Source organism: Streptomyces sp. bgisy159 (assembly GCF_965341775.1).
Lineage (GTDB): Bacteria > Actinomycetota > Actinomycetes > Streptomycetales > Streptomycetaceae > Streptomyces.
Window position 1 is genome coordinate 1 of the sequence record NZ_CBDQZH010000019.1, and the last position, 55,295, is coordinate 55,295.

Annotated in this window: 53 protein-coding genes and 2 pseudogenes (1 of these 55 running past the window's edge); 25 read left to right on the forward strand and 30 right to left on the reverse strand. The window is 74.2% G+C overall.

All coding sequences use genetic code 11. The features are described from left to right. The coding region (locus ACSLTV_RS19415; protein WP_435612551.1) for a maltotransferase domain-containing protein at window positions 1–795 on the reverse strand (795 nt) is incomplete at its 3' end. Window positions 796–863: 68 nt separating this feature from the next. Next, window positions 864–1,154, reverse strand: coding sequence for a DUF5133 domain-containing protein (locus ACSLTV_RS19420; protein ID WP_432135409.1), 291 nt, complete (start codon window positions 1,152–1,154; stop codon window positions 864–866). 258 nt (window positions 1,155–1,412) lie between these two features. On the opposite strand from ACSLTV_RS19420, the gene ACSLTV_RS19425 reads away from it, so the two are divergent. Together ACSLTV_RS19425 and glgX are read left to right on the forward strand one after the other, a co-directional pair. Further along, window positions 1,413–1,904, forward strand: a complete 492-nt coding sequence (locus ACSLTV_RS19425; protein ID WP_432135398.1) for a pep a2 — start codon at window positions 1,413–1,415, stop codon at window positions 1,902–1,904. Window positions 1,905–1,930: 26 nt separating this feature from the next. Next, window positions 1,931–4,105 carry a glycogen debranching protein GlgX gene (glgX, locus tag ACSLTV_RS19430; protein WP_432135397.1) on the forward strand — a complete coding sequence of 725 codons (2,175 nt, stop codon included), beginning with the start codon at window positions 1,931–1,933 and terminating at the stop codon, window positions 4,103–4,105. A gap of 70 nt (window positions 4,106–4,175) precedes the next feature. On the opposite strand, the gene ACSLTV_RS19435 is transcribed toward glgX, so the two are convergent. Continuing rightward, window positions 4,176–4,973: a VOC family protein gene (locus tag ACSLTV_RS19435; RefSeq protein WP_432135396.1), complete on the reverse strand. Its 798-nt coding sequence runs from the start codon at window positions 4,971–4,973 to the stop codon at window positions 4,176–4,178. Window positions 4,974–5,088: 115 nt separating this feature from the next. On the opposite strand from ACSLTV_RS19435, the gene ACSLTV_RS19440 reads away from it, so the two are divergent. Next, window positions 5,089–5,418: an ANTAR domain-containing protein gene (locus tag ACSLTV_RS19440; RefSeq protein ID WP_432135395.1), complete on the forward strand. Its 330-nt coding sequence runs from the start codon at window positions 5,089–5,091 to the stop codon at window positions 5,416–5,418. A 72-nt stretch (window positions 5,419–5,490) separates the two neighbouring features. Here the strand turns inward: ACSLTV_RS19440 and ACSLTV_RS19445 are convergent, their stop codons facing one another. Beyond that, window positions 5,491–6,282, reverse strand: coding sequence for a SigB/SigF/SigG family RNA polymerase sigma factor (locus ACSLTV_RS19445; protein ID WP_432135394.1), 792 nt, complete (start codon window positions 6,280–6,282; stop codon window positions 5,491–5,493). A 372-nt stretch (window positions 6,283–6,654) separates the two neighbouring features. Here ACSLTV_RS19445 and ACSLTV_RS19450 point away from each other — a divergent pair, with 372 nt between their 5' ends. After that, window positions 6,655–7,191 carry a hypothetical protein gene (locus ACSLTV_RS19450; protein ID WP_432135393.1) on the forward strand — a complete coding sequence of 179 codons (537 nt, stop codon included), beginning with the start codon at window positions 6,655–6,657 and terminating at the stop codon, window positions 7,189–7,191. A 12-nt stretch (window positions 7,192–7,203) separates the two neighbouring features. Here ACSLTV_RS19450 and hemC read toward each other — a convergent pair whose 3' ends face one another. The 3 genes from hemC to ligD form a co-directional block, all read right to left on the reverse strand. After that, window positions 7,204–8,139: a hydroxymethylbilane synthase gene (gene hemC, locus ACSLTV_RS19455; RefSeq protein WP_432135392.1), complete on the reverse strand. Its 936-nt coding sequence runs from the start codon at window positions 8,137–8,139 to the stop codon at window positions 7,204–7,206. A 196-nt stretch (window positions 8,140–8,335) separates the two neighbouring features. Beyond that, window positions 8,336–9,112, reverse strand: a complete 777-nt coding sequence (locus ACSLTV_RS19460; RefSeq protein ID WP_432135391.1) for an NPP1 family protein — start codon at window positions 9,110–9,112, stop codon at window positions 8,336–8,338. A gap of 151 nt (window positions 9,113–9,263) precedes the next feature. Beyond that, window positions 9,264–10,244: a non-homologous end-joining DNA ligase gene (gene ligD / locus ACSLTV_RS19465; protein ID WP_435612552.1), complete on the reverse strand. Its 981-nt coding sequence runs from the start codon at window positions 10,242–10,244 to the stop codon at window positions 9,264–9,266. Between the two features lie 94 nt (window positions 10,245–10,338). Here ligD and ACSLTV_RS19470 point away from each other — a divergent pair. The 3 genes and pseudogenes from ACSLTV_RS19470 to ACSLTV_RS19480 all read left to right on the forward strand — a co-directional run. Continuing rightward, window positions 10,339–10,600, forward strand: a pseudogene (locus ACSLTV_RS19470) (helix-turn-helix transcriptional regulator); the annotation flags it as partial. Between the two features lie 79 nt (window positions 10,601–10,679). After that, window positions 10,680–11,060, forward strand: a complete 381-nt coding sequence (locus ACSLTV_RS19475; RefSeq protein WP_432135389.1) for a DoxX family protein — start codon at window positions 10,680–10,682, stop codon at window positions 11,058–11,060. After that, on the forward strand, window positions 11,057–11,530 hold the full coding sequence (locus ACSLTV_RS19480) for a peroxiredoxin (RefSeq protein ID WP_432135388.1): 474 nt from the start codon (window positions 11,057–11,059) through the stop codon (window positions 11,528–11,530). Before ACSLTV_RS19475 ends, ACSLTV_RS19480 begins: the two co-directional genes overlap by 4 nt. Window positions 11,531–11,800: 270 nt before the next feature. Here ACSLTV_RS19480 and ACSLTV_RS19485 read toward each other — a convergent pair whose 3' ends face one another. Continuing rightward, window positions 11,801–15,142, reverse strand: a complete 3,342-nt coding sequence (locus ACSLTV_RS19485) for a VWA domain-containing protein (protein ID WP_435612553.1) — start codon at window positions 15,140–15,142, stop codon at window positions 11,801–11,803. A 254-nt stretch (window positions 15,143–15,396) separates the two neighbouring features. On the opposite strand from ACSLTV_RS19485, the gene ACSLTV_RS19490 reads away from it, so the two are divergent. Continuing rightward, window positions 15,397–16,362: a TauD/TfdA dioxygenase family protein gene (locus tag ACSLTV_RS19490; protein WP_435612554.1), complete on the forward strand. Its 966-nt coding sequence runs from the start codon at window positions 15,397–15,399 to the stop codon at window positions 16,360–16,362. A gap of 24 nt (window positions 16,363–16,386) precedes the next feature. On the opposite strand, the gene ACSLTV_RS19495 is transcribed toward ACSLTV_RS19490, so the two are convergent. Both ACSLTV_RS19495 and ACSLTV_RS19500 read right to left on the reverse strand, forming a co-directional pair. Continuing rightward, window positions 16,387–17,943 carry a metallophosphoesterase family protein gene (locus ACSLTV_RS19495; protein ID WP_435612555.1) on the reverse strand — a complete coding sequence of 519 codons (1,557 nt, stop codon included), beginning with the start codon at window positions 17,941–17,943 and terminating at the stop codon, window positions 16,387–16,389. 127 nt (window positions 17,944–18,070) lie between these two features. Next, a complete protein-coding gene (locus tag ACSLTV_RS19500; RefSeq protein WP_432135384.1) occupies window positions 18,071–18,691 on the reverse strand; it encodes an L-threonylcarbamoyladenylate synthase in 621 nt (206 codons plus the stop codon). Window positions 18,692–19,083: 392 nt separating this feature from the next. Here ACSLTV_RS19500 and ACSLTV_RS19505 point away from each other — a divergent pair, with 392 nt between their 5' ends. After that, window positions 19,084–20,559: a helix-turn-helix domain-containing protein gene (locus ACSLTV_RS19505; RefSeq protein ID WP_432135383.1), complete on the forward strand. Its 1,476-nt coding sequence runs from the start codon at window positions 19,084–19,086 to the stop codon at window positions 20,557–20,559. 173 nt (window positions 20,560–20,732) lie between these two features. Here ACSLTV_RS19505 and ACSLTV_RS19510 read toward each other — a convergent pair whose 3' ends face one another. The 7 genes from ACSLTV_RS19510 to ACSLTV_RS19540 all read right to left on the reverse strand — a co-directional run bounded on the left by ACSLTV_RS19510 (window position 20,733) and on the right by ACSLTV_RS19540 (window position 27,248). After that, on the reverse strand, window positions 20,733–21,950 hold the full coding sequence (locus ACSLTV_RS19510) for a cytochrome P450 family protein (protein WP_435612556.1): 1,218 nt from the start codon (window positions 21,948–21,950) through the stop codon (window positions 20,733–20,735). Next, a complete protein-coding gene (locus ACSLTV_RS19515) occupies window positions 21,947–23,185 on the reverse strand; it encodes a cytochrome P450 (protein WP_432135381.1) in 1,239 nt (412 codons plus the stop codon). Before ACSLTV_RS19515 ends, ACSLTV_RS19510 begins: the two co-directional genes overlap by 4 nt. Further along, entirely contained in the window at window positions 23,182–23,841 is a 660-nt protein-coding gene (locus tag ACSLTV_RS19520) for a GTP-binding protein (RefSeq protein WP_432135380.1), read from the reverse strand. The genes ACSLTV_RS19515 and ACSLTV_RS19520 overlap by 4 nt, the downstream gene beginning before the upstream one ends. Further along, window positions 23,816–24,175 carry a DUF742 domain-containing protein gene (locus ACSLTV_RS19525; RefSeq protein ID WP_432135379.1) on the reverse strand — a complete coding sequence of 120 codons (360 nt, stop codon included), beginning with the start codon at window positions 24,173–24,175 and terminating at the stop codon, window positions 23,816–23,818. Before ACSLTV_RS19525 ends, ACSLTV_RS19520 begins: the two co-directional genes overlap by 26 nt. After that, a complete protein-coding gene (locus tag ACSLTV_RS19530; RefSeq protein WP_432135378.1) occupies window positions 24,172–24,594 on the reverse strand; it encodes a roadblock/LC7 domain-containing protein in 423 nt (140 codons plus the stop codon). Before ACSLTV_RS19530 ends, ACSLTV_RS19525 begins: the two co-directional genes overlap by 4 nt. Continuing rightward, window positions 24,591–26,063, reverse strand: coding sequence for an ATP-binding protein (locus tag ACSLTV_RS19535; protein ID WP_432135377.1), 1,473 nt, complete (start codon window positions 26,061–26,063; stop codon window positions 24,591–24,593). Before ACSLTV_RS19535 ends, ACSLTV_RS19530 begins: the two co-directional genes overlap by 4 nt. Window positions 26,064–26,780: 717 nt before the next feature. Beyond that, window positions 26,781–27,248, reverse strand: coding sequence for a hypothetical protein (locus tag ACSLTV_RS19540; RefSeq protein ID WP_432135376.1), 468 nt, complete (start codon window positions 27,246–27,248; stop codon window positions 26,781–26,783). Between the two features lie 199 nt (window positions 27,249–27,447). Here ACSLTV_RS19540 and ACSLTV_RS19545 point away from each other — a divergent pair, with 199 nt between their 5' ends. Continuing rightward, on the forward strand, window positions 27,448–27,681 hold the full coding sequence (locus tag ACSLTV_RS19545) for a hypothetical protein (protein WP_432135375.1): 234 nt from the start codon (window positions 27,448–27,450) through the stop codon (window positions 27,679–27,681). A 109-nt stretch (window positions 27,682–27,790) separates the two neighbouring features. Here the strand turns inward: ACSLTV_RS19545 and ACSLTV_RS19550 are convergent. Further along, a pseudogene (locus ACSLTV_RS19550) lies at window positions 27,791–27,925 on the reverse strand (DUF2201 family putative metallopeptidase); the annotation flags it as partial. A gap of 51 nt (window positions 27,926–27,976) precedes the next feature. On the opposite strand from ACSLTV_RS19550, the gene ACSLTV_RS19555 reads away from it, so the two are divergent. Continuing rightward, window positions 27,977–28,429, forward strand: a complete 453-nt coding sequence (locus tag ACSLTV_RS19555; RefSeq protein WP_432135374.1) for a flavodoxin family protein — start codon at window positions 27,977–27,979, stop codon at window positions 28,427–28,429. Window positions 28,430–28,450: 21 nt separating this feature from the next. On the opposite strand, the gene ACSLTV_RS19560 is transcribed toward ACSLTV_RS19555, so the two are convergent. Further along, window positions 28,451–28,927 carry a hypothetical protein gene (locus ACSLTV_RS19560; RefSeq protein ID WP_432135373.1) on the reverse strand — a complete coding sequence of 159 codons (477 nt, stop codon included), beginning with the start codon at window positions 28,925–28,927 and terminating at the stop codon, window positions 28,451–28,453. Between the two features lie 179 nt (window positions 28,928–29,106). On the opposite strand from ACSLTV_RS19560, the gene ACSLTV_RS19565 reads away from it, so the two are divergent. Further along, a complete protein-coding gene (locus ACSLTV_RS19565; protein WP_432135372.1) occupies window positions 29,107–29,934 on the forward strand; it encodes a chitosanase in 828 nt (275 codons plus the stop codon). A gap of 223 nt (window positions 29,935–30,157) precedes the next feature. Next, window positions 30,158–33,532: a pyruvate carboxylase gene (locus ACSLTV_RS19570; RefSeq protein WP_432156980.1), complete on the forward strand. Its 3,375-nt coding sequence runs from the start codon at window positions 30,158–30,160 to the stop codon at window positions 33,530–33,532. A gap of 5 nt (window positions 33,533–33,537) precedes the next feature. On the opposite strand, the gene ACSLTV_RS19575 is transcribed toward ACSLTV_RS19570, so the two are convergent. Next, entirely contained in the window at window positions 33,538–34,572 is a 1,035-nt protein-coding gene (locus tag ACSLTV_RS19575; RefSeq protein ID WP_435612592.1) for a DUF6745 domain-containing protein, read from the reverse strand. Between the two features lie 68 nt (window positions 34,573–34,640). After that, window positions 34,641–34,967, reverse strand: coding sequence for a hypothetical protein (locus tag ACSLTV_RS19580; RefSeq protein ID WP_432135370.1), 327 nt, complete (start codon window positions 34,965–34,967; stop codon window positions 34,641–34,643). Between the two features lie 163 nt (window positions 34,968–35,130). On the opposite strand from ACSLTV_RS19580, the gene ACSLTV_RS19585 reads away from it, so the two are divergent. The 5 genes from ACSLTV_RS19585 to ACSLTV_RS19605 all read left to right on the forward strand — a co-directional run bounded on the left by ACSLTV_RS19585 (window position 35,131) and on the right by ACSLTV_RS19605 (window position 40,526). After that, entirely contained in the window at window positions 35,131–36,093 is a 963-nt protein-coding gene (locus ACSLTV_RS19585; protein ID WP_432135369.1) for an STM4015 family protein, read from the forward strand. Window positions 36,094–36,192: 99 nt separating this feature from the next. Further along, window positions 36,193–37,395: an STM4014 family protein gene (locus ACSLTV_RS19590; RefSeq protein ID WP_435612593.1), complete on the forward strand. Its 1,203-nt coding sequence runs from the start codon at window positions 36,193–36,195 to the stop codon at window positions 37,393–37,395. Between the two features lie 64 nt (window positions 37,396–37,459). After that, window positions 37,460–38,290, forward strand: coding sequence for an STM4013/SEN3800 family hydrolase (locus tag ACSLTV_RS19595; protein WP_432135368.1), 831 nt, complete (start codon window positions 37,460–37,462; stop codon window positions 38,288–38,290). Beyond that, a complete protein-coding gene (locus ACSLTV_RS19600; RefSeq protein ID WP_435612557.1) occupies window positions 38,287–39,618 on the forward strand; it encodes an STM4012 family radical SAM protein in 1,332 nt (443 codons plus the stop codon). The genes ACSLTV_RS19595 and ACSLTV_RS19600 overlap by 4 nt, the downstream gene beginning before the upstream one ends. A gap of 11 nt (window positions 39,619–39,629) precedes the next feature. After that, entirely contained in the window at window positions 39,630–40,526 is an 897-nt protein-coding gene (locus ACSLTV_RS19605; RefSeq protein WP_435612558.1) for an STM4011 family radical SAM protein, read from the forward strand. A gap of 121 nt (window positions 40,527–40,647) precedes the next feature. Here ACSLTV_RS19605 and ACSLTV_RS19610 read toward each other — a convergent pair whose 3' ends face one another. From ACSLTV_RS19610 to ACSLTV_RS19620, 3 genes are all read right to left on the reverse strand, one after another. Next, the gene (locus tag ACSLTV_RS19610) at window positions 40,648–41,361 is read right to left on the reverse strand and encodes an FAD binding domain-containing protein (protein WP_432135365.1); all 714 of its coding nucleotides are present in this window, start codon (window positions 41,359–41,361) and stop codon (window positions 40,648–40,650) included. A 215-nt stretch (window positions 41,362–41,576) separates the two neighbouring features. Next, entirely contained in the window at window positions 41,577–41,840 is a 264-nt protein-coding gene (locus ACSLTV_RS19615) for a DUF1876 domain-containing protein (protein ID WP_435612559.1), read from the reverse strand. Between the two features lie 109 nt (window positions 41,841–41,949). Continuing rightward, complete coding sequence (locus tag ACSLTV_RS19620; protein ID WP_435612560.1) at window positions 41,950–42,927, reverse strand: GerMN domain-containing protein; 978 nt, start codon at window positions 42,925–42,927, stop codon at window positions 41,950–41,952. A gap of 180 nt (window positions 42,928–43,107) precedes the next feature. Here ACSLTV_RS19620 and ACSLTV_RS19625 point away from each other — a divergent pair, with 180 nt between their 5' ends. Then, on the forward strand, window positions 43,108–43,554 hold the full coding sequence (locus ACSLTV_RS19625; protein WP_432135362.1) for a hypothetical protein: 447 nt from the start codon (window positions 43,108–43,110) through the stop codon (window positions 43,552–43,554). Window positions 43,555–43,578: 24 nt separating this feature from the next. On the opposite strand, the gene ACSLTV_RS19630 is transcribed toward ACSLTV_RS19625, so the two are convergent. Next, complete coding sequence (locus tag ACSLTV_RS19630) at window positions 43,579–44,226, reverse strand: lysophospholipid acyltransferase family protein (RefSeq protein ID WP_435612561.1); 648 nt, start codon at window positions 44,224–44,226, stop codon at window positions 43,579–43,581. Between the two features lie 622 nt (window positions 44,227–44,848). On the opposite strand from ACSLTV_RS19630, the gene ACSLTV_RS19635 reads away from it, so the two are divergent. Together ACSLTV_RS19635 and ACSLTV_RS19640 are read left to right on the forward strand one after the other, a co-directional pair. Beyond that, window positions 44,849–46,231, forward strand: a complete 1,383-nt coding sequence (locus ACSLTV_RS19635) for a TrkH family potassium uptake protein (RefSeq protein ID WP_435612562.1) — start codon at window positions 44,849–44,851, stop codon at window positions 46,229–46,231. Then, complete coding sequence (locus ACSLTV_RS19640) at window positions 46,224–46,946, forward strand: potassium channel family protein (RefSeq protein WP_435612563.1); 723 nt, start codon at window positions 46,224–46,226, stop codon at window positions 46,944–46,946. Before ACSLTV_RS19635 ends, ACSLTV_RS19640 begins: the two co-directional genes overlap by 8 nt. 199 nt (window positions 46,947–47,145) lie before the next feature. Here ACSLTV_RS19640 and ACSLTV_RS19645 read toward each other — a convergent pair whose 3' ends face one another. Beyond that, complete coding sequence (locus ACSLTV_RS19645) at window positions 47,146–47,658, reverse strand: hypothetical protein (RefSeq protein WP_432135358.1); 513 nt, start codon at window positions 47,656–47,658, stop codon at window positions 47,146–47,148. A gap of 5 nt (window positions 47,659–47,663) precedes the next feature. Then, window positions 47,664–48,203 carry a nitroreductase family deazaflavin-dependent oxidoreductase gene (locus ACSLTV_RS19650; protein WP_435612564.1) on the reverse strand — a complete coding sequence of 180 codons (540 nt, stop codon included), beginning with the start codon at window positions 48,201–48,203 and terminating at the stop codon, window positions 47,664–47,666. 213 nt (window positions 48,204–48,416) lie between these two features. Here ACSLTV_RS19650 and ACSLTV_RS19655 point away from each other — a divergent pair, with 213 nt between their 5' ends. Both ACSLTV_RS19655 and ACSLTV_RS19660 read left to right on the forward strand, forming a co-directional pair. Further along, window positions 48,417–49,496 (forward strand): PP2C family protein-serine/threonine phosphatase, encoded by a 1,080-nt coding sequence (locus ACSLTV_RS19655; RefSeq protein ID WP_432135406.1) that lies wholly within the window; start codon window positions 48,417–48,419, stop codon window positions 49,494–49,496. Between the two features lie 9 nt (window positions 49,497–49,505). Next, window positions 49,506–50,042, forward strand: a complete 537-nt coding sequence (locus tag ACSLTV_RS19660) for a MarR family winged helix-turn-helix transcriptional regulator (RefSeq protein WP_432135356.1) — start codon at window positions 49,506–49,508, stop codon at window positions 50,040–50,042. Window positions 50,043–50,146: 104 nt separating this feature from the next. On the opposite strand, the gene ACSLTV_RS19665 is transcribed toward ACSLTV_RS19660, so the two are convergent. Next, window positions 50,147–51,844 carry a chloride channel protein gene (locus ACSLTV_RS19665; protein ID WP_432135405.1) on the reverse strand — a complete coding sequence of 566 codons (1,698 nt, stop codon included), beginning with the start codon at window positions 51,842–51,844 and terminating at the stop codon, window positions 50,147–50,149. A 212-nt stretch (window positions 51,845–52,056) separates the two neighbouring features. Here ACSLTV_RS19665 and ACSLTV_RS19670 point away from each other — a divergent pair, with 212 nt between their 5' ends. Then, complete coding sequence (locus tag ACSLTV_RS19670) at window positions 52,057–52,395, forward strand: hypothetical protein (protein WP_432135355.1); 339 nt, start codon at window positions 52,057–52,059, stop codon at window positions 52,393–52,395. 556 nt (window positions 52,396–52,951) lie between these two features. On the opposite strand, the gene ACSLTV_RS19675 is transcribed toward ACSLTV_RS19670, so the two are convergent. After that, window positions 52,952–53,386 carry a DUF2267 domain-containing protein gene (locus ACSLTV_RS19675; protein WP_432135354.1) on the reverse strand — a complete coding sequence of 145 codons (435 nt, stop codon included), beginning with the start codon at window positions 53,384–53,386 and terminating at the stop codon, window positions 52,952–52,954. Window positions 53,387–53,788: 402 nt separating this feature from the next. On the opposite strand from ACSLTV_RS19675, the gene ACSLTV_RS19680 reads away from it, so the two are divergent. Then, on the forward strand, window positions 53,789–54,214 hold the full coding sequence (locus ACSLTV_RS19680) for a DUF2267 domain-containing protein (RefSeq protein WP_435612565.1): 426 nt from the start codon (window positions 53,789–53,791) through the stop codon (window positions 54,212–54,214). Here the strand turns inward: ACSLTV_RS19680 and ACSLTV_RS19685 are convergent. After that, window positions 54,129–55,295: the 3' portion of a BCCT family transporter gene (locus ACSLTV_RS19685; protein ID WP_432135352.1), read on the reverse strand. The gene runs 534 nt beyond the window's last position; only the last 1,167 of its 1,701 coding nucleotides appear in the window; its start codon lies beyond the right edge, outside the window; the stop codon is at window positions 54,129–54,131. The genes ACSLTV_RS19680 and ACSLTV_RS19685 overlap by 86 nt on opposite strands.

The following is a 55,295-nucleotide window of genomic DNA, read 5'->3' on the forward strand; positions in this document are numbered from 1 at the left end:
ATCGGCAGGGGTGGCGCTGAGGGTGTTGTTGCGGCCCTTGCGGAAGGTGGTGCCGATCGGGTGGACGGGCGGCAGATACACCACGTCGAAGCCCATGGCGGCGATCGGCTCCAGCCGCCGGGCGGCCGTGCGGAACGTGCCGTGCGGGCGCTCGGGCGTACCCTCCGAACGCGGGAAGAACTCGTACCAGGAACCGAACAGCGCCCGCTCCCGCTCCACCAGCAGCGGCAGCGGATCCGACGCGCTGATCAGCTCCCGCAGCGGGTGGCGGGCCAGCACCTGGTCCGTCTCCGGGACGAGTCCTCCGGCCAGCCGCACGGACACCGGCAGCAGGTCGTCGCGGAGCGTCGCGGCGGCCGTCAGCAGCGTCGTGCGGTCGGGGCCTTCCGGCACTCCGGCGGCGGCCCGCTCGTAGAGGTCGGCACCCTCCTCCAGGACCACCCCGGTGTCGATCCCGGCCGGGATCTTGATGCGGGCGTGATGGCGCCAGGTGGCGATCGGATCGCTCCACGCCTCCACCCGGTAGGTCCAGCGTCCCTCGGAGTCCGGGGTGACCTCGGCGCCCCACCGGTCGGTGCCGGGCGCCAGTTCGCGCATCGGGGTCCACGGGCCGTGCCGGCCGTCGGGGGCGGTCAGTACGACGTTGGCGGCGACGACGTCGTGTCCCTCACGGAACACCGTCGCGGTGACCTGGAACGTCTCACCGACGACCGCCTTCGCCGGACGCCTGCCGCACTCCACTGCGGGACGGACGTCCCGGACCGGGATACGGCCGATGGCCGGGGTCGCACTCATCAGGTCTCACCTCCGCCGTAGTCGCGCCGGGCCCGCCGATCGGGCCTGGGTCCTGCGCCGGACGGGGGCTACCTCCCCGCCCGGGTCTCCGGTGACCGCCGTATCGACGGCGGACCGGGCCGGGTGCGCCCCGGCGTGCCGGTGCGTGCCGTCGCCCCGCGGCCGGCGCCGAGATAGTGCTCGGCGGCGTCCGCGGCCTCCCGCGCGCACCGCTTCCCCATCAGCACGCACAAGGTGTAGCCCGAGTCCTCGAAGGCCGCGCGCACGGCACGGTCGGCGGGGGAGGCGAGCATCATCTGCTCCCAGGTCCGGTACCGCCGCAACTGCCGGGTCACTTCGGCCTTCGAGGGCAGCAGCATGACGCCGTCCGCCTGCCGGGGCTCGCGAGCTTCCATGGCTACTCATGGTGCACGGACCACGACCCAACGTCCTGTTGGAGGTTCAACTACCGCATCGGGAGCCCCATCACTCTCATCGGCCCCTCGTGTTGCACGAATGGACTAACCCCTGCACCGTGGAGGTGACTCAGAAGCGAACCGTGCTCACGCTCCGCATCCCTCAGCCCGGCCCACCCGGGTGTTCCGGCAGCGCGAGCCTCGCGGTGAGGAGCCAACGAGATGAAGACCGCAGTGCCCTGCTACTACCACCTCGACGTGGAGGTCAGCCCCGAGCGGGTCGGACAGGTCAGGCGCATCCTGGCCGCTCACCTGCGGTACTGGGACCTCGACACACTCGTCGACCCCGTCTGCCGCGGCGCCGAGATGCTGCTGCGCGCCATCGACGAGCACGCGACGGACAAGAACACCTCCATCGAGATGTGGTGGAACGGCCAGCACCTCATCACGGCCGTGGGGGGCCACGACCGGGACCTGCGTCCCGACCCGGACCTGCGCGCCTGCCTGGGCCGCATCGCCGCGATGAGCGACGGCTGGGGGTGCTGCGCCACCAACGGGGGCGGCAACGTCATCTGGTTCTCGCAGCGCGCCCGCGCCGACGAGCGCGCCCCGCTGGTGCCGGTCGCGCCCGCGCCCAGCCTGCGTGAGGGGCTCCAGGTGCCGCGCGCGGTACCCGTCGCCGTACTCGCCGGCGCCGCCGGGGGCGCCCGGTGACCGGGGGGCGGAACAGGAAGGCAGGGGTGCCCGTGTGGAGCGGGCATCCCTACCCGTTGGGTGCCGAATTCGACGGCCAGGGCACCAATTTCGCCGTGTTCAGCGAGGTCGCCGAGCGCGTCGAGCTGGTCCTCGTCGACGACGCCGGACGGGCCCGGCAGCTGCCGCTCACCGAGGTCGACGGGTTCGTCTGGCACGGTTACGTCCCCGGGGTCGGCCCCGGCCAGCGCTACGGCTACCGGGTGCACGGGCCCTGGGCCCCGGCCGCCGGACACCGCTGCAATCCCGCGAAGCTGCTCCTCGACCCCTACGCCCGCGCCGTCGACGGACAGGTCGACAACCACGCCTCCCTCTTCGAGCGGGCGGGCGACCGCCCCGATCCGGCCGACAGCGCCGGGCACACCCTGCTCGGCGTGGTCACCGACCCGGCCTTCGACTGGGGCGGCGACCGCCCGCCCCGGCAGCCGTACGCCGACACGGTCATCTACGAGGCGCACGTACGCGGCCTGACCCGCACCCACCCCGACGTACCCCCCGAACTCCGGGGCACCTACGCGGGACTCGCCCACCCGGCGGTCGTCGGGCACCTCGTCGACCTCGGGGTGACCGCGGTGGAGCTGATGCCGGTCCACCAGTTCGTCCAGGACGGCGTCCTCACCGACCGGGGCCTGTCCAACTACTGGGGCTACAACACCATCGGCTACTTCGCGCCCCACAACGCCTACGCGGCGGGCGGCACCCGGGGTCAGCAGGTCAGCGAGTTCAAGGCCATGGTGAAGGCGCTGCACGCGGCCGGCCTGGAGGTCATCCTCGACGTCGTCTACAACCACACAGCCGAGGGCAACGAGCAAGGGCCCACGCTCTCCTTCCGGGGCATCGACAACTCCTCGTACTACCGCCTCGTCGACGGCGACTGGGCGCACTACTACGACACCACCGGCACCGGCAACAGCCTGCTGATGCGCCACCCCTACGTCCTGCAGCTGATCATGGACTCACTGCGGTACTGGGTGACCGAGATGCACGTCGACGGCTTCCGCTTCGACCTGGCGGCCACCCTGGCCCGGCAGTTCCACGAGGTGGACCGGCTGTCGGCGTTCTTCGACCTGATCCAGCAGGACCCGGTGATCAGCCGCGTCAAACTGATCGCCGAGCCGTGGGACGTCGGTGAGGGCGGCTACCAGGTGGGCAACTTCCCGCCGCTGTGGTCGGAGTGGAACGGCCGCTACCGGGACGCCGTGCGGGACTTCTGGCGCGCCCAGCCCGGCTCGCTGGGCGAGTTCGCCTCCCGGCTGACCGGCTCCTCCGACCTGTACGCCCGCAGCCGGCGCCGGCCGCGCGCCAGCGTCAACTTCGTCACCGCGCATGACGGGTTCACCCTGCGCGACCTCGTCTCGTACAACGACAAGCACAACCAGGCCAACGGCGAGGGCAACGGGGACGGCGAGAGCCACAACCGGTCCTGGAACTGCGGCGTGGAGGGCGAGACCGGCGACCGGGCGGTGCTCGCGCTGCGCGCCCGCCAGCAGCGCAACCTGCTGGCGACGCTGCTGCTGTCCCAGGGCATCCCGATGCTGCTGCACGGCGACGAACTCGGACGCACCCAGCGCGGCAACAACAACGCCTACTGCCAGGACAACGAGTTGTCGTGGATCGACTGGCGGCTCGGCGACGACCAGCGCCACCTGGTGGACTTCACCCGTCGGCTGCTCGCCCTGCGCGCCGCCCACCCGGTGCTGCGCCGGCGCCGCTTCTTCCTCGGCGAGACGGTCACCCACGCCGACCAGCCGCTGCCCGACCTGGTGTGGCTGCTGCCGGACGGGCGGGAGATGACCGACGCCGACTGGCAGGAGCCGGACGCGCACTGCCTGTCGGCCTTCCTCAACGGCGACGCCATCGCCGAACCGGACCAGTGCGGCCGGCCCGTCGTCGACGACTCCTTCCTGCTGCTGTTCAACGGCCACTGGGAGCCGGCGCGGTTCCGGCTGCCCCCGGCGGCCTACGGGGAGCGGTGGACCGTGTGCGTCGACACCGCCGAGCCGGACGGCGGCCCGGACGAGACCGAGTACAAGGCGGGTGCCCTGGTGCGGTTGATCCCCCGCAGCCTGATGGTGCTGTCGCGGCCCTCCCGCGGCCGTCCTTCGCGCACCCCGCGTTCCTCGCGCGCCCGGGCCCCGCGTTCCACGCGCGCCCGGGACTGACCGGCGCTCCCACGCGACCGCGGACCGGCCCACCAAGGGGCTGGTCCGCGGTCGTCGGTTCGGGGACGGGTCAGCGGCGCGAGCGGGACGTCACCGTGAACTGGGCGCCGTCCGGGTCGCGCAGCACCGCCTCGTCCTCGGTCACCTGCAGCACGCTGCCGCCGTGCTTCTCCGCCGTCCGCGCGCAGACCTCCACGTCGGGCGCGGCGAAGTGGACCTGCCAGTGCGGCCGGATCGTCGGGTCGGGCGCCGCCTCCAGAGCCCCGGAGACGATCCGCGCCACCACGTCGCCGCCGCTGCGCAGCACCACCTCGTCGCCCTCGTAGTGCACCTCGCAGCAGCCGGGCAGGTCGGTGGCCCAGTCGAGGATCTCCCCGTAGAAGATGGCGGCCGCGAACGCGTCGCGGGTGTGCAGCCGGATGAAGGCCGGTGCCGAGGAGCGCCACAGATCCCAGTTGCCGATCAGCTCGCCCTCCCACACCCCGAACGTCGCGCCGTCCCGGTCGGCGAGCAGCGCGGCCCGCCCGGGCGGCAGCGAGATCGGCCCCACCGCCGCCGTGCCGCCGCGCTCGCGCACCCGGGAGGCGGCCACGTCCGCGCTGGGCACGGCGAAGTACGGCGTCCAGGCGACGGCCATCTGCCACATCGTGGCGACCGCGGCGATCCCCGCCACCGGCATCTCGTCGGCGAGCGCGATCCGGAAGCGGTCGCCGAGCCGCCCCTTGCGCCACCGCCAGCCGAACACCGCACCGTAGAAGTCCTGCGTGGCCTCCAGGTCACGGCTGGTCAGACTCACCCAGCAGGGCGCTCCGAACACGGAGTGCGTGGTGACCCGGGTCGTGCCGGGAGGGGAAGACGGCTGGTTCATGGGCTCGCGTCCTGATCTGGTCGGCTGCCGGCCGGGGGTGGGGTGGTCGTGCTCCCAGTGTCCGACGGGAACCGCTCGGGGCGCCTGCCGAGAGGGCCGGTGGCACGATGGAGTCGTGGCACGAGTACCGCGGGGCACACCCGACGAAACTGCCGCGCAACTGCGCGAAGAGGTCGACCAGCTCAAGGAGGCGGTCGCCTCGCACGCTGTCGTCGACCAGGCCATCGGCATGGTCGTGGCCCTCGGCCGGGTCTCGCCCGACCAGGCGTGGACGGTGCTCAGGGAGGTGTCCCAGCACACCAACATCAAGCTGCGCAACGTCGCCGAGCTGATCCTCCTCTGGGGCCGCACCGGACGGATGCCGCTGGAGATCCACGCGGCACTGGAGGACTGCCTGGACCGGCTCGGCCCCACCCAGATCCCGGGGGCGCCGCCGACGGAGTGAACCGGCCGGGACGGACCGCCGGCCCGTCCCGGCCGGTTGCTCAGCGCCTTCGCCGCTCAGCGTGCCCCGTCTTCAGCGCGACCCGGCGAGGATCTCCTCGCGCAGGCGGTCGAAGCAGCCGTTGAGCAGCCGTGAGACGTGCATCTGCGAGATGCCGAGGTGCTGGGCGATCCGGCTCTGCGTCATCCCCAGGAAGAAGCGCAGGTAGAGGATGGTCCGCTCACGCTCGGGCAGCGCGCGCAGACAGGGCGCGGCGGCGACCCGGTCCACCACCGTGTCGAAGCCGGGGTCGCGGTCGCCGAGCGCGTCCTGGAGGGCGTAGCCCTCGGTGCCGGGCAGCTCGGCCTCCAGCGACAGCGCGGAGAAGCACTCGAGGGCCTCCACGCCGGTGCGGACCTCCTCCTCGGTGAGCTGCGCGTGGTCCGCGATCTCCGCGACCGTCGGCTCCCGGCCCTCGGTGACCTGCGCCAGCTCCTTCACCGCGTGCCGCACCCGGTTGCGCAGGTCCTGGACGCGGCGCGGCACGTGCAGGGTCCACATGTGGTCGCGGAAGTGCCGCTTGATCTCGCCGGTGATCGTCGGTACCGCGTACGCCTCGAAGGCGCGGCCACGCGTGGGGTCGTAGTGGTCGACGGCCTTGACCAGGCCGAGTGCCGCAACCTGGTAGAGGTCCTCCAGCGTTTCGCCGCGGCCCCGGAACCGGACGGCGATGCGCTCGGCCATCGGCAGCCATGCCTGGACCAGTTCGTCCTTCAGTGCCTGGCGTTCCGTGCCCTCGGGCGTGGAGGCCAGCCGGGTGAAGCCGGCGGTGGTGTCCGGGGCGTCGTCGTGCGGATGCGGTCGCGTTCTGACGGTGGGACGCATCGTGCGCGCCTCCCTCAGGGGTGTGCCGTGGGGACGGGCACCGTGGGAAAGCGCGCTCGGACCACGCAGAACTGCCGGAGCCGCCGCGCGGGAACCCGCGGAGGTGCCTCCGGTCCGAAGCACATCTGGTCTCGTTCCCCCGACCGGGTGGTTCGAAACACGTACGGGCGAACCGATGATCTTGCCGGTCGACGTGATGTGCGGCACGCCCGCCCGGGCGGCTTCGGGGAGCGCCTGGCGGATTACCGCTGGGCAGCGCTTGATCATCGATCAAAAGGGGCGATTGCCCTGGCCACAGCGCATTCCGCTCATTTGACAGTGTGCTGAGCACACGGATAGGAAGCAGCCCGGGAGCAGGCGAGAGGGCGGATTGTGTACGAGCCGAACGTGGTCGGGGACTGGCAGGAGTACGAGGAGCATGCCGGTCTGCGTCTGCGCGTCCACCGACTGGAGCGGGGCGAGCCGCCGCGCGGACGCGACGACGCCGCCGACGGACTGACCTACTTCCGGCTGCGCGTCACCGTGGAGAACCGCGGCGACCGGCCCCGCACCGTCCATCTGGAGGACGGTCAGATCGATGTGCGCACGGGCCCCGACGGGGAGAGCGCGTTCGTCGACTGGCGCAGCACCCAGTTCATCGAGGGCTTCGACGTCTACCCGCTGCGCCGGGCCACCGCCGTGCTGTACGCGGCCGGCCCCGAGGCGGCCCTCGGCCAGATCGACGTCCAGATCCAGCTGCGCGTCGACGACGAGTGGAGCGAGCGCCGGATGTGGACCGGCCGTATCGGCGCCCAGGGGGAGTCCGTCGCCGCCCCGGCCGGTGGCGCGGCACACGACGGGCTCGCCGACGGGCTCGCGCACCAGGTGAGCTGCTTCCTGCGCCGCCAGGCGGAGGAGGGCACCGCCTGACCCGGACGGGGATCAGTGCGGGATGCCGTCGATCAGCTCCCGGGCGCCCTGCCGCAGCAGGGTCACCGCGACCGAGGTGCCCAGCGTGGCCGGGTCCAGGGGGCCCGCCCACTCGTGGGCGTTGAGCCGGGTCTTGCCGTCGGGGGTGAACACACACGCGCGCAGCGACAGGTCGCCGGACCGCTCCGCGTGGGCGTAGCCGGCGATCGGGCTGTTGCAGTGCCCTTGCAGGACGTGCAGGAACATGCGCTCGGCCGTCGCCTCCCGGTGGGTCGCGGGGTCGCCGAGGGCGCTGACCGCCTCTATCAGGGCGGTGTCGCCCTCGCGGCACTGCAGGGCGAGGATGCCGGCGCCGATCGGCGGCATCATCGTCTCCGGCGACAGCACCTCGCTGATCACGTCCGTCCGGCCGATGCGTTCCAGGCCGGACACGGCGAGCAGCAGCGCGTCCGCCTCCCCGGCGGCCAGCTTCTCCAGCCGCCGGTTGGCGTTGCCCCGGAACGGCACGCACCGCAGCTGCGGATGGCTGGCGGCCAGCTGGGCGGCGCGGCGCACCGAGGAGGTCCCGATCCGCGTCCCGGCCGGCAGCTCGTCCAGGGTCAGTCCCCGAGGGTGCACCAGGGCGTCACGGATGTCGTCGCGCTTGAGGAACGCGGCGAACACGGTGCCCGCCGGCAGCGGACGGTCCGCCGGGACGTCCTTCACGCAGTGCACCGCGAGGTCCGCCTCACCGGCCAGCAGCGCGGCGTCGACCTCCTTGGTGAACGCGCCCTTGCCCTCCACCTTCGACAGGTCGCCCAGCCACTTGTCGCCGGTGGTCCGCACCGGCACCACCTCGGTGCGCACGCCGGGCTGCGCCGCGGCCAACTCGGCGCGCACCCGTTCCACTTGGGCCAGCGCCATGGGCGAGTCCCGGGAGACGATCCGGATCAGGCGGTGAGAGGGCATGCGGGACACGATAGACCCTCGCGCGGGCTCACCGGTCCACGTCCGGGAAGTACCGCACCTTGTGCACGGCGCGCGCCCCGAGCCGGTCGTAGAAGCGGATCGCGCCCTCGTTCCAGGCCGGGGGACGCCACTGTTCCGGCCGTCATGGGCGGCCGGCCCCCCGGTGGACCAGGGGGCCGGCTCCCTCGGACGGTGCTCAGGCGTAGGGATCGAAGGCGATGCCCGACGGTTTGGCCTCCGCCAGGTGGCCGGCGAACGAGGCGTCCTTGAGGCCGAAGTGTGCGCTGCCGAAGTCGTGGGAGCTCAACTTGTCGCGCAGGCCCGCCGGGTAGCCGTCCCAGCCCACCAGCGGCGGGTACTGCCAGGTGCCCCGGTGGTTCTCCGGCGGCTCGTCGTTGCCGTTCGCGAGCCGGAAGCAGTGGGTGCCGATGCCGTCCTTGTGGTAGACGACCTTCGCGTGCGTGCCCTCGAAGCGGACGGTGGAGGCGGCGTGCACGGTGAACGACCCGTGGTTGGACGTCGCCACGTACCGGACCTGGCCGCCCTGCACCCACACCACCACGTGCTCCCAGTCGTGCCGGTGCCCGCCGAGGCTGATGCCCGGCAGCGCCTGGTCCTTCTCGAAGTACAGGCCGTAGAGGTAGGCGCACCAGTCGTGGTCGCACTTGGCGCGCGAGTAGCTGTTGGTGTTCTCCAGGTCACCGGCGTCGCGGCAGTTGCCGTTGAGCGCGCCGGTCGGCTTCAGGCCGCCGTTGACCGTGCCGTCGGGGCCGATCGCGGCGGAGGAGTAGCAGCCGTCGGTGTCGTAGTCGAACGCCGGACGGTACGTCAGCTCCTCCTGGGTCGCGTTCTGCGGCAGCGCCGGGGGCGGCGCGGCGTGGGCCACGGTGGGGACGGCGAGCACGAGCGCCGCGGCACCGGCGAGTCCGGTGAGCCATCTCCTGCGGTGTGCCTTGAACGACGGTGACGCCACTGCGTCCTCCTCGAAGAATCCGAGTGCAGCCCAACGGCTGGGATGCAAAACGGAGTTCAGCTTCCCGGCTTATCGCGTCCATGCCAAGAGGAGGGGGTGTACTCGCGGTGAAGCCCGGCTCGACAGACGGGTGGGCGGGAGCCGGCCCGGGTCAGCCGGTGCCGTCGGGGACGTCCGCCGCCGACTCCTCGGGCGTGAGATCCGGCCGCAGCCGCAGCCAGGACGGCTGACGCAGCAGCCCCGAACGGGTCCGGGTGCTGTGCCGGACCTCGCCCACCAGCCGGGGCTCCACCCAGTGCGCGCCCGTGACCTGCGGCACCGGGTCGAAGGGGCAGCGGGGCGTCGCGATGTCCCGCAGCCGCGCCGCCAGATCGGCCCTCTCGGCCTCGCTCCAGCCGGTGCCCACACCGCCGACGTACCGCAGGGCCGTCCCGGCGCGCTGCCCCACCAGGAGGGCGCCGAAGGTTCCCGTCAGCCGGCCCCTGCCGGGCGACCATCCGCCGATCACCACGTCCACGCCCAGCATGTTGCGGATCTTGATCCAGTTCCGGGAACGCACACCGGGCTCGTAGGGCGAGTCCAGCCGCTTGCACACCAGCCCCTCCAGGCCGTGCTCCCGGGTGGCCGCCAGCGCCTGCGGGCCGTGTCCGACGAGCGCCGACGGCGTGGACCACGTGGGCCCCGTCAGTTCCAGGCCCTCCAGCTCGGCGCGACGCCGGACGTACGGAAGCCGCAGCAGCGCGCGCCCCGCCAGGTGCATCACGTCGAACAGCACCAGGTGCACCGGCGCCCGGGCCGCCAGCCGCTCCGCGCGCGCCGGCGCGTGCGCCAGTCCCATCCGCGACTGCAGCGCCTGGAAGTCGGCCCGCCCCCGCGCGTCGAGCGCCAGGATCTCCCCGTCCAGCACCGCGGGCGTCCCGCCGAGCGCCGTGCCCAGCGGCCGCAGCTCCGGATAGGCCCCGGTGATGTCCTCCCCCGAACGGGCCCGCAGCACCAGGCCGCCGTCCCCGGGCAGATACACCACGGCCCGTTGGCCGTCCTGCTTGGTCTCGTACGCCCACCGCGCGTCCTGCGAGGCGGACGGCAACCCGCCCGGGGTGGCGAGCATCGGTGCGATCAGGGGCAGCTCCACGGGTCACTTGTCGACGGCTCCGCCCGTGCGCACGCCCCCGGGCGGCTGGTTTCCCCTGAACGGGGCAGCCTCCGCCGCCACCGCGCTCACCGTCGTCGACCTCGGCGCCGCGACCGGCGCCGGCGAACGCACTCTCAGCGGTTCTCTTCCGCGCCGAGTCCGGCATGACCTCCCCCCAGTGGCGCACCCGGTCCCGCCTCCACCACGCCCTGCGCCTGCTCGCCGACGGCGCCCCCGTCACCGTCGTCGCGCACCGCTGCGGCTGGTCGTCGGCCGGCGCGTTCACCGGCATGTTCCGCCGGCCGTCCGGCCGCACGCCGGGGCAGCACCGGCGGCACGGGCAGCGCCACCCGTGACGGCGTCCGCCGAGGGGCGCCTGCCACCACGCCCCTACCGTCGAGTAATATCGCGCGCCCGTCCATCGGAGGAGGAACCGTGCCCCGGTCCGAACGCTCACCCCTGTTGCTCGCCGGCCTGCTGGCCGCGGCGGGCGCCGCCCACTTCGCCGTGCCGAGGAACTTCGACGCGATCGTGCCGCGTGCCCTGCCCGGCTCGCCCCGTGCCTGGACCTACGCCAGCGGCGCCGCCGAACTGGTGCTGGCGGCCGGGGTGGCGCTGCCGCGCACCCGGCGCGCCGCCGCGCTGGCCACGGCGGCGTTCTTCGTCGGCGTGTTCCCGGCCAACGTCAAGATGGCGCTGGACTGGCGCGAGCGCCCCGCCCCGCAGCGGGCGGCGGCCCTCGGCAGGCTGCCCCTGCAGGTGCCGCTCGTCCTGTGGGCCCGCGGGGTGGCCGAGCGGGCGGAGGGCCGGGCATGAGCCGCGTCCCGAAGGCCGGTGACCGCGTCGACGACTTCACGCTGCCCGACGAGACCGGCACTCCGCGCACCCTGACCACACTGCTCGCCGACGGCCCCGTCGTCCTGTTCTTCTACCCGGCCGCCCTCACCCCCGGCTGCACCGCTCAGGCCTGCCACTTCCGCGACCTCGCCGCGGAGTTCGCCGAGGCCGGCGCGCGGCCCGTCGGCATCAGCGGTGATTCCGTCGACCGGCAGCAGGAGTTCGCCGGACGGCACACCCTCGGCATGCCGCTGCTGTCCGACGTGGACGGCGCGGTGCGGGACCGGTTCGGGGTGTCACGGGGCTTCGCGCTGGCGCCGACCAAGCGGGCCACCTTCGTCATAGCCGAGGACCGCACCGTCCTGGAGGTGGTCCGCAGTGAGCTGCGCATGAACACCCACGCCGACCGGGCCCTCGCCGCGCTGCGCGCCCGCCGCGCAACCGGTTGACCCGCCCGCCCGCGTCCGCAACCGCCGGGCCGACGGGCCACCCGCGCCGCTGACTGTCGACCGCTGACCGCTGACCGCTGACCGCTGACCGCCGGGCGGCGGGACCCACCCGTCCCGGCGGTCCCGCCGACCGCTTGACGCCCAGCTCACCCAGGGCTGGGGCGGCCGGCGGACCGTCGTCGGCAAGACCCTCTGGGCCGAACGGGGGCGACCGCCGCCCCCGTGAACCGGTCGGCCGGACGCCGCGCGCGGCCCGGACGGCCGCGCCGGTCAGAAGTTGGAGATCACACTGGTGAGGACATCGCTGATGACCTTCGGGTCCTGCGCCTTGTAGGCCCGGCCCCCGCCGGCGGCGGCGATCTTCTCCAGCACCGTCCGGCCGCCGGCGTCCTGCTCGTCCGCCTCGGAACCGTAGGCGATGGTGAAGATCCGGATCTGTTCCTTCATGCCGTCGATCCGGGCGAGCACGTCGTCCAGCGTCGGCGTGTCCGGCACCCCCTCGTTGCGCCCGTCGGTGAGCAGCACGAGCGCGTTGATGGAGTCCGCCGCGTAGCCTCCGCGCAGGGTGGCCAGGGCCGCGTCGACCGTGCCGTACAGCCCGGTGGCGCCGTTCGGGACGAGCCCCTTCACCTCCTTGGTGAGCTGCTCGCGGCGGGACCCGCCGCCCGCCAGGCCGGCGGACATCGGCCCGATGGGCACCAGCGATTGGTAGTGGTGCTCGCCGTCGATGTTCGCCGCGTTGGAGAACCGCCACAGCCCGACCCGGTCGGCGTCCCCGAACCCGCCGAACAGCGCAGGCTCGGCCTCCTTCAGCAGTTCCATCTTGGTCCTGCCGGTGCCCGGCACCTTGTCCTCCATCGACAGCGAGGTGTCGATGACGACGAGTACGTTGGCGGGCCGGCGCAGCCGGGACCACGCCTGCTGGATCCGGTCCAGGACCGGCCCCTGCGGCGCGCGGTAGGGGGAGAGTTCGGTGTCGGGCAGGGCGCCGTTGTCCGTGGTGACCTCCGAGCCCGGCAGCCGGTCGTGGGTGCGGAAGCCGTAGGGCGCGAAGTACCGGTCGAACACGGCACGGGTGTGCAGATGGGCGAGGAAGTCCGCGGCCACCGTCTGCTTGGGCGCCGGCAGCCCGTTGAGGACGACGTACGGGTGGTCGCTCTCCGGATTGCTGTCCTTCGGGTACAGCGAGACCAGGGGAGTGGTCGGCGGGCTGGTGCGCGCGCACCCCCGGGTGCCGTCGGTGGAGTACGAGCCGCACGGGTAGCCCTGGTTGTAGGCGACGACCGCGGCCTCCTCCACCGTCACCGCGGATATGTAGTCCAGCGCCTCGTCCGAGCCGCCGTGGTCGTCGGCGGCGCGCAGGTTGGACAGGAACGTCAGCGTGTCGTCCCCGTAGTGCACCACCGACTTCTCGATGTCCCGCACCAGCGCCTGGTTGTCCGGGTCGTCGATGTCCTTGACGGACAGTTCGGCGCTGGTGCCGGTGCGGGCGTAGAACGCGCCGACGGTCGCGTTCAGCCCCGAAGTCGAGTAGTTCGGGTTGGTCTTGCCGAGCTTCAGGGCACCCCACTGCCGCTGGCCGCGCTCGGCCCAGAAGTTCTTCGGGTCCTGCGCCCACCGGGCGAGGTCCTTCCAGCCGATCCGCTGCTCCGGCCAGCCCAGCGCCTGGGCCATCTTCTTGGGCATGGCGATGGTCAGCGGGCTGGTCACGATCGGCTCGGCCGTCTCCGGCAGCACCTTCAGCGCCTGGGGCGTGGCCCGCGACCGGGCGAGGGCGAGCCAGTCGCGTCCGGCGGGCGACCACACGTCGGGCGTCGGCCCGTCGTCCTCCGACCAGCCCCGGGACAGCGCGCGCATCCCGGTTCCGGAGTTGACGCCGGCGACGACGACCTTCACACAGTGCCCGTCGCTCCTGCGGGCCCCGTACCCGGTGGCGGCGTCGCCGAGCGGCGTCGACAGGTCGACGGACGCCGCGATCCGCAGGGTGACGTCGGCCTGTGCCGCGGGACACGGGGCCAGCGCCGAGCCCGCCTTGGTGGTACGGACCCCGTCCTCGCCGTCGTCCGACCCGCCGGACGGCAGCAGGGCCAGGACGAGCGCGGTGACGGCCGCGGCGACCCCGAGCACGGTCGCGGTGGCCGACCGCCGCGAGCCGAACGGCCGGGACAGCAGCCGGAACGTCCCGCTCCCCGACGGCTTCGCCGGCCGGCGGCCGGGCCGCGGCCGGGGAGCCTCACCGTCCGCCGTCGGGGCCGCACCACCGGCGGCTGAGCCGGATGCGGTGCCGGGCGCGGCGCCGCCGGGGTGCAAGGGGATGCCGGGGGAGGCGGATGCCGCAGGGGACGTGGATGCGGTGGGGGAGGGGGATGCGGCGGCGCCGTCGGTCCGCGGTGTTCCGGCACGGGCGCCACGGGACCCGGTCCCGGCGCCCGGCGCCGCACCGGCGTCGTCCGCACGGGACCCGCCGCCGGCGGAGGCACCCCGGGGTCCGGTGCCGCGGGCGGGTTCGGTGCCGGCGTCGGCCGCGAACGGGCCGTCACCGACGGTCCGCGGTCCGGCGTCGGCCGGGGGCGGCGTCCCGTCGACCGGAGCGGGGGAAGAGCGGAACCCCGCGTCGCCCGTGCCCGCCGCGGGCCCGTGTCCCGTCGCACCGGCCGCCCCTGTGCCGCCCGTGCCGCCTGTGTCGCCGCCCGTGCCGCCGCCCGTGCCGCTCGCGACGGCCGTCGGCCGTACCGCCGCGTCGGGGAGCCGCACCGCGGGCGGCACCTCGTCCGTGACCTCGTTCCCGGCCTCGTTGCCCACCTCGTGCACGACCCCGGCCGGACGACGGTCCGTCGGTGCGCCGACCGGCGGTCTGTCTGCCACCTCGGCGAACGCGCCCACCGGTGTCCCGCCCCACGGGGTGAACAGGACCAGCGCCTGGCCCACTTCGCGCAGCACCGCCACGGCCACCAGCGCCGCGTGCTCGGCCGCCATCCGCTGCTTGCCGGCCGCGTCCGCGGCGTGCTTGCGCCCGTCCGCCTTGTCGCTGATGCCGCGGATCGTCAGGGTCTGCATCCGCGAGACATGCGCCGCCTGACTGACCCCCGCGCTCTCCATCTCGATCGCGACGGCGTCGCTGTAGTGGTGCGCGAGCTGTTCCTTGAGCGGCGAGCGCGGATCGTTGAGCACCACCTCGCCGGCCGCGATCGGCTTGTGGTGCACCCGGAACCCCGGCTCCTCGGCCACGCGCATCGCGCGCTGCATCAGCCAGTGCGGGGTCTCCCACACGCGGGGCCGGGCGAGGCTGACCCCCGGGTCGTGCTTCTCGCTGTGGTAGGCGTAGATGTGGGTGCCGATGACCACGTCGCCGATCTCGACGTCGTCCTTCAACGAGCCCGCGACGCCGACGAACAGCAGCGCCGCGGGGCGGAACATCGCCCGGGCCTGCTCGGTGATCACGGCCGCCGCGATGTTGCCCTGCCCGATCAGCGCGAGCGCGGCCCGCCACCCGGTACCGCGCAGCCGGCCGACGTCGAAGACGGTCCCCGCGTCGTTCTCCCGCTGTTCGACGTGCGCGAGATGCCGCAGCATTGCGTCGTACTCCAGACGCAGTGCGGTGAGGATTACCACGGTGGGACGAGAGTCTGTCACGTGATCGACCGGGCCTCTGCTTCGACTCCTTGACGCGCGAACTGGGGGACATACGGTAACCCCGTGGTGGCACAGGGGCAGCAAGTCCGCCGATTCCCATGACCGTTCAGCCGAAATCGTGATGACCTCGACCGGTGTGCGGCGACCGTGCGACGGTGCCCTGTCGCCATCGCGCCCGTCCGCTGCCACGATCTTCCCGGAGCGGTAATCCGACCACGACCCGCGGAGCGCGCATGACGACGGACCGGGAGACAGCCGAGGAACCGACCGCGCTGGATGTGAGACCGGCCGCCGGGCACATCGGCGCCGAGATCGGCGGCGTCGACCTGGCCGGCCCGCTCGACGACGCCACGGTCGCCGCGATCAGGGCGGCCGTGCTGCGCTGGAAGGTGGTCTTCTTCCGCGGCCAGGAACTCGACCACGCCGCTCACGTGGCGTTCGCCCGCCGGTTCGGCGAGCCGGTCGTGCTCGGCCGGCGCGGCGGCGCCTCACCGGCCGACGTCCCCGAGGTCGAGACCACCGCCGACCGGCTGGAACTCGGCGGCCGGTTCGGCATGGAACACGAGGAGTGGCTGCGCCGCCGCCGGCACACCCTGCTGCGCGGCTGGCACTGCGACCACGGCGCCCGCGTCGACCCGCCCGCGGCGACCGTCCTGCGCGCCGAGACCGTCCCCCCGTACGGTGGCGACACCACGTGGGCGAACCTGGCCGCCGCGTACGCCGGACTCTCCGAACCCGTACGGCGGTTCGTCGACGGGCTGCGCGCCGAGCACCGTCTCGGCGTCGGCTACCAGGCCCGAACCGGCGACGACGCCTACCTGCGCCACCTCCTCGACCACCAGGTCGCCTCCGTGCACCCGCTGGTGCGCATCCACCCGGAGACCGGCGAACGGATCCTGTACGTCAACGGCTACTACGTCGAGCAGATCGCCGGCCTGTCGCGCCCCGAGAGCCGGGCCGTGCTCGACATGCTGCTGGAACAGGCGGTGCGGCCCGAGTACACCGTCCGCTTCCGCTGGGAGCCGGGCTCCGTCGCCTTCTGGGACAACCGGGCCACCATCCACCTCGCCCCGGCCGACACCACCCGTCTCGACGCGCCCAGGATCATGCACCGGGTGATGCTCGCCGGGGACGTGCCGGTCGGGGTGGACGGCAGTCCCTCCGAGCCGCTCGTCGGCACCGCGCCGGGCCGCTGGTGACCGGCCCGGCGCACGCCGGGGGTCTCAGGCCGCCCGGATGCCGGGCGGCGGCTCCTCACCGACCGTGGGGCCGCTCCCGGCCAACGCGATCACGACCTCGTCCTCGACGGGCGGGTCCACCTCCTGCGCCCGGTTGCCCGTGGCGGCGTAGCAGCGCAGCCGCACCGACTCGGGGGAGACGTCCACGCGCAGGAAGGACTTGAAGAACGGCGGGCTGTACGTCGCGGAGCCCGGTGAGAACAGCTGCGCGTACATCTTGCGCACCGGCAGCCGGAACCGCCTGGCCCGGCCGGGCCGACGCCCGGTGCCCAACAGGCCGGCGACCAGCCGCGTCCGCCGCGTCACCCGCGCCCCGGGGGCCGGCGCGCGGCCCGGCCGGATGCCGAGCCGCTCCTCCACCACCGCCGTCGCCTCGTCCTCGCTGAGGGCGAGGAAGCGGCGCAGCCGCAGCCGGCGGGCGTAGAGGCGGCTGTAGAAGGCCAGGGAGTCCCCGCGCAGCGGATAGCAGCGGAAGTCGTCCTCGGCCACGCCGGCGACGTCGACGCGCGGGATGGTGTGCGTGGCGTGCGTGAAGGCCCCGCCGCCGCCCGAGACGACATACTGCAGGGTGCGTCCGTCCGGCAGCCGCACCGGATAGCGCTGGTAGTTGTGGATGTCGCCGCCGATCACCGCCACGTAGCGGTGCTCCGGCGCGCGCACGATGTCGTCGACGGTGCCGCCGCCCTCGACGGGGCACGGGTGGTGCTCGCCGTCGACGTACAGCGGCGAACCCGTGATCAGGATCTTGTGGCGGGGCCCCCGGGACACCTCGCGCAGCCACGCGCCCTGTTCGGCGTCGAGCGTGCCGAGCAGCCCGGTGTCGATGCCCACGATCCGCACCGGCCCCGCGTCGATCGCCCAGTACGGCCCTGGCTGGACGGCTCGCAGAACCGGCGCGGAGCGGACCCCCCGGGCCTCGGAGAGGCGTTCGCCGTCCCCGGGGCGTGGCCGGTGCCACAGCAGGGAGCGCAGCCAGGCGCGGGTGAGCGGCCGGGGCCGCGGCTCGGCGGGCAGCGGCGGCGCGTCGTCGCAGAAAACCCGCATGAAGGCGCCGAGGCCCTCGTACCAGTCGTGGTTGCCGGGGATCGCGTAGATCGGCGCCGGATAGTCCCGGTAGGGCCGGAAGAACTTGGTGTCGTAGTCGTCGGCGCTGCCCACCGGATAGATCACATCGCTGGCCACCACCGCGAAAGCGGAGCCCTCACCGGCCGTCAGGAGTCCGGGCACCACCGCGTACTGGGGCTCGCCACCCTCGCCGGGGTCGCCGATCACCATGAAGGAGAAGCGGTCCGGGTCGTCGCGGCGGATCACCTTGTCCGCGGGCGCCCCGGCCGCCGCCCGCTGTGCCACCCACCGGGACCGGATGCGGCCGGTGGGGTCACCGAACCAGGAGGCCAGCACGCCGTTGCGGGCGGCCCACAGCAGCCGCGGGTCGAGCCAGGAGATCTTCTCGACCCGCCCCGGCATCAGCCGCCGGTAGGTGCCCCGGTCGGCGGCGCCCCAGCCGGCGCCCGCCGCGGTGTCGCGCGAGGAGTCAGACATCGGTGCACCGTAACAACGCCGCCCGGCCGGCGACACGGCGGGTGACGATCTGACCTACCGTCACCGCCGTGTCCCCGACGCTTCGTTGCCTGCGTCGCCCGGGGCGATGCCGCCGCTCCCGCCGCTCTCACTCGAACCTGGCCGTGTCCCCCGCGCCCCGCCGTACGATCTCCGCCTCGCCGCCCGAGAAGTCGATGACGGTCGTCGGTTCGGTACCGCAGTCCCCGGAGTCCAGCACCGCGTCCAGCACGTGGTCGAGCCGGTCCTTGATCTCCCAGCCCTGGGTCATCGGCTCCTCCTCGCCGGGCAGCAGCAGCGTGCTGGACAGCAGCGGCTCGCCCAGCTCCGCGAGCAGCGCCTGGGTGACCACGTGGTCCGGGATGCGCACCCCGACGGTCTTCTTCTTGGGGTGCTGCAGCATCCGCGGCACCTCCTTCGTCGCGGGCAGGATGAAGGTGTAGCCGCCCGGCGTGGACGCCTTGATCGCCCGGAACACGTCGTTGTCCACCCGCACGAACTGCCCGAGCTGCGCGAAGTCCTGGCAGACGAGCGTGAAGTGGTGGCGGTCGTCGAGCTGGCGGATGGTCCGGATCCGGTCGATGCCGTCCCGGCTGCCGAGCCGGCAGCCCAGCGCGTAGCAGGAGTCCGTCGGGTACGCGACCAGGGCGTCCGCCCGGATGGCGGCCGCGACCTGGGAGAGGGTGCGCGGCTGGGGGTTGTCGGGGTGCACGTCGTAGTACTTCGCCATCCGCCGAGCTTATGCCCCGGGCCGGGCCAGGGGCGCCCGCGAGGGCACGCGTCCCGCGTTCGGGCAGGTGGCGACGGTCCCGGGCGGCGCCGACCGGTGAGGTAACGTCCCCGACCGACGGCCCGGAACCCACCCGGGACACCGCAAAGCCACTTTGGGACGGCCCCGAGCCCCCACGGGACGGCCCGGAGCCCCCACGGGACGGCCCGGAGCCCCCTCGGGACGGCCCGGAACCACCCGGGCCCCGTACCAGCGCCGAGGAAGCCCGGGCCGCGCACCAGCGTCGGGGGACCCCGGTTCCAGCCGTGCGCCGGGCCACCAACCCGGCTCCGCACCAGCGACACAGCGACTCCAACGACACAGCGACACCAGCGACGAGGAGAGACACCCACATGCCCGGCCGGGACGACACACCCCGCCCCACGGACGCCCCCTGGGCGGAGCAGCTCCTCGACCAGCTGCAGTCGGCCGACGGTGACGTCGAGAAGGTGGTCGGCTGGCTCGCCGCCACCGTCGAGGCGGCCGTCTCGCTGCGCGACGGCACCGGAACCCTCCTCGCCGGCCCCGGCCTCCCCGCCGAACCGGGCCTGGTCGCGGACGTCGCCGGCGGCCGCCTCGCCTCCGCCGCCTGGACGGACGGGGGCCGGCACCTGCGCCTGATCCGTCTCGACCAGCCGTCCCCGGGCCCGGCCGGCGTCCTTGCCGTCTCCCGCCCGGAGCCCTTCGACCGCCGGGCCTCCGACATCGTCGCCCGCACGGCCGCCGTCCTCGCACTGCTGCTGCGTCTTCGGGACACCGCCGCCACCGGCCGGCGCCTGGAGCGCGCCACCGCGGACCTGCGGCTCGCCGTCCTGCAGCTGCTCATGGTCGAGGACACCGTCGCCGCCCGCCGGGTCGCGGCCGGCTGCTGGCCCGGCCTCCTCGACACCGACACCGCATGCGTCTACGTCGTGGAGACCCGCCCCGAGCGCCGCGACCGGCTCGCGGCCGAGTGCCTGACCGCCACCGACGACCGAGCCCTGGTGGTGCGCTGCCCGGCGATGGACGGGCATGTCATCGTCGTGGCCGTCGACGACACCGTCGCCGCGCGCCTGCGGCCCCTGCTGGAGCGGCACCCCGGCACCTTCCTCGGCGGCAGCGCCCCGGTCGGCCTCGACCGCACCGCCACCGCCTACGGGCAGGCCGTCAGCGCCCTCGCGGTCGCCCGTCACCGCACCGACAGGGCGGCCGTCTACGCCGAACGCACCCGCCCCGAACGCCTGATGGACACCGCCGCCCTGCACGGCTGGACCGCCCGCCTGCTGCGCCCGCTCGACACCCTGCCGCACCACACCCGCGCCGAGCTCCTCGCCACCACCCGCCTCGGCCTGGAGTTCACCGCGGTCGGCACCGCCAAGGTCCTCGGCGTCAGCCGCAACACCGTGCGCGCCCGCATGGAACGCGTCGAGGGGCTGCTGCGTACCGACTTCACCGACCTCGCCGCGCGCGCCGCCGTCCACCTGGCCCTCAACACCCAGGCCGTCCGCCCCGCGGAGCCGCCCGCCTCCGACGCCCCCGCGCCGGACGGACTCGGCGCCCTGCTGGCCGGACCGGCCCTGCGCGTCTGGGCGAGCGACCTGCTCGCCCGCCTCGACACCGACGCCCGCGATCTGCGCCGGACGCTGCGCGCCTGGATCGCGGCCGGCGGCAACGCCGAACGCGCCGCCCGGCGGCTGCGCGTCCACCCCCAGACCGTGCGCGAGCACGTGCGCAGCGCCGAGCCCGTCCTGGAACGCCAGCTCCTCGCCGGCGGCCGGGACCTGTACGAGGTGGTCCTCGCCCACCTGGCCCTCGGGGAGCTCGACGGCCCCGGGCTGCCGGCGCCCTGACCGGCCCGGACGGCTCCGGGCCGAACGGGGCCTTCCGGGCGGATCTGTGCACGGGTGAGTCCCGCGCCCCGCCGAGTGGGCATCGCCACGATTCACAACCCGGCCACCCGCCCCGTATGTTCGATGCGTCGGGGCGCGACCGGGGCGGGGGACCGGTCGCGCCCCGACGCGGGTCAGCCCCGCAGCCGGACCGGGACCTCCTGCCAGCCGAAGGCGATGAACGACGGCACCTGCCTGAGTTCACCGCTCTCCAGGGCCAGTTCCGGGAACCTCTCGAACAGCGCGGGCAGCGCCGTCAGGGCCTCCATCCGGGCCAGCGGGGCACCGATGCACCGGTGCACGCCGATCCCGAACGCCAGGTGGTCGTCCGCGCCGCGCGCCGCGTCGAACACGTCCGCGTCCGCCCCGTAGTGCGCCGGGTCCAGACCGGCCGCCGCGTACGTCGTGATGATGGCGTCGCCGGCCGGGATCGTCACGTCGCCCACCATCAGGTCGGACACCGCGAACCGCAGCGGCAGCGAGGCGATCGACGGGTGCACCCGCAGCGTCTCGTCCACCACCGCGTCCCAGCCGAGTTCCCCGCGCCGCACCGCCGCCAGCTGCTCGGGCCGGCGCAGCAGCGCCACCACGGCGTTGCCTATCAGGTTCACGGTCGTCTCGAACCCGGCGCCGATGACCAGCAGCAGCGTGTACAGCAGCTCCTCGTCGCTCAGCCGGTCGCCGTCCTCGTCGCGCACCCGGATCAGCTCGGTGGTCATGTCGTCACCCGGGTGCTCCACCTTGTGGGCGATCAGCCCGCCCAGCACCGCGCCGATCTGCTCCTGCACGAACGCCGCGTGCTCCGGAGTCGGGTCCGAGGTGTCCATGATGGCCGCGATCAGCCGCGCGGTCGGCTCCCGCATCCCGTCGGGCACGCCGAAGAGTTCACAGATGATCCGCATCGGCAGCGGATGCGCGAACGCCGCCTTCAGGTCCGCGGCGGCCTCGCCCGCCTCCATCGCGTCCAGCAGCTCCGCCGTGATCGCCTCGACGCGCGGCCGCAGCGCCTCGGTGCGCCGCTGGGTGAAGCTCGGCGCGACCAGCCTGCGCAGCCGGGTGTGGTCCGCGCCGTACGTGGAGAGCATGTTGACCACGCCGACCCAGCCGAGGATCCACGCCCAGGACGGGTGTTCGCCGAGCTGCGGCCACAGCCGCCAGTGCCGGCGCGGGTCCTTGCTGACCCGCGGATCGAGGATCAGCCCCCTCAGCGTGTCGTACCCGGTGGGCGCCCACGCCGGGATGCCGCCGGGCAGCTCCACCGGAACGATCGGGCCGAGGGCGCGCAGCCGGGCGGTCTCGGCCGGGATGTCGGCGCCGAACGGGTCGAGGGCGATGCGGTCGGTCACGGTCACGACGGGACTCCTGGCTGGTCGGGGGTACGGGGGCTGAAGCGGACCGGCAGCGCGGTCAGCGACCGGTGGAACGGGCCGGGCCGCCAGTCGAGCCGCTCGCGCGGCAGAGCGGGATCGAGGTCGGGCAGCCACTGGGTGAGCCGTTCGATCGCCTCGGTGACGATCAGCAGCGTGTGCTGCCTGACCGGGCAGGCGTGCGGGCCGGCGCCCCAGGACAGGTGCGAGGCGTCGTGGGGGTGCCGGGCACCGGCGGACTGCGGGCCTGCGGGACGGGCCAGCGCCCCGAAGGACACCACCACCGGGATGGCGTCCCGCAGCCACACCCCGTGGAAGGCCATGGGCTCGCGGGCGTAGTAGACGCCGTAGTTGGTCAGCGGCGTCTCGTGGTGCAGCACCTCCACCACGGCGTCCATGACGGGCCGGGCGCCGCTGGTCAGCGTCGAGTAGTAGGCGGGGTTGCCGAGGATCCGCGACAGCGTGTTCGACAGCAGGTTCGCGGTCGGCTCGTAGCCGGCGCCGAGGGTGAGGAACACCTGCCAGGTGACCTCCTCGGCGGTCAGCCCCGCCGGATGGTCCAGCAGGCGGCTCGGCAGGTCGTCACCGCGCCGCGCGGTCTTGGCGGCGATCAGCTCCAGCACGTACCGGGCGTACTCCGCCTCGCCCTCGGCGGCCTGTGCGCCGCCCTCCATCATCCGCAACAGGCCCTCGTTGAGCCGGTCACCCTGGCTGTCCGGCAGCCCGAACAGGTCGTTGAAGACCAGCGCCATCAGCGGCCGCGCGAACTCCCCGACCAGGTCGGCCTCGCCCTTCGGCCCGATCCGCCCGACCAGCAGCCGCACCGCCCGGTGCACCCGGGCGCGCAGGTCGTACGGTTCGACCAGGTCGAACACGTCCAGCAGGGTGCGCCGGTAGCGGGTGTGCGCCGCGCCGTCGGCGAACAGGGCGTTGGGCCGCCACCGCATCATGCCGAGCACCGGCGCGTCCGCGGGCACGGTCGCCTCCCAGGCGCGCGGGTCGTGCGAGAACCGCCGCGTGTCGTGCAGCACCTCCAGCGCGGCCCGCCGCTCGGTGACGACGTAGGCGGGGATGCCCGGCGCGAGCTCCGCCCAGCCGACCGGGCCCTGGGCGCGCAGTGCCGCGTAGTGGCGTTCCGGGTCCACCGCGAACGCCTCCTCCCACAGCCGCACCGGCGCCGAGCGCGAGAAGTCGTCCCGGTCCGGGGGGTAGGGGGTCATCGGGCCTCCGCCGGGGCGCGGTCGATCAGGTGGTCCACCAGCGCGAGCAGCGCGTCGACGGACGAGTCGGCGTCCCGCGCGTCGCACGTCACCATCGGCGTCTGAGCCGTCAGGTCCAGCGCGCGCCGCAGCTGGTCGTCCCGGTAGTGCCGGGGCGCGTCGGGGAAGGCGTTGAAGGCCACCGCGTACGGCAGCCCGCTGTCCTCCACCAGCCCCAGCACGTCGAACGAGGCGTCGATACGACGGCTGTCCACCAGCACCAGCGCACCGAGCGCCCCGTAGGAGATGTCGTCCCACAGCGACCGGAACCGCTCCTGGCCGGGCGTTCCGAACAGATACAGCACGACCCCGCCGGGCAGACTGATCCGGCCGAAGTCGATGGCGACGGTCGTCGTGGACTTGTCCCGGACCCCGGCCAGGTCGTCGACCTGCGCGGACGCCTCCGTCAGCCGCTCCTCGGTGTGCAGCGGGCGGATCTCCGACACCGAGTCGATCAGGGTCGTCTTGCCCACCCCGAACGGCCCGGCGACCAGGATCTTCACCAGATCCCGGGCGCTGTCGGGGAGATGGACGCCGTCGGCGGTCCCGGTGGTGCCGGAGGGACGGGCGTCGGGGCTCGGGAACGAGTCGCTAGTGCTTGAGGGCGCGCAGGCCATCGGCCACTCTCTTCAGCAGGTCGGGTTCGAAGCGTTCGGCGGGCGGAATCGGCGCGCGGGCGAGGACCAGGTCCCGGTCGGCGAGACCGGCCGCCAGCACGCGCACCGCCGACACCGGCAGCCGCAGCAGTGCCGCCGCCTCCACCAGCGCCAGCGCACCGCCCTCCAGGACGTCGAGCAGGGCCAGTTCGGCAGCGGTCAGCCCGCCGGGGACCGGCGCCTCGCCGCGCGTCAGTACCGACAGCCGCTCCAGCTGGGGGCGGCTCGGCCGGGCCACACCGCCGGTCGACAGATAGGCGGGGACCAGGGGGCGCCCGGCCGGACGGCCGGTCATGCCGGCGGGATGTCGTCGGCTCCTCGGGGGGCGGCCACCATGGCCTTCTCGCCCAGCCGTGCCACCTGGGAGTGCACCCGGTGCGCCAGCAGGTCCAGCCGCACCTCGCCGTCGCCGTAGGCGGCGACACAGGTGCCGTGGTCGGTCGGCACGATCAGCACGTATCCGTGGTCCGACTCGATGACGATCTGGCGCACCTCGGCCCCCTCGGCGTCGGCGAACGCCGCCGCCGCCGTGCGGCAGGCGCCCTGCACGGTGCTGGTGATCGCGGCCACCCGCTCGGCCGACGGCTGCGACAGCGCGTCGGTGTAGCCGGTCACCAGTCCGTCCCGGGTGAGCATCACGGCGGCCACGACGTGCGGCACCTGCAGGATCGGCTCCAGCACCCATGCCGTGTCGCCCGCGTTGCGGCTGGTCATCGAGGTGCGCCCCCTTCGTGATCGTTCTCTTCGTGCTCGTCGTCGTGCATACGGTCGGCGACCGGGTCGGGGCCGCCGGCCCGGTGGTCCCAGGGCTCCGCCGCGGCGGGGGCCGAGGCGGCCGCCGCCATGGAGCGGGCCGCCTCGGTGCCCGCCTGCAGCGCGCCGAGCGCGGCGGCGGACTCCTCCGGACGGCGGGCGGGCCGACGCGGGGCCGGCGGGCGAGGGGCGGCGGGCGACGGCGCGGACCCGCCGCGGTCACGGCGGCGCCGCTGCGGCAGCCCCCCGGAGTCGGCGACCGGCAGGTGCTCGCCGGCCCCGGTGACCTCGTCGTCGGCGCCGTGGGCGTGGGCCGCCGACGCCGGCGCCGCCGCCGGCGCGGCGGTCGGCTCGGGGGCCCGGGTGGTGCGCGGGGCGCTGGCCGCCGGAGGACGCTCGACCGGGTCGATACGGCTGAGCAGATGGCTGTCGATGCGCAGCACCGCCCGCACCCCGCCGTACGGCGACGCCGACGACACGTCGACCCGCAGGTCGAACTGGCGGGTCAGCCGCCCGATCGCGGCCAGTCCCATGCGGGGCGGGTCGCCGAGGTCGGTCAGCAGGATCGGCTCGTCGCCTGCCACCAGCCGCCGGGCCCGCTCCCGCTCGTCCTCGGTCATCCCGAGGCCCGCGTCGTCGACCGTCACGCACACGCCGTGGTGGACGTGCTCCAGGCTCACCAGCACGTCGGTGTCCGGGGCGGAGTGCCGCAGCGCGTTGTCGAGCAGCTCGGCGACGATGATCGCGACGGGCTCCACCGCGTGCGAGACGAGGGCGGTGCCGGGTTCGAGGTGGTGGTGCACCTTGACCCGGTGGTAGCCGGCCAGCCTGGCCTGGCCGCCGGTCACCGCGTCGACGACGTGCGACTCCTCGCGGGCCAGGCCAACCCAGGCGCCGCAGACCACGGCGGCGACCTGCGCCCGCCGCAGCGACTGCTCGTTCTCGTGGTCGAGCCGGAACAGCGTCTGCGCCAACTCCGGGTCGTCGTAGCGCTGCTGCAGTCCCCGCAGGGCGTCCTGGAGCCGGTACAGCGCAGCCTGGATCTCCCGGGTGGCGCCCCGCATGCCGGCCTGCGCGGCCGCGTCCACCCGGGTGCGTTGCGCGACCACCTCGGCGCGCAGCGCCGCCAGTACGTCGTCCAGCGCGGCACCGAGGGGCGTCCCCGCCGTCAACGGTTGCAGGGGACCCGGCACGTCGAGGTGCGGGTGGGCGACCTGACGGACGGCGGCGGGTACCCGGCGCGACGCCAGGTGCTCGACCTCCGCCGTGGACGCCGCGACGGTTCCGTCGAGTTGGGTGCGCAGCGCGGCGATCTCCGCGCGCTGCCGGGCCTGTTGCCGCCGTGCCCGCAGCAGACCGCCGCCGAGGGCCAGCGCGGACAGGGTGCCGGCGGCGAGGCCGCCGACGGCGAGGTCCGGTAATTGGATCATCGATACGGTTCCAGAGGATCTTCCAGGAGCGGGGCTGCCGGGGGCGGGGCGCTGACGAGCACAGTACACACCGTCATCGAACGCTCTCGCACGGTCGAGCGATACTTCGCCCGGGATGCGCCCGCCTTCTGTTCACATCTGCGGCGAGTGACCGAATTGCCTTACGGCAACGAAGAGTTGGGGTGCCCGAAATCACTCGCCCCGTTGGCCGGAACGGTACCGTGCCACGCGTGGTCCCGTCACCGGCGTACGACCATCACATCGATCCCGGCCTCCGCTCGGGGACTCCGGTCACCCGGGGCGGTGAGTGGCGCCGTACGCGCGTACCGCCGGCCCGCCCCCGGCGTTGCCCCGGCATGGACAGAACCTCCCGCCTGCGCCGCCGCCCCTCGGCGCCGCCCCGGCCCCCACCGTCGTCGAACCGGGCCCCGCGGCATGGAGCCGTGCGCCGATCTACGCCGATCTCGTCCGCGAATGGCGCGCCCAGGGGCGCACCGTCCCCGGGCAACCGGACTTCCTGCCGGTCCTGTCCACGGGTCCCGGGCCCCGCGACCGCGTCGACGAGGGCGCGCCCGCCCGCACCCGTCGCTGACTCCGGGGGCGCGACAAGGGTGCGACGGGGTGCGCCGGGGGCGGGCGTCCGCCCGAACTCGTGCCGGACGCCGGGGCCGCGAGCGGCCCGTCCGGTCCTGCCCGGCGCCGGGGCCTGCCGGGCCGTCACGCCTCCAGCGGCGGTGTCAGCACGGCCAGGGTGCCGTTGGCGCGGCGCAGTGCGGCCTCCAGTCTCGTCGGCATGTGCAGCAGCCCGCTGCCGTCCGGCGGGACGAGCCACTCCAGGCTCCGGGTGGGCCGGTACGGCGGCGGCACGGCGATCCAGGCACCCCGGCCGGAGTGCCGCACCCCCGCCCCGACCCACAGGCTGCCGGGCTCGGGCGGCAGGAAGAAGCCGACCCGGCGCGCGGCGGTGTCGACCAACGTCGGCCCCGGCAGGGGCAGCGCGGGCTGCCACAGCAGATCCAGGGCGAGCAACCCCAGCCGGTCCGGGACGCTCAGCACGTCCCAGAACCGGCCCGCCGCCAGCAGGGCGATGCCCTGACCCTGGTCCCACTCCCGCTTGCAGGCCCGGGGATCCGTCGCCGCGGCGGCGAGCCACTCCACGCCGCGGTTCCACATCGCATCGCTCATGTCCGGCTCCGTGTCCGTCCGTGCGGCCGCCTGGCATATGCATGCTGGTAGATATTTCTACGTGGCGGAAGGGGTGGCGTGGCCTGGCGTTTCGCCCTGTTTCGTTCGATGCCCGCGCCCTTGTTCGGCCCGTGCCCCGCGGGGTACCCGTCCCGCGCTGCAGCCGACGACCAAGCGCACGCAGGGAGGAGGCCCGTATATGGCCACCGGTACCGAGACCGGCGATGTGATCGGCACCCGGGACAAGGACTACAACCTGATCTGGTACGTCGAGGCGTGCCTGGACAACGCGCTCCGCCTGGAGACGTACATCCAGGATGCCGAGCGCACCGACGACTCCGAGCTGGCGGACCTGTTCCGCAAGGCTCAGGCGGACAGCCGCAAGGGCGCGGAGCTGGGCAAGGATCTGCTGCGTTCCCGCCTCACCGGCTGACCCGCCGGTCGAGGACCCGGGCTCGTGCACGGGCCCGGGTCCTCGCACGTCCGGCCTCCGGGCGGGCCGCTGCGAACGGCCGAGCCACGGCCGGCCGTGCCGACCGCCTCCGGGGGGACAGGCCCCCCACCGTCCGCCAAGGCGGCCGGGCGGCGGGCCACGGCGTCCGGCCGTCGGTCAGCGCCACCACGACGTCCGGCCGAGGCCGCGCCCGCAGTGCCCGGTCGAACCCCGCGGGCAGATCCGGGTCTTCCGGGATGCGGGCGCGGGACGGGTGGCTCTAGGGTTCGCAGACGTGGCCACCTTGCTGATCGTCCATCACACTCCCTCTCCCCACTGCCAGGCGCTGTTCGAGGCGCTCCTCGCCGGCGCGAGCGCGCCGGAGATCGAGGACGTCCGCGTGGTGCGCCGGGCGGCCCTGGCCGCCACCGCCTCCGACGTCCTGGAAGCCGACGGGTACCTGCTGGCCACCCCCGCCAACCTCGGCTACATGTCGGGGGCGCTCAAGCACTTCTTCGACCAGGTCTACTACCCGTGTCTGGACACCACCCGCGGCCGGCCGTTCGGCTACTGCGTGCACGGCGGCAACGACGTGACCGGCGCGGTGCGTGGCATCGACGCCATCACGACCGGGCTGGGCTGGCGCCGCGCCGCCGAACCGGTCACGGTGACCGGGGCTCCCACCAAGGCGGACGTCGAGGCGTGCTGGGAGCTGGGGGCGGCGGTCGCCGCCGGCCTGATGGGCTGACCGGCCGGACCCCCGGTGCGGTCAGCCCATCAGGGGCAAGGACACCGTGCGTGCCGTCCCGTCGGGCCGCTGCTCGGTGTACGTGAGGCCGATCCGGCCGTAGCGGCGCTGCTCGGGATGGGTCTTCCAGCTCTGCGGCCGGTCCAGCCGCACCGTCACCGGATAGGCGTGGAAGGTACCGGCGGCGCAGTACGGGTCGCAGTCGTTGAGCCAGTTGACGCCGGTGGCCACCGCGACGTCGGCGTCCCACCGCTTCCACCGGAGCGAGGCGAGCCGACTGTTGCCGTCGCCGCAGGCGAGGACGAACTCGCCCGGCCGCACCCGTGGGTGCCCGAGGCAGTCGACGAGTACCGTCCGGCCCGCGGCGGAGGCCGCCACGCTCGGTGCCGTGGCCCGCGCCGCGGGAGCCTTCGGAGAGGCCGTCGCCGCGCCGAGGGAGGCGGCGAGCCCGAGCGCCGCGCAGAGGGCGACCGTCGATGTCCTGGTGTGTCCGCGCATGCGCCGCTCCCCGGCCGGTCCGATCAAGTGGGCCCGGCGGCCTTCCGGCCGTCGGCACCACACCCCTCGACGCTACGACGGCCCGGCGCTCGCGACCACTCGGACGGAGCAAGGCGGTCGGAAGGGTTACGCCCCCCTTTCCAATCTGGTAGTAAAGCTTCCTAACAATTGTCGAGCGGATGGAGTACCCCGTGGTGCACACCCCCCGCCGCACGGTCCTCGCCCTCATGGGCGCGCTGACCGTGACGCCGCTGCTCGCCGGCTCACCCGCGGCTGCGACCCACGCGTCGCCCGCCGCCGTCGGCCTGGACGACCCGGCCAAGAAGGAGATCGCCATGAAACTGGTGTCGAGCGCGGAGAACTCCTCGCTCGACTGGAAGGCCCAGTACGGCTACATCGAGGACATCGGTGACGGGCGCGGCTACACCGCCGGCATCATCGGCTTCTGCTCCGGCACCGGTGACATGCTCGACCTCGTCCAGCTCTACACCGACCGCGAACCGGGCAACGTCCTCGCCCGCTACCTTCCCGCCCTGCGGCGTGTCGACGGCACCGACTCGCATGCCGGCCTGGACCCGGACTTCCCGCGCGACTGGCGTCGGGCCGCCCGCGACACCGCGTTCCAACGCGCCCAGAACGACGAACGCGACCGGGTCTACTTCAACCCGGCCGTACGCCAGGGCAGGACGGACGGCCTGCGTGCCCTCGGCCAGTTCGCCTACTACGACGCGATCGTCATGCACGGCGACGGCGACGACCCGACCAGCTTCCGCAACATACGCCGACGGGCCCTGCGCACGGCGAAGCCGCCGGCCCGGGGCGGCGACGAGACGCGGTACCTCGACGCGTTCCTGGACGCGCGCGTATGGGCGATGCGGCAGGAAGAGGCCCACAGCGACACCAGCCGCGTCGACACGGCCCAGCGCGTCTTCCTGCGCAAGGGCAACCTCGACCTCGACCCGCCGCTGGACTGGAAGGTCTACGGCGACCGCTACCACATCGGCTGACGCCCCGGAGCGGTACCACCGCCGGAATCTCGCCCCGCGGTGGTACCGCACGGCCCCGCAGCCCTCCCCGGCGCTCTCCCAGCCGTTGCCCGGCGCTCTCCGGCGGCCTCCCACGTGCCCGGACAGGGGCCGCGGACGGCCGGTGAGTGGCCCGGCTCACATGGCCATCAGCGCCGCGCACCGACACCATGGTCCCGTTCACCGGCAGGCTGAAGGGATCCGTATGTTCCGCAAGGTGCTGGTCGCCAACCGAGGCGAGATCGCGATCCGGGCGTTCCGCGCGGGCTATGAGCTGGGCGCGCGCACCGTCGCCGTCTTCCCGCACGAGGACCGCAACTCGCTGCACCGGCTCAAGGCCGACGAGGCCCATGAGATCGGCGAGCCGGGACACCCCGTGCGCGCCTATCTCTCGGTCGACCAGATCGTCGGCGCGGCCCGCCGCGCCGGAGCCGACGCGATCTACCCGGGCTACGGCTTCCTGTCCGAGAACCCCGAGCTGGCCCGGGCCTGCGAGCAGGCCGGCATCACCTTCGTCGGGCCCGGCGCCGACACCCTCGAACTGACCGGCAACAAGGCCCGCGCGGTGGCCGCCGCCCGCGCCGCGGGCGTCCCGGTGCTCGGCTCGACCGCCCCCTCCACCGACGTCGACGAACTCGTCCGCGCCGCCGACGACATCGGCTTCCCGGTCTTCGTCAAGGCCGTCGCCGGCGGCGGCGGACGCGGCATGCGCCGCGTCGAGGACCCCGCCCAGCTGCGCGAGGCCATCGAGGCGGCGTCCCGCGAGGCGGCCTCCGCGTTCGGCGACCCCACCGTCTTCCTGGAGAAGGCGGTCGTCGATCCCCGTCACATCGAGGTGCAGATCCTCGCCGACGGCCAGGGCGGCGTCATCCATCTCTACGAACGCGACTGCTCCCTTCAGCGCCGCCACCAGAAGGTCATCGAGCTGGCGCCCGCCCCCAACCTCGACCCCGCCCTGCGGGACCGGATCTGCGCCGACGCCGTGCGCTTCGCCCGCGAGATCGGCTACCGCAACGCGGGCACCGTCGAGTTCCTCCTCGACCGCGACGGCAACCACGTCTTCATCGAGATGAACCCGCGCATCCAGGTCGAGCACACGGTCACCGAGGAGGTCACCGACGTCGACCTGGTCCAGGCCCAGCTGCGCATCGCCGCCGGGGAGACCCTCGCCGACCTCGGGCTGTCCCAGGAGACCGTCACCCTGCGCGGTGCCGCCCTGCAGTGCCGCATCACCACGGAGGACCCCGCCAACGGCTTCCGCCCGGACACCGGCCGCATCACCGCCTACCGGTCCCCGGGCGGCTCCGGCATCCGCCTCGACGGCGGCACCACCCATGCCGGCACCGAGATCAGCGCCCACTTCGACTCCATGCTGGTCAAGCTCACCTGCCGGGGCCGCGACTTCACCGCCGCGATCGGCCGCGCCCGGCGCGCCGTCGCCGAGTTCCGCATCCGGGGCGTGGCCACCAACATCCCCTTCCTGCAGGCGGTGCTGGACGACCCCGACTTCCGGGCCGGGCGCGTGACCACCTCCTTCATCGAGGAACGCCCGCACCTGCTGACCGCCCGCTCCTCCGCGGACCGCGGCACCAAGCTGCTCACCTACCTCGCCGACGTCACCGTCAACAAGCCGCACGGCGAGCGGCCCGACCTGATCGACCCGGCCACCAAGCTGCCCCCGCTGCCCGACGGCGAGCCGCCCGCCGGTTCCCGCCAGCGCCTGGTCAGCCTCGGCCCGGAGGGCTTCGCCCGCTGGCTGCGCGAGTCGCCGACCATCGGCGTCACCGACACCACCTTCCGCGACGCCCACCAGTCGCTGCTCGCCACCCGGGTGCGCACCAAGGACCTCCTCGCCGTCGCCCCGACCGTCGCCCGCACCCTGCCCGGACTGCTGTCCCTGGAGTGCTGGGGCGGCGCCACCTACGACGTCGCGCTGCGCTTCCTCGCCGAGGACCCCTGGGAACGGCTGGCCGCCCTGCGCGAGGCCGTGCCCAACCTGTGCCTGCAGATGCTGCTGCGCGGCCGCAACACCGTCGGCTACACCCCCTACCCGACCGAGGTCACCGACGCCTTCGTGCACGAGGCCGCGGCCACCGGGATCGATATCTTCCGCATCTTCGACGCCCTCAACGACGTCGACCAGATGCGCCCCGCCATCGACGCCGTAAGGGAGACCGGCACCGCCGTCGCCGAGGTCGCCCTGTGCTACACCTCCGACCTGTCCGACCCGGGGGAGCGGCTCTACACCCTCGACTACTACCTGCGGCTCGCCGAGCGGATCGTCGAGGCCGGCGCCCACGTCCTGGCCGTGAAGGACATGGCCGGACTGCTGCGCGCCCCCGCCGCCGCCACGCTGGTCTCCGCGCTGCGCCGCGAGTTCGACCTGCCGGTGCACCTGCACACCCATGACACCGCCGGCGGCCAGCTCGCCACCTACCTGGCCGCGATCCAGGCCGGCGCCGACGCCGTGGACGGTGCCGTCGCCTCCATGGCCGGCACCACCTCGCAGCCGTCGCTGTCGGCGATCGTCGCCGCCACCGACCACTCCGACCGCCCCACCGGCCTCGACCTCCAGGCCGTCGGCGACCTGGAGCCCTACTGGGAGAGCGTCCGCCGCATCTACGCGCCCTTCGAGGCGGGCCTCGCCTCCCCGACCGGCCGCGTCTACGACCACGAGATCCCCGGCGGTCAGCTGTCCAACCTGCGCACCCAGGCGGTCGCGCTCGGCCTCGGCGACCGCTTCGAGGAGATCGAGGCGATGTACGCCGCCGCCGACCGGATCCTCGGCCGCCTGGTGAAGGTCACCCCGTCCTCCAAGGTCGTCGGCGACCTCGCCCTGCACCTGGTGGGCGCCGGCGTGGAACCGGAGGACTTCGAGGCGACACCGGAGCGCTTCGACATCCCCGACTCCGTCGTCGGCTTCCTCCGCGGCGAGCTGGGCACCCCGCCCGGCGGCTGGCCCGAGCCGTTCCGCACCCGGGCCCTGCGCGGCCGCGCCGACACCCGGCCGATGCCGCAGCTGACCGCCGAGGACCGCGAAGGCCTCGACAAGGAACGCCGGGCCACCCTGAACCGCCTGCTGTTCCCCGGCCCCACCCGCGAGTTCGACACCCACCGCCAGGCCTACGGCGACACCAGCGTCCTTGACAGCAAGGACTTCTTCTACGGACTGCGCCCCGCCAAGGAGTACGCCGTCGACCTGGAGCCCGGCGTGCGCCTGCTGATCGAGCTGCAGGCCGTCGGCGAGGCCGACGCCCGCGGCATGCGCACCGTGATGTCCACCCTCAACGGCCAGCTCCGGCCCATCCAGGTCCGCGACCGGTCGGCCGCCACCGACGTTCCCGTGACCGAGAAGGCGGACCGCGCCAACGCCGGGCACGTGGCGGCGCCGTTCGCCGGCGTGGTCACCCTGTCGGTCGCCGAGGGCGACGAGGTCGACGCCGGCGCCACCGTCGCCACCATCGAGGCGATGAAGATGGAGGCCGCCATCACCGCACCCAAGGCCGGCCGCGTGGCCCGGCTCGCCATCAACCGCATCCAGCAGGTGGAGGGCGGCGACCTGCTCGTCGAACTGGCCTGACCGGCTCAGGTCTCACGAACGGGCGCGTACTGCTCGGCGTCCACGCCGAACGTCCAGGCCACGCCCTCCCTCGCGGTACGGACCGTGGGCGGCACCCGCAGCCAGTAGGTGCGGTGGGTGCCGTCCGGCTCCGGCGTGGAGTTGACCACCTCCACCATCACCACCGGTTCGTCGCCCTCCAGGTCGATCCGCCACAGGACACCGGTCTCGTCCCGGTGCACCGGACGCGCCCCCGAGTCCGCCAGATATCGCTCGTAGCCGTAGAACTCCAGCATCACCCGGCGCAGTTCGGCGTTCTCCTCCTCCCGGATGCGGCGCGGGGTCAGCGTCCGAAGCTCCGCCAGGAACGCCGCCGGCACCGGCATGCCCCGCCAGGCGTGCAGGGCGAAACCGTCGGAATAGGCCAGCGCCGGGCCGTCGCCCCGGTCCAGCCGTCCCGCCTCGTCCCGGTGCAGGGTGACCGGGCGCTCGCACACCACGGCCACCTTCGCGAACGGCCACCACCAGCCCGCGCTGCGGCACACCTCCGCCAGCCCGTCGAGCGACGACCCCTCGGTGGGGAAGGCCGCAAGCCACGGCGCGTCGTGCTGACCCAGCACCGCGTCCAGCAGCACCAGCCGCACCTCGGCCGAGCCGTCCGCACCGGCCTCCTCCAGCACCCCCGCGCGGATCCGGTCCACCAGCGCCTGCGTGAGGTCCCACAGTCTGCCGCCGGTCGCCGACCAGTGCGCGGCCCAGCCCTCGGCGCCCAACTCCTCGTGCAGCCGCCGCCGCTCCCGCACCCAGGGCGCGCTGCGCACCGCCTCCCGCACCCCGGGGCCCGGGTCCACCAGGGCCCGCACCAGCGCCACCCCCTCCCGGGGCGAGGCCGCCCACACCACCCGCTCCGGCTCGGCCAGCCCGGCGTTGCGGTACGCCAGTCGGATGCCGGCCTCCGCCCGCGCCCGGTCGGCCGGCGCCGTCGAGGCCGCCCACCCGCGCCACCGCGCGACCGCGTCCAGGTCCGTCCCCCGCTGTACGTCCGCCACCCGCGTCACCATCGTCGCCTCACCCTCGATCCGCCTCTGTCCGCCTCTGTCCGTCACCCGCGACACCGTGCTGCCGGGCCTCAGTCCGCCACGATCCGCACCGAACCCGGCACGTACTCCCGCTGCCGGATCACCCGGTACCACCCCTTGGGCAGGGCGATCGCCGCGTGCTCCTCGTGCACCACCCGGCCGCCCTTGGGCAGGCGCAGCAGCATCGGCCCCAACGGCCCCGGTTCGCGCACCAGAACGCCCGGCCCGACCACCGCGTGGGCATGGCCCGTCACCTCGCCGAGCGCCAGCACCAGCCGGCCCCGACCGTCCCGCGGCTCCCCCGGAGCCCCCGCGACATGAGGCGGAACCGCCTCCTCGGCCACGGGCACGATCAGCACATCTCCCTGCCGGTACATCGGCGCTCCCCTCGACGGCGGCACACGACGCACCGCCTCCACACCGCGACCGTACGACCCGCCACTGACAACGCCCCCCGAAAGCCGCCCCGCCGCCGCGCGTTGTCAGTGGCGGTTGGTAGAACTGCGGCATCACACCGCATCCCGATCAGGAGCAGCCCCCATGACCCTCGGCGACCACCTGCAGTCCCTGCACGGGCTGCCCGCGTACACGTTCCCCGCACCGAAGGCGACGAAGGCCGACCGGCTCCCGGAACCGGCCTCCGTCGCCTGGCGCGTCACCAGCGACGTGTACGACGCCGACGAGCCGTGGGAGCAGGCCTTCGCCCGGTTCCTCGGCACCGTCGACCCCACCGGCGTCCGCGCCCTGATCGTCGGCGCGTGGCAGGAGGCCTACGACACCGACTCCTCCTCCGTGATCGAGGCGCTGCTCGCCGCCCGCGACCGGCTGCCCGCCCTGCGGGCGCTGTTCCTCGGCGACATGGGCTCCGAGGAGTGCGAGATCTCCTGGATCAACCAGACCGACGTCACCCCCCTGCTGTCGGGCTTTCCCGACCTGGAGGAGTTCGGCGTGCGCGGCGGGTCCGGGCTGGAGTTCCCCGCCCTGCGCCACGAGTCGCTGCGCACCCTGACCGTCGAGACCGGCGGACTGCCCGCGGCGGCGGTACGCGGCATCGGCGCCAGCGACCTGCCCGCCCTCGTCCACCTCGACCTGTGGCTGGGCACCCCCGACTACGGCGGCGACAGCGAGATCGCCGACCTGGAGCCCGTCCTGTCCGGCGCCCGCCTGCCCAGCCTGCGCCATCTCGCCCTGCGCAACAGCGAGATGCAGGACGCCGTCGCCGCGGCCCTCGCCGCCGCGCCCGTGGTGGCCCGGCTCGAGACGCTCGACGTGTCCATGGGCGTCCTGACCGACGACGGCGCCGCCGCGCTGCTCGGCGGGCAGCCGCTGACCCACCTGAAGAAGCTCGACCTGCACCACCACTACGTCTCCGAGCCCTTGCTGGAGCGCCTGCGGCAGACCCTGGAACCCGCGGGTGTCGAGCTGGACCTCGACCGCGCCGACGCCGACTGGGACGAGGACGACGACGGCACCGTGTGGCGCTACGTCGCGGTGGGCGAGTGACCCGCCGTGCCCGACGCACCCCCCGCGCGGCCACGGCGCACTGAAGGCTCCGGCGGCCGCACTCCCGCCCGCTCGGCCCGCCCGGCGGCCCGCTTCGCGGTGGTCGGCAACCCCGGCAACCGCCGGGTCGCGCTGTTCGCCGACGCCGTGCGCACCGCCGGACTGTCCGCGCCACGCGTCGTCGCCTGGGCGGACGTCCTTGCCGCCGGCGGCGCCGACTTCGCGCCCGAGGAGATCGTCCGGCTCGACTCCCCGGGCGAGGACGCCCACGTCGACCGGCTGCTGCGCGGCACCGACGATCCCACCCGGGTCGAGGGCTCGGCCCGCTGGTACGCCGCGTTCACCGCCGCGCTGGGTGACCTGCGCGGCGGCGTCCGCCTCGACGACCCTGCCGACCTCGCCGTGCTGTTCGACAAGCGCCGCTGCCACGCCGTGCTGCGCGAGGCCGGCGTGCCCGTCCCCGCGTCGCCCACCTCGGGGGCCGACGCGGCCCCGGTGCGCGGCTGGGACGACGTCCGCGCGCTGATGCGCGAGCACCGGATGCCCCGGCTGTTCGTGAAGCTCGCCCACGGCTCCTCCGCCTCCGGGGTGCTCGCGGTGGAGTCGGCCGGCGGTGGCCGGATTCGCGCCACCACCTCCGTCGAACTCGCCCCCGACGGACGCCTGTTCAACTCGCTGCGGATCCGGCGGTACGACGACGAACGGAACATCGCGGCCATCGTGGACACCCTCGCCCCCGACGGCCTCCACCTGGAGCGCTGGCTGCCCAAGGCCGCACAGCGCGGCCGGGCGGCCGACCTGCGGGTCGTCGTGACCGCCGGACGCGCCACGCACGCCGTCGTGCGCACCAGCGCCTCCCCGATCACCAACCTCCACCTGGGCGGCCGGCGCGGCGACCTCGGCGAGGCCCGCGCCGCCCTGTCCGCGGCGGGAGCCCCCTGGACGGACGTCCTGGCCGTCTGCGAACACGCCGCGGCCTGCTTCCCGCACACCCTGAGCGTCGGCGTCGACCTGCTGCCCGCCGTGGGCTGGGGCCGCGTCGCGGTCGGTGAGGTCAACGCCTTCGGAGACCTGCTGCCCCGGCTGACCGGCCTGCCCGGCAGCGGCGCCGAGGGCCGGGACACCTACGCGGCACAGGTCGCCGCCGCGCTGCGCCGCCACGCGCCCGCCCACCACGAGCAGCACGGACACCGCTCCGACCGGCACGACCAGCACGACCAGCACGACCGGCACGACCGGCACGACCTGCACGACCTGCACGACCGGCACCATGACAGAACGGACCCCCATGCGATCGCCTGAACCGGACCCGGCGGCACCGGACATGCCCCTGCCGGACCCGTGCCCGGACCCGGACCGGCCCGACATGAACCGGATCGTAGGCAGCCACGACCTGCTGCTCGTCACCCTCGACACCCTGCGCCACGACGTCGCCGCCGAACTGGCCGCCGCCGGCCGCATCCCCCACCTCGCCCGTCATCTCCCCGGCGGCCGCTGGTCGCGGCGGCACGCCCCCGGCAGCTTCACCTACGCCTCCCACCAGGCGATCTTCGCGGGCTTCCTGCCCACCCCAGCCGCCCCGGGCCCGCACCCCAGACTGTTCGCCGCACGGTTCGCGGGCAGCGAGACCACCGCCGACGGCACCTATGTCTACGACACCCCCGACCTGGTCTCCGGCCTAGCCGCGGCCGGCTACCACACGGTGTGCATCGGGGGAGTGGGCTTCTTCAACAAGCGCGGCCCGCTCGGCTCAGTCCTGCCCGGACTCTTCCAGGAGTCCCACTGGGAGCCGGAGTTCGGCGTCACCTCGCCCACCTCCTTCGAGGCCCAGGTCGCCCGCGCCGAACAGGTCGTGCGGGAACTCCCCGCCGAACGGCGCCTCTTCCTCTTCGTGAACGTCTCGGCACTGCACCAGCCCAACTGGTTCCACCTGCCCGGCGCCACCCGCGAGGCCGGCGACACCCGGGAGACCCACGCGGCCGCGCTGGAGTACGTCGACCGGCACATCGGGCGCCTCTTCGCCGCCGCGAGCAGCAGACGCCCCTGCTTCGCCATCGTCTGTTCCGACCACGGCACCGCCTACGGCGACGACGGCTACACCGGCCACCGGCTCGGCCACCCCTGCGTGTGGACCGTGCCCTACGCGCACTTCCTCCTCCACCCCGAGCACCGCACCACCGCCGAGGCCACCCGATGACGCCCACCGTCTCCCCCTACCAGCAGTACGTCTACGCCTACCCGCACAAGACGGCCTACCGCCCGCTGCCGGACCGGCCGTCGCTGCGCAGCCTGTGGGCGGGGGAGCCCAAGGACGCCCTCTCGCTCTACGCGCACATCCCGTTCTGCGAGGTCCGCTGCGGCTTCTGCAACCTCTTCACCCGGATCGGCGCCCCGGAGGGCCTGACCACCGCCTATCTCGACGCACTGGAACGCCAGGCGACCGCCGTCCGGGAGGCCCTCGGCGACAGCGCCGAGGTGCGGTTCGCCACCGCCGCGTTCGGCGGCGGCACCCCCACCTTCCTCACGGCGGCCGAACTGGAGCGGCTGTGCGACCTCGCCGAGCACCGCATGGGCGCCGACCTGCGCGCGATCCCGCTCTCCGTGGAGGCCTCGCCCGCCACGGCCACCGCCGACCGCCTGGCCGTCCTGGCCGAGCGCGGCACCACCCGGCTCAGCATCGGCGTGCAGAGCTTCGTCGACTCCGAGGCCCGCGCCGCCGTACGCCCGCAGCGCCGCGCCGACGTGGAGGCCGCCCTCGGCCGCGTCCGTGATACCGGCATCCCGGTACTGAACATGGACCTGATCTACGGCATCGACGGCCAGACCGACGCCACCTGGCTGCACTCCCTGGACGCCGCCCTGGCCTGGCACCCGGAGGAGCTGTACCTCTACCCGCTCTACGTCCGCCCCCTCACCGGTCTGGGCCGGCGCGGGCCGGCCGCCCCGGACCCCGCCTGGGACGCACAGCGCCTGCGCCTGTACCGCCTCGGCCGCGACCACCTCCTCGCCCACGGCTACGTCCAGCACTCGATGCGCATGTTCCGCCGCGCCGACGCCCCGGCCGAGGGCCCCGACGACTACGCCTGCCAGACCGACGGCATGATCGGCCTGGGCTGCGGCGCCCGCTCGTACACCCGGCACCTGCACTACAGCTTCGACTACGCCGTCGGCATGTCCGAGATACGCGGCATCATCGACGACTACGTCTCCCGCCCCGCCGCCGACTTCGCCCGCGCCGAACACGGCCGGCGGATCGACGGGCACGAGGCGCGCCGCCGCCACCTCCTGCAGTCCCTGCTGCAGGCGCAGGGACTGCCCGTCGACGACTACCGCACCCGCTTCGGCAAGCTGCCCCACGACGACTTCGGCACCGAACTCGACCGGTTCGCCGACCGCGGCTGGCTGACCGGGGACGGCGCCCACCTCCGGCTCACCCCCGAGGGCCTGGCCCACTCCGACGCGATCGGCCCCGAGCTGTTCTCCGCGGCCGTACGGGCCGCCATGGCCCAGTACGAACGGAAGTAGGCCGTACCGCGATGGACCTCACCCTGCTCTACCGGGGCCCGCTGGCCTCCTGCGACTACGACTGCCCGTACTGCCCCTTCGCCAAGCGGCGCGACAGCACCGGGCAACTGCGCGCCGACCGCGCCGCCCTGGAGCGCTTCACCGACTGGGCCGCCGGCCAGACCGGCGACCGCCTGTCGATCCTGTTCACCCCCTGGGGCGAGGGACTGGTCCGCTCCTGGTACCGGCGGGCGCTGGTGCGGCTGTCCCACCTGCCGCACATCGCGCGGGTGGCGATCCAGACCAACCTCAGCTGCCGCACCGACTGGCTCGCCGGCGCCGACCGCGACACCCTCGCCCTGTGGTGCACCTACCACCCCGGGCAGACCCCGCACGACCGCTTCCTGGCCAAGGCCCAGGACCTCGCCGGTCAGGGCGTCCGCTTCAGCGTCGGGATCGTCGGCCTGCCCGAACACCTCGATGCCGCCCGCCGGTTGCGCGCCGAGCTGCCCGACCACGTCTACCTGTGGGTGAACGCCGCCGAGGGCCGCGCCTACGACGACGAGGAGGCCGCCCGCTGGACGGCCCTCGACCCGCTGTTCCCCTACAGCCGCCACCCCCACCGCAGCGCCGGACTGCCCTGCCGCACCGGCGAGTCGGTGCTCTCGGTCGACGGCGAGGGCACCGTCCGCCGCTGCCACTTCGTCCGCGCCGAACTCGGCAACCTCTACGACGGCTCCTACCGCGCGGCGCTGCGCCCGCGCGCCTGCCCGCTGGCGGTCTGCGACTGCCACATCGGCTACGTCCACCTGGAGACCCTGCCGCTGTACGACGTCTTCGCGGGCGGCGTCCTGGAACGCGTACCGGCGACCACGCCCCCGGTGCTCCGGGCACACCGGATCGCCGGGTCGTCCACGTCGGCCCGGTGACGGTCTTGGCGCCGCCGGTCGACCACGGCGCGCCGCGAACCCGGCGACGGACGTGCGGGGTCCGAAGGCCCCTCACCGACAGCGAGGAAGGCCCCTCACCGACAGCGAGATCGGCGCCTGCTCAGAGCCGCGCCAGCAAGCCGGTGACCTGTTCGCGCACCACCGGGCGGACGCCGCCGGAGAGCGCGCCGAGGCCGGTGCCGGCCAGCGCACCGAGCACCGCGGCGGGGTCAACATCGTCGCAGGCGACGTTCCCCGTGTGGACCTCGTAGCCGTCGCGGACGGCGACCCGGAGCCGGCGCCCCCCGTCCTCGGCGTGCACGGCGGCGGCGACGACCACCGGCGGCGGGCCGCCCACCTCGCCGGGCTCCTTGTGGTAGGCGTCGGCCAGGGGCGCGCGCCAGCGCAGGCACAACAGCACGGGACGCTTCGCGACCACCTCGGCGAGGTCCGTGTCGTAGACGCCGTTCTGGTCCAGGACGGTCGCCCGGGCGTCGAGGACCAGTGCCGGGGGCAGCAGACAGCGCAGGGAGCTGCCCACGATGTTGCCGCCGACGGTGGCCGTGCGGCGGACGGCGCCCGTGCCCACCGTGCCGGCCGCCCGGCGCAGCACCGCGGGCACCCGCTCGTCCACCTCGCTCAGCAGCGCGGCGGACCCCAGTTCCTCCGGCCCGACCACGGTGGCCTCCGGCACCTGACGCAGCGACATCACCTGCTGGGGGAACCCCTCCCGCTGGAAGGACGCCCACAGCAGCGTCGCGCCGCCGATCGGCACCACCCCCTGGGCGACGTACTCCCGGACTTCCGACACGGACGTTGGCACACGCAACAGCACGGCAGCCGACCTGCTTTCCCGGAGGGTGCGCGGTGGGGGCGCGACACATGATCAGTGGCACCCGCATTCTCCCCGCGCGGGCAGGGGCGCATACAGAGGTCACGGCATCACATGCACGCCCCGGGTGCGCGGGGCGCGGACGGACGGCCGTGCGCCGGGCGGGAAGCACCCGCCCGGCGGGCGTCGGCCGGCCGGCGCCGGGACGCTGCCCGGCGTCACGCCCGGAGGGGGCCGGCCATCTCGACGATGTCGTCGGCTGCCACGTCGTGCAGCCGGATGGCCAGGTCCTCCAGGGCGCGGCTGGCCGCGAGTTCGTCACCGACCTCGGGGATCGGCCGGTCGATCGGATTGCGCCGCGCCGTGCCCCGGCCGGTGAGGGCGGCGGTGTCGCGGGTGCTCAGCACGGCACGCGCCCGCGTGTCGTCGCCGTCCTCGGTGATGTAGATCTGCACGGTCCACTGCTTGGCTTCCACTGTCATCGCCTCCGTGAGCGTTTCCCCCACCTACAGGCTGCGACCGCGCCGGTGACGCGTCCAGTGCCGACCGGCCCTGTCCGGTTCCGCATGCCCGCACGGTGACGGACGGCGGTCAGCGGTTCACGGTCAGCGGCACGGTGTCCACGGTGACGGGCCTGCCGTCCTCGGGGGAGAGGTAGTACGCCGTCAGCAGTCCGGCCCCGCTGCGGGCGGCCCGGTACGGGAACCGCACGTCGAAGGTGCCGCGCGTCCCGGTGCCGGACGTGGCCATGACCCGTACGTCGGCGGCCACCCGGCCGGAGACGTCCGTGACCTTCAGCCGGAACTCGGCCTCGAAGGTGTTGGCGCTGCCCCGCACCCGCACCGGCGTGCCGACGCTCTGCCCGATGAGCGGCGACTCGATCAGCACGGCCGGTGAGACGTCCTCGAAGTCGGCCCGTCCGACGGGGTGGTTGAGCAGGATGCCCTCGCCGCCGAAGGCCGTGACGGGCTTGCCGTCGAGCCGGAAGCTCACCTTGTCGATCGTCGGGTAGCGGGTGACCGTGAACACCACCTGGGCGAGGCGTGCCCGCATCGACAGGGTGCCGCCACCGTCGTCGTAGCGTCCGGAGAGGTCCACGGTCGCCACCCGGTCGTGGACCGCGATCGAGCGCAGGGCCGTGCCCGAGGGGATGGCGGTGGTACGGCCGTTGTGGCGCTCGTAGCCGCTGGGCCCGGCGAGCAGGGCGCGCAGGGCACCGGCCGCGGTGGCCGGCGTGGTCACCGTGCGCGGCGCGGCCGAGACGTGTTCGCCGTGCAGGAAGTACACCGCCGTGGCGACCCGAGCGGGGGCGGGCGTGGCGGGGCGGCTCGTCGACGGTGACGCCGTCCCGGTGCGCGGGCGGCTGCTTGCGGTTGCGGAGGGTGAGGGGACACCGGTCGTGGCGGGGGAGGGCGAGCGGGACGCCTTCGGGGGGCCGGTCGGTGACGTGCTCCCCCCGGAGGAGGAGTCGCAGGCCGTGAGGGACGCCAGCGGCAAGGCCGCCAGCGCCGAGACCAGAACGAAGAAGACGCGCCCTCGAGGGCGCGGAGCCGGTTTGTCGCCAGTCATGGCAGCCTCCTCCGACCCTTCCAGCGAACTCCGTCGGCCGCCCGTCCGCCAGGGCCGAACGGCCCTTCCCGCGATTTGGCGCACCGGCCCGACGAGGTGATTGGATCTACGGGGCGGGGGCGTCGGCCCTTCGCCGCGGAAAACAGAACGACGACAACGAGAAAGCTGGGAACGGGGAACATGCGAAGGACCATGACCGGTGCCGCCCTGCTCGTCACGGCGGCCGTGCTGCTGACCGGTTGCGGCAGCGGGGACGGCGACGGCAAGGACGACAGGACCGAGGCGGCCGCCACCGCGGCCGAAAGCCCGTCGAAGCAGGCCGCTCCCGGGGGCGCGACCCACGAGGTGACCCTGGAGGTCACCGGCGAGGGATCGACGCAGATCATGTACCACGCCGAGAGCGACGGCTTCGACCAGCAGCAACTGCCCTGGTCCAAGACGGAGACCGTGGAACTCACGCCCGCCGAACAGAAGCTGGGCTACCTCCTCAGCATCGTCCCCGGCTCGGTGAAGGCCGCGGACGGGACGTTGAGCGCCGCCCCCTGTGTCATCAAGGTCGACGGCAAGCAGGTCGCCGACAACGACGGGGGCAAGGACCCCAAGGGCTGCAACTACACCCTGAAGTAGCCGCTCCCCCCGGGGACCCGGGGATCAGCCGGTGCGCAGCCGGGCGGCCGCCGTGCTCCAGGCGGTGGTGACCGCCCGGTGCGCCTGGACGGTCCGGGCGCACCGGTCCCCGGACAAGGTCACCGGCGCGCCCGCGTGCGCGTGCAGCCGGGGCCGCCGCAGCGGAGAGCTGAGCAGCCCCGTCCACTGCCGGACCGGCCCGCCGGAAAGCAGCCGGCGGGCGCCCGCCTGCCCCAGCGGGATCACGGCCGCCCCGGTCTCCTCGGTGAGCCGGGCCAGACCGCTGCGGAAGGCGCCGGGCGCGCTCTCGGCGGAGCCTGCCCGGTGAGGGAGGCCGCCCTCCGGGTAGATCAGCAGGACCCGTCCCCGCTCCAGCGCGCGCACGGCGAGCCGCAGCGCCTGCGCCGCCCGTCGGTCGTGCCGGTGGACCGGGATGTGGCCCTCCCGGGACAGCAGGCCGCGCAGCACCGGTATCCGCCACAGCCCGGCCGCCGCCATCACCGTGGGACGGACGCCGAGGCGGTGCAGTGCGGCGAGCACCACGGCGGGGTCGGCAAGGGAGGTGTGGTTCGCGGCGACGATGCTGCCCGGCGCGAAGGCCGCCCCGGCATCGGCGGTGACGGTCAGCCGACCGGCGGCCGGGACGAGCGTGTGGGCGAGACGGGCGAGCATGGTTCTCTCCTGGCAGGGCGGACGGGGCCGAGGACGTGACCGACATCGTCCGCGGTCCGGCGGCGGGCCCGCCTGAGTACGCGTACTCGGTTCCGCCCCGGTACCGCACGCGGAGCGTGCCCCCAGGGCGCTGGTCCGCCGGCCTCCCGGGCGCTGGACCCCTGGCACCGGGGGCCGACGAGCGGCCCCTGCGCCGCATCCGGCCGCCCGGCTCGCCCGCCCGCACACCGACCGGCTCGCCCGCCCGCACACCGGTCGGCCGGCTCGCCCGTACGGCGGCGCCGGGTCGTCCGTCCACCCGAGCGGGTCAGTTCCGCCCGGCCGTCGAAGCCGGGTCGCCGTCCACCGGAACCGGGCCGATCGGCCGGTGTGCCGGCGCCTACCGCTCCGCCCACGTCCTGCCCTGCCGCGCGCAGGAGCACCCGCCGCACCGGCCGGCCCGCACCGCCGCCCACGGCCCCCCCCCGGGGCGCATCCGCGCAGGTCCGGCCCGGACAGGCGCCCGCACGGCGGGTGCGCCGGGTGAGGGCACCGGATGTAGGGTGTGCGTTCGAGATCTTGACGGGTTCCCACCGGGACGGACACGGCGAACGGCGTCGCGGCGGGCGGTGAGGGGACGGCAGTGGCGGGACTGGCACAACGGGTGCGGCTGTGGGCGCCGGCGCTGCTGGCCACGCACCCGGCCCGAGCGGTCGTGATGGCCTTCGCCCTGGTCACACTCCTCGGCGCGGCCCTGCTGACCCTGCCGGTGTCCTCCGCCGACGGCACCGCGACGGGCTTCGTCACCGCGCTGTTCACCTCCACCTCCGCGGTCTGCGTCACCGGTCTCGCGGTCGTGGACACCGGCGGCTACTGGAGCGGTTTCGGCCAGGGCGTCATCCTCGCGCTCATCCAGGTCGGCGGCTTCGGCATCATGACGATGGCGTCCCTGCTGGCCCTGCTGGTCTCCGGACGGCTGCGGCTGCGCATGCAGCTCACCGCGCAGGCGGAGACCAAGAGCCTCGGCATCGGCGACGTACGCCGCGTGCTGCTCGGCGTCGCCCGCATCACCGTCGTCGTCGAACTCGCCGTCGCCGCCCTGCTCGCCCTGCGCTTCCGCTTCGGCTACGGCGAGGGCATCGGCAGGGCCGTCTACCTCGGCTGCTTCCACGCCGTGTCGGCGTTCAACAACGCGGGCTTCGGGCTGTTCCCCGACAGCCTGACCCGCTACTCCCAGGATCCCTGGGTCTGCCTTCCGGTGGCGGCCGCCGTGATCCTCGGCGGCCTCGGCTTCCCCGTCCTGCTGGAGATACTGCGCCACCGCCGGCGGCGGCGCACCACCGGCCGCCGCAACTGGTCCCTGCTCACCAAGCTCACCCTCATCACCACGGTCGTCCTGCTGCTCGCCGGCACGGCCCTCACCTGTCTGCTGGAATGGTCCAACCCGGGCACCCTCGGCGCGCACAGCGTGCCCGGCAAGATCCTCGACGGCTTCTTCCACTCGGCGATGAGCCGCACGGCCGGGTTCAACGCGGTCGACATCGGGGCGATGCACGCCTCGACCCTGCTGATGACCAGCGTGCTGATGTTCATCGGCGGTGGCAGCGCCGGAACCGCCGGTGGCATCAAGGTGACCACGTTCGCGGTGCTGGCCGCCGCCATGCTCGCCGAGGTGCGCGGCGAACCCACCTCCTCCATGCTGGGCCGCCGCCTCGCTCCCCACACCCTGCGCCAGGCGCTGACCGTGGCCCTGCTCGGCGTCGGCATCGTGATCGGGGCCTCGCTCGCCCTGCTCACCCTCACCCACGAGACGACGGAGGCGGTGCTGTTCGAGGTGGTCTCCGCGTTCGGGACGGTGGGCATGTCCACCGGCATCACCGCCGGCCTGCCCGTCTCCGGGGACCTGCTGCTGACCGTCCTGATGTTCGTCGGCCGTCTCGGCCCCATCACCCTGGTGTCGGCGCTGGCGCTGCGTGAACGCACGCGCCGCTACGAACTGCCCGAGGAGCGACCCGTCATTGGTTAACTACCTGCACTCCCTGCGCCAGCGGCGGCGCAAGCGTCTCTCCGACACCTACAGCCGGGTCACCGGCGACCAGCGGGTCGCGGTCATCGGTCTCGGCCGCTTCGGCTACTCGCTGGCCAGCGAACTGATGCGCCGCGGCTGGGACGTGCTCGGTCTGGACACCGACGCCCGGCTGGTCCAGAAGTACAGCGACAGCCTCACCCACGCCGCCGTCGCCGACTCCACCGACATGGAGACCCTGCGCCAGCTCGGCGTCCACGAGTTCACCAGCGCCGTCGTGTGCATCGGCACCGACGTCGAGGCGTCCATCCTGGTCAGCAGCAATTTGCTGGAGGCCGAGGTGCCCAACATCTGGGCCAAGGCCGTCAGCCGTCAGCACGGCCAGATCCTCGAGCGCCTCGGTGTCCACCATGTCGTGCTGCCCGAGCACGAGATGGGCGAACGCGTCGCCCACCTCGTCACCGGCCGGATGCTCGACTTCATCGAGTTCGACGACGACTACGCCCTGGTGAAGACCGTCGCCCCCGACATCGCCACCGGCGTCCCCCTCGACCACAGCCAGGTCCGCAGCCGCTACGGCATCACCGTGGTCGGCATCAAGCGCCCCGGTGAGGACTTCACGTACGCCACCGCCGAGACGGTCGTCCAGAAGGGCGACGTCATCATCGTCACCGGCAAGACCCATGCGGTCGAGGCCTTCGCCGAGCTCGCCTGACAGCGCCTGACAGTGAGGATGTGGCGTGGTGCCCGGTGAGCGGACCGAACCCGCCCCGCCTGCCCCAGGCGGAGCCGGGAACAGCACGCCGAGCCCGAGCCCAGCCCGGAGTCGCTGTCGCGAGGCGGCGGCTCCGTCGCCACCGCCTCGGATCACGTGAGAGTCGTCGCCGGTCGCCGACCCGGTCGAGCCGGCCCTGTCACCCGGTGGTCCGCGACGCCGCGTCCCGCTCCGCGCCCGCCGGAACGGGGGGAACGAGAGCGGCCGACGGCCCCGCCTGCGGCGGCTCCTCGGACGCCTCCTCCAGATGGCGCGCGCTGGGATCGCCCGGCCCGCCGGCCGGCGCCCCCGCACCGGTGGACAGCCACGACCAGGCGCACAGCGCCAGGGCCACCGCGGCCGCCGTGGCGAGCACCCGGACGACCCGCCGGGCCCGGGCCGGACCGTCCAGCTCCCGCCAAGCCGGAGCCGGCCGCGGGCCCTCCGGCACCCACAGACTGCCGACCGCGTCCACCGTGGGCCCCTTCGGCTGCCGGTCCTCGCCCCCGGCCGCCCGGCGGGCGCGCTCCCGCGCCGAGAGCTCCCTCGGGGCGGAGTCACGAATGGCGTCCTCGGTGTCCGCGAGGAACTTCAGCCACACGTCCTCCGCGCCGGCTCTTGCGCCGTCCGGACCCTCGGGGGTCGCGTCGTCCCCCGGCCGTCGGATCGTCACGGTCCTCACCTCTCCCTGTGCGTCGGCCCGCCCGGACCACGCCCGTGCGGCCCGTCCTCGCCGTCGGCTTCCAGCCGGACGAACGGGACGGCCCGGCCCGCCGCGCGGTACGACTCCTCGCCGCCGGCCGGCAGCCCCATGAAAGCGCACAGCCGGCGGGCCGTCCGCGGATGACGGCGCGCGTAGTCGGCCATGATGGCCGCACCCTCCTCGGACGGCAGGAAGTGGGCGGTGACGGCGTGGCGCCGGTTGCCGAGCTGGATGAGCGTCTTCGGCTGCGCGCGCAGGTTCCGGTACCAGGCGGCCTTCGGGCCGAAACCGGAGGCGACCGTCCAGCTCGGACCGGCCGGATCGTGGGAGACCACCTCCACCACCGTCATCCGCCCGAGGCCGGTGACCCGGCCCGTGTGGTGCAGCAGGAGCAGCCGCTTCCCGAAGAGAGGTCCCAGTCCCACGCGGAAGAACAGGATCGGCGCCCGGAAGAACAGGCGACGCCAGCCGGTGGGCGGCCGCAGCCGCAAGGACGGGATCTGTCTGTCTGCCATGGTCGCCTTCCGCGGGTCGGGAACACCGGGTGTCGGACTCGATTGGGTAAAGGACCGGGAGGGAGGCCCACCGCACCCGGGCAACCTTTGCATAGTCTAAAGGTGGGGGAGGGGCGCCTGCGAGGGCAAGGGGCGGCTCTCGGACGCCGCGACACGGCTGGAGCACGCGTGATCGACAAGAGGACGCCGTCCACCGGGACCGTGTTGTCCTGGATGCCGGCGGTGGTGATGGCGCTCGTGGCCGTCGCGGACGTCGTGGCGGGCCCCGGGGTGGGCTTCCTGCCGCTGGTCTCGCTCGGGCCGGCCTTCGCCGGACTGGTCGGCGGCTGGCGCCGTACCGCGGTCTTCGGCCTCGCGGCCATGGTGCTGTGCGCCGCGCTCGGCTGGTACGACCGGCTCTTCGAGGAGCGCCGGGGCTACTCCGCGGTGGCCTCGGTCGCCGGCGTCACCGGAGTGGGCATCGCGGCAGCCGTGATGCGCTCGCGCCGCGAGGGCGAACTGGCCAGCATGCGCTCCATCGCGGAGGTCGCCCAGCGGGTCCTGCTGCGCCCCGTGCCGCTGACCGCGGGGCCGCTGCAGGCGGCCGTCTCGTACACCTCGGCGGTCGCCGAGGCGCGCATCGGCGGTGACCTGTACGAAGTGGTCGCCTCCCCGCACGGTATCCGCGTCATCGTCGGCGATGTGCAGGGCAAGGGACTGGCGGCCGTGGAGACGGCCGCCGTCGTCCTCGGCGCCTTCCGCGAGGCGGCCCACGACGAACCCGATCTGGTGGGGCTCGGCGAGCGCCTGGAGCGCAGTGTGGCCCGCGAACTGGAGGGCGAGAAGTTCGTCACTGCCATCCTCGCCCAGATCGGCACCCGAGAGGAGGCGGTTTTCCTCAACTACGGTCACCCCGCCCCCCTGCTGGTCCGCCGGGACGGCGGCGTGCAGTTCCCGCAGCCGCCCGCCTTCACCCTGCCGCTGGGCCTCGGCGCACACGCCGGAGACGCCCCCGAGCCCTACCGCGTGCGGTTCGCCCCCGGCGAACAACTGCTGCTGTACACCGACGGCGTCACCGAGGCCCGCGACGAAGAGGGCCGGTTCTATCCGCTGGGGGAGCGGTCCCATCTGCTCAAGGATCCCGATGCGCACCGGGCCCTGGAGGCCCTGCGCACGGACATCGCCCAGCACACCGGCGGCCCGCCGCACGACGACGCCGCGATGCTCCTGCTGCGCTACCACGGGCACGGCGCGGGCGAGGGGAGGGAAAATCCGTTCCCACCGCGTGAGTCGTCGGGCGAGGCGGCGCGGTAGAAAGGACACATGCCGGAGCGCGAGACCCCCGCGGGGGCGATGGACGATGTCGATGCGGTGACCCGTGCGGTGCTGACCGCGTCGCGGCTGCTGGTGGCCGTGTCGGCCCGCTCGCTGGCCGCGGTCGAGGACCGGGTCACGCTGCCGCAGTTCCGGATGCTGGTCGTGCTGTCCACGCGCGGCGCCACCAAGCTGGTCGCGCTCGCGGAGCTGCTGCAGGTGGCGCCGTCGACCGCGATGCGGATGGTCGACCGGCTGATCGCGGCCGGCCTGGCGGACCGGCACCAGAACCCCGACAACCGCCGCGAGACACTGCTGCAGCTCACCGACGAGGGCCGCCGCACGGTCGAGGACGTCACCGCCCGGCGCCGCACCGAGATCGCCGCGATCGTCGAGCGGCTCAGCCCCACCCAGCGCCTCGCCCTCATCGAGGCCCTGGCCGCCTTCAACGAGGCCGGCGGCGAGCCCCTCGCCTTCGGGACCGACGACGCGGGGCCGCCTCCGCTGGGGTGGGCCGTGGACGTGCCGGTGTCCCGCGACGTGTGACACGGGGCCTCGCGGTGTGCGGGACGCGCTCCGGCGACGCATGACCGTGGCCCTGCGGTCCCCGGGCCTGCCGTCGGCCCGGGGACCGCACGGCCACGGCCCGCTCACACCGCGGCGCTGGGGACGGCCGCGGTGTGCACCGCGCGCAGGGCGCTCTGATGGCTGAGCCAGCCCACCGGCTTGTCCCGGTCCGCGGCGAGCACCGGGACCCCGGTGCCCGGCGCCGAGAGCAGGACGTGCAGGGCCTGGGCGAGCGGCTGGTCCTCGGTCACCGGCGCGGGCGGCTGCGCCAGCGCCCCGACAGATGACGGCGCCCCGTCCGGCTGCTCCGCCAGCGCCTCGGCGACCGCCTGCGCGGACACCACCCCGACATACGCCCCGGCGCCGTCCACCACCGGCAGCGCGCCGTGCCCCGAGCGGCTCAGCAGGTCGGCCGCGTCGACCAGGGCGAGTGACGCGGGCAGGGGCGCCGGCAGCGGCTCCATCGCGGACCCGACGTGCTGCGCCCCGAGCCGGGCCCCCTGCGCGGGGCCCTCCAGGTCGACGCCGCGCCGGCGCAGCTTGAGCGTGTAGATGGTGTCGCCGGACAGCAGCCGACTGGTCGCGGTCGCCAGCACGATCGCCAGCATCAGCGGCAGGATGATCGAGTACTCCCCGGTGAGCTCGAAGAGGATCACCACGGCGGTGATCGGCGCGCGGGACGCCCCCGCGAAGACGGCCCCCATCCCGACCAGGGCGTACGCCCCCACCGCACCCGCGGTGCCGGGCAGCAGGTCGTGAACGCCGATGCCGTACGCCGAGCCCAGCATCGCCCCGATGAACAGGCTCGGCGCGAAGACCCCGCCGGAGCCCCCGATGCCGATCGTCAAGCTGGTCGCCAACGCCTTCCCGGCCAGCAGCACCAGCAGGAACCCGATCGCGTACCCGCCCTCGGTGGCCTTCTCCAGCACCGGGTAGCCGACGCCGTACATCTCGGGCAGCGTCAGCAGCACCACGCCGAGCGCCAGCCCGCCGACCGCGGGCCGCAGCCACTCGGGACCGCGCCACAGCCAGTCGCAGGCGTCCTCGATCAGGTACAGGAACCGCGAGAAGCCCACCCCGACCACCGCGGCGACCACTCCGAGCAGGGCGAAGAGCCCGTACTGGGCGAGGTGGTCGACGTGGAAGTCGGGCAGGTCCAGGAACGCGACGTCGCCGAAGGCGGCCCGGCCGATCACGCTCGCGGTGACACTGGCCAGCACCGTCGCGCCGAACGCCTCCGCGCTGAAGGTGCTCAGGATCAGCTCCATGGCGAAGAACACGCCGGCCAGCGGCGCGTTGAAGGTGGCGGCGATGCCGCCCGCCGCGCCGCAGGCGACCAGAAGCTTCAGCCGGCCCTCGGCCGCCTTCGTCACCCGGCCCAGCGTGGAGCCGAGAGCCGAGCCGATCTGCACGATGGGGCCTTCGCGTCCCACCGAGCCGCCCGAGCCGATGGTCAGGGCGGAGGCGAGCGTCTTGACGACCGCGACCTTCGGGCTGATCCGCCCGCCGCGCTGGGCCACCGCCAGCATCACCTCCGGCACGCCGTGCCCGCGCGCCTCCCGGGCGAAGCGCTGCACCAGCGGGCCGTACAGCAGGCCGCCGAGCACCGGGGCCAGCAGGACGAAGTACGGGCCCAGCCACGGGACGTGCGGATGGCCGGCGCCCGGCACGGCCGCGTAGTCCTCGTGGCCGGAGAACAGACGGGTGAAGGCCGTGATGCACCACCGGAACACGATGGAGCCCACACCGGCGCCCGCGCCGATCGTCACGGCCAGTGCCATCAGGCCCCATGGCTTGGAGCGGAGCCCGGGCATCGCGGGCCCGGCCGACTTGATGGTGCGCATCTCCTTTGCCTCCCTCACGTTTGCATTATGCAAAACGTGTCAAGTCGCACGGCCGCCGGGGTCCGGTCCGGCCGTCTGTGAGCGCTCTTTTTGCACTGTGCAACAATTGAGTCATGGTCACGGCAAGCGCGTCGGGGGAGCATCGGTACATGGCGGACGCGTCCGAAGAGCGGCGTACCAGGTCGGCGGGGCCCGGGCTGGGGCCCTGGGACTGTCCGCAGCCGCCCGGACGCGCGCGTGGGCGGACGGCGCCGGTGGTCGTGCACCAGCCGTCCGGTGCCGGAGGCCGCCAGGTGTCGGTCGGTGGCCGGCCGGTGGGCGTGGCGTGGAGTTTGTCGGACGTGCTCGGCGTGGTGCGGCGGATCGGAATCGCCCTGAACCACGAGGAGGCCGCGACCACCCCCCTCATCGAGTGGCGCGGCGGCGGCACCACCGCCTGGCCCCGTCCCCGCCCCGCACCCCCGGCGGAGCCGACCGCGGCCCCGTGACCACGGCCCGCGGGGCCGGCAAGAGATCACCGCTCGTCGAAGCCGCCCGGCCGCTGCGCCGGCGTCTGACTGGGCACATCCCGACACACCGGCGACTCCGGCGGGGCGGTGGGCGTGCGTCGGCAGCCGCTGCGAGACGGGCTGCGCGCGGAGTGATCCGAGCCTCACCGCCCTTCCCGGCGCTCGGCCGCCGCCCGTCCGGCACGCGCCGGACACCCCGTGCCGGCACCGTGGCTCTCAGCCGCGGCGGCCCGCTGCTGGGCGCCATCGGTCAGGGCCGCGGCCGTCCGCGGCGCGGCGCCCTGCTTTTCTCTGCGAGACCGAGCCTGGCTCTCAGCCGTGGCGATCCGCCGCTGGAGCCGTCGGTGAGGACCGCGGCCGCCCTCGGCGCGGCGCCCTGCTCTCCTGCGAGACCGGCCGTCGGCCGACGAGCAGCGTCGCCCGCGGCCGGCGTACGACACATCCCGGCCCCCCGGGCGGGAGCGCCGGTGTGGCACGGGCGTCACAGCCCGGGGCGACGCCCCGAGCGGCACTGGTCCGGCCGCCCTCTCCCCGCTCAGCGGGGCGGGGGCGCCGGCCTCGCGCGCCCGGAGCGCTGGGGCTGCGTACCCGGCGCCGCGAACAGCGGGCCGAACTCGTCGGGCAGGCAGCCGCGGAGGTCCGCCTCCAGGCCGCTGTCCTCGTCGGTGACCCGGGACAGCACGGTCTGCGACAGGAACAGGGCCTGCTCCGGTGTGCCGCCCGCCGGCCCTGCGACCTCGGCCAGCAGATCGGTCAGCCGGTTCGCCTGACCGCGCCCGGAACCCCCGCCGGCCACCAGGGCGACGTGCTCGTGCGCCGGCACGGCCTGGCGCAGGTGCTCCCGCCGCCGGTCGTCGAGACGCCGGCTGAGCGCCGCGAGCACGAGGTGCACGGCCGCGTCGGCCGCCTCGGTGTCGTCCAGTCGGGCCCGCGTCGACACGTCCTCGACCAGTTGCTCATGGCTGATCATGTTGCCTCCCGCTGGTGCGGCCGGGGCGGGCGGGCAGGCCCGCGCCCGGTCCCCTGGGACTCCGTCGCGTCGAGTGCCCCGCTGACGGACATGAACCGCGGAAATGGTGGCAATCCGGGCAAGACCCGACGCCCGAGGAAGCGGAAGAGGGAACACCACGCAGGGGCGGGGCGGACCACGACCCCTTCATCGGACAGCTTCAGGCACGGGCCCGCCTCGACAGCCGGGGCAGCGCCGAGGCCGCGCCCCGGGTCACGCCGGAGACCCCTCGGCGAGCGCATCCCCCTCCTCGCCGACCGGCCGGCTCGCCGCCCAGCTGCCAGGCGAGATCGGGAAGCACCTGCGCCGTGTCGCGTCCGCGCCGGACCAGGCGGCGACAGGCGACCGGCGTCCGGCGTCCGGATGGACCGCACAACGTTCCTCGACCGTGTCGCCCGACGGGCGGGCGAGGACCGGACCCGGACCCGGGCCGCTCACGAGGCTCGTGCCGTCATGGAACTCGCCGACGAGGCCACCCGGGGCGGCCTGACCGACAAGCTCCGCAAAGCGCTGGACGACGAGCTCGCCCGCACCCTGTTCCCCGACGGCTCCCACGCGGCTGTCTCAGCTCCGGGGGCTCCGGCGGCCCCACCTGACGCCCGACGGCGGCCGGGGCGCCCGGCCCCGGCCGGTCGTCGCCTCGCGCCGCGGGGTTCACCACCCGCGTCGGCGGCCGTGACGGCGCGGACGACCTCCGGAGGGATCAGCTCTCGTCGTCGGTGTCCGAGCGGGCCTTCGCCGCCCGCCGCAGCCGGTGATGGCGCGCCGGGGCCGACGCCTGCTGGGTGACCGCGTCGCCGACCATCGTCCGCACGACGTCCGTCAGCCGGTGCAGGGCGTGGTGCCGTGCGGGACCCGCGCCGGGATCCTCGCGCAGTTCCTTCAGCAGCGCCCAGCACAGCACCATCATGACCACCACGAACGGCAGCGCCACCAGGATCGTCGCCGTCTGCAGCGAACTCAGACCGCCCACCACCAGCAGCACCGCCGCCACCGCCGCCATCAGCACGCCCCACATCACGACCAGCCAGGACGGTGGATGCAGCGCGCCCCGGCTGGTCAGGGAACCCATCACCAGCGACGCGGAGTCGGCGCTGGTGATGAAGTAGGTCATCACCAGGACCATCGCGACGAACGACGTGACCGTCCCGATCGGCAGTGCGTCCAGCATCGCGAACAGCGACGCCTCCGCACCGCTCTCCACCGCGCCCGCCAGGTCCGCCTCCCCGGTCGACTGAATCCGCAGCGCCGAACCGCCCATCACGCAGAACCAGATGACGGTCGCGCCGCTCGGCACGAGCAGCACCCCGATGAGGAACTCGCGGATGGACCGGCCGTGCGAGATCCGGGCGATGAACGTCCCCACGAACGGCGCCCACGACAGCCACCACGCCCAGTAGAAGATCGTCCACGCGCCCAGCCACTCCTGGTCGGAGAAGGCCCCGGTGCGCGTGGCCATGGGCAGCAGGTTCTCCAGATAGCCGCCGACGGACGCCGGGATGGTGTCCAGGATGTAGACGGTCGGACCGAGCAGGAAGACGAACACCATCAGCCCCGCCGCGAGCACGATGTTCAGCGTCGACAGCCACTTCACGCCCCGGTGCAGACCCGAGAACGCCGACACGACGAACGCCGCCGACAGCGCCCCGATGACGACCAGTTCCGTGTTCCGGCTGGCGTCCACCCCCACCGTGATGTCCAGCCCTTCCGCGACCTGCAGCGCCCCGAGGCCGAGGCTGGTCGCCGTGCCGAAGACGGTCGCGAAGACGGCGAGCAGGTCGATCCCCCTGCCCTGCCACGACGCCGCCCGCCGGGCCCCGATCAGCGGGACGAACGCGGCGCTGAGCCGGTTGCCGCGCCCCTTGCGGAA

Coding starts and splice junctions, on each gene's coding strand:
- ACSLTV_RS19575 (WP_435612592.1), bottom strand. CDS start 34,572: ATGGTGACGCGGGTGGCGGACGTACAGCGGGGGACGGACCTGGACGCG.
- ACSLTV_RS19435 (WP_432135396.1), bottom strand. CDS start 4,973: ATGAACCAGCCGTCTTCCCCTCCCGGCACGACCCGGGTCACCACGCAC.
- ACSLTV_RS19515 (WP_432135381.1), bottom strand. CDS start 23,185: ATGACCCCCTACCCCCCGGACCGGGACGACTTCTCGCGCTCGGCGCCG.
- ACSLTV_RS19560 (WP_432135373.1), bottom strand. CDS start 28,927: ATGCGCGGACACACCAGGACATCGACGGTCGCCCTCTGCGCGGCGCTC.
- ACSLTV_RS19565 (WP_432135372.1), top strand. CDS start 29,107: ATGGAGTACCCCGTGGTGCACACCCCCCGCCGCACGGTCCTCGCCCTC.
- ACSLTV_RS19500 (WP_432135384.1), bottom strand. CDS start 18,691: ATGGCGAAGTACTACGACGTGCACCCCGACAACCCCCAGCCGCGCACC.
- ACSLTV_RS19665 (WP_432135405.1), bottom strand. CDS start 51,844: ATGGCACTGGCCGTGACGATCGGCGCGGGCGCCGGTGTGGGCTCCATC.
- ACSLTV_RS19530 (WP_432135378.1), bottom strand. CDS start 24,594: ATGACCAGCCGCAACGCGGGCGACACGGCATGGGTGCTGGAGCCGATC.
- ACSLTV_RS19540 (WP_432135376.1), bottom strand. CDS start 27,248: ATGAGCGATGCGATGTGGAACCGCGGCGTGGAGTGGCTCGCCGCCGCG.
- hemC (WP_432135392.1), bottom strand. CDS start 8,139: ATGCCCTCTCACCGCCTGATCCGGATCGTCTCCCGGGACTCGCCCATG.
- ACSLTV_RS19650 (WP_435612564.1), bottom strand. CDS start 48,203: ATGGCAGACAGACAGATCCCGTCCTTGCGGCTGCGGCCGCCCACCGGC.
- ACSLTV_RS19580 (WP_432135370.1), bottom strand. CDS start 34,967: ATGTACCGGCAGGGAGATGTGCTGATCGTGCCCGTGGCCGAGGAGGCG.
- ACSLTV_RS19425 (WP_432135398.1), top strand. CDS start 1,413: ATGAAGACCGCAGTGCCCTGCTACTACCACCTCGACGTGGAGGTCAGC.
- ACSLTV_RS19630 (WP_435612561.1), bottom strand. CDS start 44,226: ATGCTCGCCCGTCTCGCCCACACGCTCGTCCCGGCCGCCGGTCGGCTG.
- ACSLTV_RS19520 (WP_432135380.1), bottom strand. CDS start 23,841: ATGGCCTGCGCGCCCTCAAGCACTAGCGACTCGTTCCCGAGCCCCGAC.
- ACSLTV_RS19490 (WP_435612554.1), top strand. CDS start 15,397: ATGACGACGGACCGGGAGACAGCCGAGGAACCGACCGCGCTGGATGTG.
- ACSLTV_RS19495 (WP_435612555.1), bottom strand. CDS start 17,943: ATGTCTGACTCCTCGCGCGACACCGCGGCGGGCGCCGGCTGGGGCGCC.
- ACSLTV_RS19675 (WP_432135354.1), bottom strand. CDS start 53,386: ATGATCAGCCATGAGCAACTGGTCGAGGACGTGTCGACGCGGGCCCGA.
- ACSLTV_RS19420 (WP_432135409.1), bottom strand. CDS start 1,154: ATGCTGCTGCCCTCGAAGGCCGAAGTGACCCGGCAGTTGCGGCGGTAC.
- ACSLTV_RS19585 (WP_432135369.1), top strand. CDS start 35,131: ATGACCCTCGGCGACCACCTGCAGTCCCTGCACGGGCTGCCCGCGTAC.
- ACSLTV_RS19600 (WP_435612557.1), top strand. CDS start 38,287: ATGACGCCCACCGTCTCCCCCTACCAGCAGTACGTCTACGCCTACCCG.
- ACSLTV_RS19505 (WP_432135383.1), top strand. CDS start 19,084: ATGCCCGGCCGGGACGACACACCCCGCCCCACGGACGCCCCCTGGGCG.
- ACSLTV_RS19545 (WP_432135375.1), top strand. CDS start 27,448: ATGGCCACCGGTACCGAGACCGGCGATGTGATCGGCACCCGGGACAAG.
- ACSLTV_RS19620 (WP_435612560.1), bottom strand. CDS start 42,927: ATGACTGGCGACAAACCGGCTCCGCGCCCTCGAGGGCGCGTCTTCTTC.
- ACSLTV_RS19615 (WP_435612559.1), bottom strand. CDS start 41,840: ATGACAGTGGAAGCCAAGCAGTGGACCGTGCAGATCTACATCACCGAG.
- ACSLTV_RS19535 (WP_432135377.1), bottom strand. CDS start 26,063: ATGATCCAATTACCGGACCTCGCCGTCGGCGGCCTCGCCGCCGGCACC.
- ACSLTV_RS19625 (WP_432135362.1), top strand. CDS start 43,108: ATGCGAAGGACCATGACCGGTGCCGCCCTGCTCGTCACGGCGGCCGTG.
- ACSLTV_RS19445 (WP_432135394.1), bottom strand. CDS start 6,282: ATGCGTCCCACCGTCAGAACGCGACCGCATCCGCACGACGACGCCCCG.
- ACSLTV_RS19655 (WP_432135406.1), top strand. CDS start 48,417: ATGCCGGCGGTGGTGATGGCGCTCGTGGCCGTCGCGGACGTCGTGGCG.
- ACSLTV_RS19670 (WP_432135355.1), top strand. CDS start 52,057: ATGGCGGACGCGTCCGAAGAGCGGCGTACCAGGTCGGCGGGGCCCGGG.
- ACSLTV_RS19660 (WP_432135356.1), top strand. CDS start 49,506: ATGCCGGAGCGCGAGACCCCCGCGGGGGCGATGGACGATGTCGATGCG.
- ACSLTV_RS19570 (WP_432156980.1), top strand. CDS start 30,158: ATGTTCCGCAAGGTGCTGGTCGCCAACCGAGGCGAGATCGCGATCCGG.
- ACSLTV_RS19480 (WP_432135388.1), top strand. CDS start 11,057: ATGAGCCGCGTCCCGAAGGCCGGTGACCGCGTCGACGACTTCACGCTG.
- ACSLTV_RS19605 (WP_435612558.1), top strand. CDS start 39,630: ATGGACCTCACCCTGCTCTACCGGGGCCCGCTGGCCTCCTGCGACTAC.
- ACSLTV_RS19680 (WP_435612565.1), top strand. CDS start 53,789: ATGGACCGCACAACGTTCCTCGACCGTGTCGCCCGACGGGCGGGCGAG.
- ACSLTV_RS19525 (WP_432135379.1), bottom strand. CDS start 24,175: ATGACCGGCCGTCCGGCCGGGCGCCCCCTGGTCCCCGCCTATCTGTCG.
- ACSLTV_RS19595 (WP_432135368.1), top strand. CDS start 37,460: ATGAACCGGATCGTAGGCAGCCACGACCTGCTGCTCGTCACCCTCGAC.